This is a genomic window from Komagataeibacter melaceti (assembly GCF_003403295.1).
In the GTDB taxonomy this organism is placed as follows: domain Bacteria; phylum Pseudomonadota; class Alphaproteobacteria; order Acetobacterales; family Acetobacteraceae; genus Komagataeibacter; species Komagataeibacter melaceti.
Genome location: NZ_QUWV01000065.1, coordinates 1 through 56,592, shown reverse-complemented (window position 1 = coordinate 56,592; position 56,592 = coordinate 1). Strand labels below are relative to the sequence as shown.

The 56,592-nt window shown below is 66.0% G+C and carries 53 protein-coding genes, 1 pseudogene and 1 riboswitch (1 of these 55 only partly in view); of the genes and pseudogenes, 29 read left to right on the top strand and 25 right to left on the bottom strand.

The genetic code is table 11. The features are described from left to right. Positions 1-1,700, bottom strand: partial view of an adenine deaminase gene (gene ade, locus DY926_RS08590; protein WP_116702987.1) — the 5' portion only. It extends 1 nt beyond the left edge of the window; the window shows 1,700 of its 1,701 coding nt (coding positions 1-1,700); the start codon lies at positions 1,698-1,700; only part of the stop codon is in view: it crosses the left edge, with 2 bases visible at positions 1-2. A 395-nt stretch (positions 1,701-2,095) separates the two neighbouring features. Here ade and thiC point away from each other — a divergent pair, with 395 nt between their 5' ends. Next, the gene (gene thiC / locus DY926_RS08585) at positions 2,096-3,937 is read left to right on the top strand and encodes a phosphomethylpyrimidine synthase ThiC (RefSeq protein WP_116702986.1); all 1,842 of its coding nucleotides are present in this window, start codon (positions 2,096-2,098) and stop codon (positions 3,935-3,937) included. A gap of 148 nt (positions 3,938-4,085) precedes the next feature. Here the strand turns inward: thiC and DY926_RS08580 are convergent, their stop codons facing one another. Both DY926_RS08580 and DY926_RS08575 read right to left on the bottom strand, forming a co-directional pair. Beyond that, positions 4,086-5,177, bottom strand: a complete 1,092-nt coding sequence (locus DY926_RS08580; protein ID WP_116702985.1) for a branched-chain amino acid aminotransferase — start codon at positions 5,175-5,177, stop codon at positions 4,086-4,088. A gap of 141 nt (positions 5,178-5,318) precedes the next feature. After that, positions 5,319-6,182, bottom strand: coding sequence for a nitroreductase family protein (locus tag DY926_RS08575; protein WP_116702997.1), 864 nt, complete (start codon positions 6,180-6,182; stop codon positions 5,319-5,321). Positions 6,183-6,499: 317 nt separating this feature from the next. Between DY926_RS08575 and acuI the strand changes: the two genes are divergently transcribed. Continuing rightward, complete coding sequence (gene acuI, locus DY926_RS08570; RefSeq protein WP_116702996.1) at positions 6,500-7,480, top strand: acrylyl-CoA reductase (NADPH); 981 nt, start codon at positions 6,500-6,502, stop codon at positions 7,478-7,480. 90 nt (positions 7,481-7,570) lie between these two features. Here acuI and DY926_RS08565 read toward each other — a convergent pair whose 3' ends face one another. Beyond that, entirely contained in the window at positions 7,571-7,795 is a 225-nt protein-coding gene (locus tag DY926_RS08565) for a CbtB domain-containing protein (protein ID WP_116702995.1), read from the bottom strand. A gap of 170 nt (positions 7,796-7,965) precedes the next feature. Between DY926_RS08565 and DY926_RS08560 the strand changes: the two genes are divergently transcribed. The 8 genes from DY926_RS08560 to cobJ all read left to right on the top strand — a co-directional run bounded on the left by DY926_RS08560 (position 7,966) and on the right by cobJ (position 17,153). Then, positions 7,966-8,505: a histidine phosphatase family protein gene (locus DY926_RS08560; protein ID WP_116702984.1), complete on the top strand. Its 540-nt coding sequence runs from the start codon at positions 7,966-7,968 to the stop codon at positions 8,503-8,505. Positions 8,506-8,523: 18 nt separating this feature from the next. Continuing rightward, a riboswitch (cobalamin riboswitch) is annotated at positions 8,524-8,751 on the top strand. Between the two features lie 160 nt (positions 8,752-8,911). Beyond that, a complete protein-coding gene (locus DY926_RS08555) occupies positions 8,912-9,319 on the top strand; it encodes a DUF1636 domain-containing protein (protein WP_116702994.1) in 408 nt (135 codons plus the stop codon). Between the two features lie 5 nt (positions 9,320-9,324). Beyond that, positions 9,325-10,377 carry a cobalamin biosynthesis protein CobW gene (gene cobW, locus DY926_RS08550; protein ID WP_116702983.1) on the top strand — a complete coding sequence of 351 codons (1,053 nt, stop codon included), beginning with the start codon at positions 9,325-9,327 and terminating at the stop codon, positions 10,375-10,377. Between the two features lie 36 nt (positions 10,378-10,413). Beyond that, complete coding sequence (gene cobN, locus DY926_RS08545) at positions 10,414-13,785, top strand: cobaltochelatase subunit CobN (RefSeq protein ID WP_116702982.1); 3,372 nt, start codon at positions 10,414-10,416, stop codon at positions 13,783-13,785. Next, positions 13,782-15,017, top strand: coding sequence for a precorrin-3B synthase (gene cobG / locus DY926_RS08540; RefSeq protein WP_116702981.1), 1,236 nt, complete (start codon positions 13,782-13,784; stop codon positions 15,015-15,017). Before cobN ends, cobG begins: the two co-directional genes overlap by 4 nt. Beyond that, positions 15,014-15,655 (top strand): precorrin-8X methylmutase, encoded by a 642-nt coding sequence (locus tag DY926_RS08535; RefSeq protein WP_116702980.1) that lies wholly within the window; start codon positions 15,014-15,016, stop codon positions 15,653-15,655. Before cobG ends, DY926_RS08535 begins: the two co-directional genes overlap by 4 nt. Further along, the gene (locus DY926_RS08530) at positions 15,652-16,377 is read left to right on the top strand and encodes a precorrin-2 C(20)-methyltransferase (protein WP_116702979.1); all 726 of its coding nucleotides are present in this window, start codon (positions 15,652-15,654) and stop codon (positions 16,375-16,377) included. Before DY926_RS08535 ends, DY926_RS08530 begins: the two co-directional genes overlap by 4 nt. Then, positions 16,374-17,153, top strand: coding sequence for a precorrin-3B C(17)-methyltransferase (gene cobJ / locus DY926_RS08525; RefSeq protein WP_116702978.1), 780 nt, complete (start codon positions 16,374-16,376; stop codon positions 17,151-17,153). Before DY926_RS08530 ends, cobJ begins: the two co-directional genes overlap by 4 nt. Here cobJ and DY926_RS08520 read toward each other — a convergent pair. Continuing rightward, positions 17,117-17,887, bottom strand: a complete 771-nt coding sequence (locus DY926_RS08520; protein ID WP_116702993.1) for a cobalt-precorrin-6A reductase — start codon at positions 17,885-17,887, stop codon at positions 17,117-17,119. The genes cobJ and DY926_RS08520 overlap by 37 nt on opposite strands. A gap of 32 nt (positions 17,888-17,919) precedes the next feature. Between DY926_RS08520 and cbiE the strand changes: the two genes are divergently transcribed. The 3 genes from cbiE to cobM are packed head-to-tail and all read left to right on the top strand — an operon-like array spanning position 17,920 to position 20,290. Continuing rightward, positions 17,920-19,170 carry a precorrin-6y C5,15-methyltransferase (decarboxylating) subunit CbiE gene (cbiE, locus tag DY926_RS08515; RefSeq protein WP_116702977.1) on the top strand — a complete coding sequence of 417 codons (1,251 nt, stop codon included), beginning with the start codon at positions 17,920-17,922 and terminating at the stop codon, positions 19,168-19,170. Continuing rightward, positions 19,167-19,541 (top strand): cobalamin biosynthesis protein, encoded by a 375-nt coding sequence (locus DY926_RS08510; RefSeq protein ID WP_116702976.1) that lies wholly within the window; start codon positions 19,167-19,169, stop codon positions 19,539-19,541. Before cbiE ends, DY926_RS08510 begins: the two co-directional genes overlap by 4 nt. After that, a complete protein-coding gene (gene cobM, locus DY926_RS08505; RefSeq protein WP_116702975.1) occupies positions 19,538-20,290 on the top strand; it encodes a precorrin-4 C(11)-methyltransferase in 753 nt (250 codons plus the stop codon). The genes DY926_RS08510 and cobM overlap by 4 nt, the downstream gene beginning before the upstream one ends. Before the next feature lie 21 nt (positions 20,291-20,311). Here cobM and DY926_RS08500 read toward each other — a convergent pair whose 3' ends face one another. Next, on the bottom strand, positions 20,312-21,403 hold the full coding sequence (locus DY926_RS08500; RefSeq protein ID WP_116702974.1) for a cobalt-precorrin-5B (C(1))-methyltransferase: 1,092 nt from the start codon (positions 21,401-21,403) through the stop codon (positions 20,312-20,314). Between the two features lie 68 nt (positions 21,404-21,471). On the opposite strand from DY926_RS08500, the gene DY926_RS08495 reads away from it, so the two are divergent. Further along, complete coding sequence (locus tag DY926_RS08495; protein WP_408886045.1) at positions 21,472-22,803, top strand: cobyrinate a,c-diamide synthase; 1,332 nt, start codon at positions 21,472-21,474, stop codon at positions 22,801-22,803. On the opposite strand, the pseudogene DY926_RS18110 reads toward DY926_RS08495, so the two are convergent. Continuing rightward, a pseudogene (locus tag DY926_RS18110) lies at positions 22,799-22,861 on the bottom strand (hypothetical protein); the annotation flags it as partial. The gene DY926_RS08495 and the pseudogene DY926_RS18110 sit on opposite strands and share 5 nt — an antisense overlap. A 76-nt stretch (positions 22,862-22,937) precedes the next feature. Here DY926_RS18110 and DY926_RS08485 point away from each other — a divergent pair. From DY926_RS08485 to DY926_RS08470, 4 genes are all read left to right on the top strand, one after another. Beyond that, positions 22,938-23,186 (top strand): FeoA family protein, encoded by a 249-nt coding sequence (locus DY926_RS08485; RefSeq protein WP_116702971.1) that lies wholly within the window; start codon positions 22,938-22,940, stop codon positions 23,184-23,186. Further along, positions 23,183-25,018 (top strand): ferrous iron transport protein B, encoded by a 1,836-nt coding sequence (gene feoB / locus DY926_RS08480; RefSeq protein ID WP_116702970.1) that lies wholly within the window; start codon positions 23,183-23,185, stop codon positions 25,016-25,018. Before DY926_RS08485 ends, feoB begins: the two co-directional genes overlap by 4 nt. Beyond that, a complete protein-coding gene (locus DY926_RS08475; RefSeq protein ID WP_116702969.1) occupies positions 25,018-25,269 on the top strand; it encodes a DUF6587 family protein in 252 nt (83 codons plus the stop codon). The genes feoB and DY926_RS08475 overlap by 1 nt, the downstream gene beginning before the upstream one ends. Before the next feature lie 299 nt (positions 25,270-25,568). Then, positions 25,569-27,296, top strand: coding sequence for a putative bifunctional diguanylate cyclase/phosphodiesterase (locus DY926_RS08470; RefSeq protein ID WP_116702968.1), 1,728 nt, complete (start codon positions 25,569-25,571; stop codon positions 27,294-27,296). 166 nt (positions 27,297-27,462) lie between these two features. Here the strand turns inward: DY926_RS08470 and lpdA are convergent, their stop codons facing one another. The 4 genes from lpdA to zapE form a co-directional block, all read right to left on the bottom strand. Next, positions 27,463-29,202: a dihydrolipoyl dehydrogenase gene (lpdA, locus tag DY926_RS08465; RefSeq protein WP_116702967.1), complete on the bottom strand. Its 1,740-nt coding sequence runs from the start codon at positions 29,200-29,202 to the stop codon at positions 27,463-27,465. Positions 29,203-29,273: 71 nt separating this feature from the next. Continuing rightward, positions 29,274-30,536, bottom strand: coding sequence for a 2-oxoglutarate dehydrogenase complex dihydrolipoyllysine-residue succinyltransferase (gene odhB, locus DY926_RS08460; RefSeq protein ID WP_116702966.1), 1,263 nt, complete (start codon positions 30,534-30,536; stop codon positions 29,274-29,276). A gap of 122 nt (positions 30,537-30,658) precedes the next feature. After that, positions 30,659-33,535 (bottom strand): 2-oxoglutarate dehydrogenase E1 component, encoded by a 2,877-nt coding sequence (locus tag DY926_RS08455; RefSeq protein WP_116702965.1) that lies wholly within the window; start codon positions 33,533-33,535, stop codon positions 30,659-30,661. 352 nt (positions 33,536-33,887) lie between these two features. Continuing rightward, a complete protein-coding gene (gene zapE / locus DY926_RS08450; protein WP_116702964.1) occupies positions 33,888-35,087 on the bottom strand; it encodes a cell division protein ZapE in 1,200 nt (399 codons plus the stop codon). Positions 35,088-35,207: 120 nt separating this feature from the next. On the opposite strand from zapE, the gene DY926_RS08445 reads away from it, so the two are divergent. From DY926_RS08445 to DY926_RS08430, 4 genes are all read left to right on the top strand, one after another. Next, positions 35,208-35,546: a carboxymuconolactone decarboxylase family protein gene (locus DY926_RS08445; RefSeq protein ID WP_116702963.1), complete on the top strand. Its 339-nt coding sequence runs from the start codon at positions 35,208-35,210 to the stop codon at positions 35,544-35,546. Between the two features lie 82 nt (positions 35,547-35,628). After that, positions 35,629-36,273 (top strand): 2OG-Fe(II) oxygenase, encoded by a 645-nt coding sequence (locus tag DY926_RS08440; RefSeq protein WP_116702962.1) that lies wholly within the window; start codon positions 35,629-35,631, stop codon positions 36,271-36,273. Between the two features lie 90 nt (positions 36,274-36,363). After that, positions 36,364-36,699 carry a hypothetical protein gene (locus tag DY926_RS08435; protein WP_116702992.1) on the top strand — a complete coding sequence of 112 codons (336 nt, stop codon included), beginning with the start codon at positions 36,364-36,366 and terminating at the stop codon, positions 36,697-36,699. Between the two features lie 67 nt (positions 36,700-36,766). Then, positions 36,767-37,312 carry a Spy/CpxP family protein refolding chaperone gene (locus tag DY926_RS08430; protein WP_116702961.1) on the top strand — a complete coding sequence of 182 codons (546 nt, stop codon included), beginning with the start codon at positions 36,767-36,769 and terminating at the stop codon, positions 37,310-37,312. A gap of 195 nt (positions 37,313-37,507) precedes the next feature. Here DY926_RS08430 and zwf read toward each other — a convergent pair whose 3' ends face one another. Then, positions 37,508-39,058 carry a glucose-6-phosphate dehydrogenase gene (gene zwf / locus DY926_RS08425; protein WP_116702960.1) on the bottom strand — a complete coding sequence of 517 codons (1,551 nt, stop codon included), beginning with the start codon at positions 39,056-39,058 and terminating at the stop codon, positions 37,508-37,510. 278 nt (positions 39,059-39,336) lie between these two features. On the opposite strand from zwf, the gene DY926_RS08420 reads away from it, so the two are divergent. The 6 genes from DY926_RS08420 to DY926_RS08395 all read left to right on the top strand — a co-directional run bounded on the left by DY926_RS08420 (position 39,337) and on the right by DY926_RS08395 (position 44,914). Continuing rightward, the gene (locus DY926_RS08420; RefSeq protein ID WP_116702959.1) at positions 39,337-40,359 is read left to right on the top strand and encodes an aspartate-semialdehyde dehydrogenase; all 1,023 of its coding nucleotides are present in this window, start codon (positions 39,337-39,339) and stop codon (positions 40,357-40,359) included. 249 nt (positions 40,360-40,608) lie between these two features. Next, a complete protein-coding gene (gene sdhC, locus DY926_RS08415) occupies positions 40,609-41,001 on the top strand; it encodes a succinate dehydrogenase, cytochrome b556 subunit (RefSeq protein ID WP_116702958.1) in 393 nt (130 codons plus the stop codon). A gap of 2 nt (positions 41,002-41,003) precedes the next feature. Further along, the gene (gene sdhD, locus DY926_RS08410) at positions 41,004-41,435 is read left to right on the top strand and encodes a succinate dehydrogenase, hydrophobic membrane anchor protein (RefSeq protein ID WP_116702957.1); all 432 of its coding nucleotides are present in this window, start codon (positions 41,004-41,006) and stop codon (positions 41,433-41,435) included. Between the two features lie 97 nt (positions 41,436-41,532). Further along, on the top strand, positions 41,533-43,344 hold the full coding sequence (gene sdhA, locus DY926_RS08405) for a succinate dehydrogenase flavoprotein subunit (RefSeq protein WP_116702956.1): 1,812 nt from the start codon (positions 41,533-41,535) through the stop codon (positions 43,342-43,344). A gap of 26 nt (positions 43,345-43,370) precedes the next feature. Next, positions 43,371-44,153, top strand: coding sequence for a succinate dehydrogenase iron-sulfur subunit (locus DY926_RS08400; RefSeq protein WP_116702955.1), 783 nt, complete (start codon positions 43,371-43,373; stop codon positions 44,151-44,153). 98 nt (positions 44,154-44,251) lie between these two features. Beyond that, positions 44,252-44,914, top strand: coding sequence for a fused DSP-PTPase phosphatase/NAD kinase-like protein (locus DY926_RS08395; protein WP_116702954.1), 663 nt, complete (start codon positions 44,252-44,254; stop codon positions 44,912-44,914). Positions 44,915-44,921: 7 nt separating this feature from the next. On the opposite strand, the gene DY926_RS08390 is transcribed toward DY926_RS08395, so the two are convergent. The 5 genes from DY926_RS08390 to DY926_RS08370 form a co-directional block, all read right to left on the bottom strand. Then, a complete protein-coding gene (locus tag DY926_RS08390) occupies positions 44,922-45,392 on the bottom strand; it encodes a helix-turn-helix domain-containing protein (protein ID WP_408886044.1) in 471 nt (156 codons plus the stop codon). A 255-nt stretch (positions 45,393-45,647) separates the two neighbouring features. Further along, a complete protein-coding gene (gene lnt / locus DY926_RS08385) occupies positions 45,648-47,186 on the bottom strand; it encodes an apolipoprotein N-acyltransferase (protein ID WP_116702953.1) in 1,539 nt (512 codons plus the stop codon). A 36-nt stretch (positions 47,187-47,222) separates the two neighbouring features. Continuing rightward, a complete protein-coding gene (locus tag DY926_RS08380) occupies positions 47,223-48,068 on the bottom strand; it encodes a GNAT family N-acetyltransferase (RefSeq protein ID WP_116702952.1) in 846 nt (281 codons plus the stop codon). Beyond that, entirely contained in the window at positions 48,065-48,556 is a 492-nt protein-coding gene (locus DY926_RS08375) for a Fur family transcriptional regulator (protein ID WP_116702951.1), read from the bottom strand. Before DY926_RS08375 ends, DY926_RS08380 begins: the two co-directional genes overlap by 4 nt. A gap of 58 nt (positions 48,557-48,614) precedes the next feature. Continuing rightward, positions 48,615-49,019 (bottom strand): MucR family transcriptional regulator, encoded by a 405-nt coding sequence (locus DY926_RS08370; RefSeq protein ID WP_116702950.1) that lies wholly within the window; start codon positions 49,017-49,019, stop codon positions 48,615-48,617. A gap of 93 nt (positions 49,020-49,112) precedes the next feature. On the opposite strand from DY926_RS08370, the gene DY926_RS08365 reads away from it, so the two are divergent. Beyond that, positions 49,113-49,361 carry a sulfurtransferase TusA family protein gene (locus DY926_RS08365; protein ID WP_116702949.1) on the top strand — a complete coding sequence of 83 codons (249 nt, stop codon included), beginning with the start codon at positions 49,113-49,115 and terminating at the stop codon, positions 49,359-49,361. Here DY926_RS08365 and rimI read toward each other — a convergent pair. The 8 genes from rimI to DY926_RS08325 form a co-directional block, all read right to left on the bottom strand. Then, a complete protein-coding gene (rimI, locus tag DY926_RS08360) occupies positions 49,342-49,800 on the bottom strand; it encodes a ribosomal protein S18-alanine N-acetyltransferase (protein WP_116702948.1) in 459 nt (152 codons plus the stop codon). The two genes, DY926_RS08365 and rimI, sit on opposite strands and share 20 nt — an antisense overlap. Beyond that, positions 49,797-50,513 carry a tRNA threonylcarbamoyladenosine biosynthesis protein TsaB gene (locus DY926_RS08355; RefSeq protein WP_116702947.1) on the bottom strand — a complete coding sequence of 239 codons (717 nt, stop codon included), beginning with the start codon at positions 50,511-50,513 and terminating at the stop codon, positions 49,797-49,799. The genes rimI and DY926_RS08355 overlap by 4 nt, the downstream gene beginning before the upstream one ends. A gap of 3 nt (positions 50,514-50,516) precedes the next feature. After that, entirely contained in the window at positions 50,517-51,101 is a 585-nt protein-coding gene (locus tag DY926_RS08350) for a malonic semialdehyde reductase (protein WP_116702946.1), read from the bottom strand. A gap of 31 nt (positions 51,102-51,132) precedes the next feature. Next, on the bottom strand, positions 51,133-51,696 hold the full coding sequence (locus tag DY926_RS08345) for a NifU family protein (protein ID WP_116702945.1): 564 nt from the start codon (positions 51,694-51,696) through the stop codon (positions 51,133-51,135). A 105-nt stretch (positions 51,697-51,801) separates the two neighbouring features. Next, positions 51,802-53,181 carry an ATP-binding protein gene (locus DY926_RS08340; RefSeq protein ID WP_116702944.1) on the bottom strand — a complete coding sequence of 460 codons (1,380 nt, stop codon included), beginning with the start codon at positions 53,179-53,181 and terminating at the stop codon, positions 51,802-51,804. A gap of 8 nt (positions 53,182-53,189) precedes the next feature. After that, on the bottom strand, positions 53,190-53,963 hold the full coding sequence (locus DY926_RS08335) for a response regulator transcription factor (RefSeq protein ID WP_116702943.1): 774 nt from the start codon (positions 53,961-53,963) through the stop codon (positions 53,190-53,192). Positions 53,964-54,151: 188 nt separating this feature from the next. Next, positions 54,152-55,435 carry a tetratricopeptide repeat protein gene (locus tag DY926_RS08330; protein ID WP_408886046.1) on the bottom strand — a complete coding sequence of 428 codons (1,284 nt, stop codon included), beginning with the start codon at positions 55,433-55,435 and terminating at the stop codon, positions 54,152-54,154. 140 nt (positions 55,436-55,575) lie between these two features. Beyond that, positions 55,576-56,346 carry a MotA/TolQ/ExbB proton channel family protein gene (locus DY926_RS08325; protein ID WP_116702942.1) on the bottom strand — a complete coding sequence of 257 codons (771 nt, stop codon included), beginning with the start codon at positions 56,344-56,346 and terminating at the stop codon, positions 55,576-55,578. Positions 56,347-56,592 lie beyond the last annotated feature (246 nt).

Sequence of the window (56,592 nt, the reverse complement as noted above, 5' to 3'; positions counted from 1 at the left end):
CAGACCAGTTCCATCCGGTTGACATCCACCATGCCGAAATCCGTGATCTTGAGGTGCGGGATAACCGGCAGCGGCAGGAAGGCAAGCTGCAGGAACGGTTCATCCAGCGTGCAGCCCAGCGCGCGGGCGGCGGCGCGCAGCACCTCAAGCTGGTCGCGCACGGTCTCGAACGGGGCATCGCTCATCAGCCCCGCCACCGGCAGCGGCATGTCGGCCACCACCTTGCCATCACGCACCACCACGAACCCGCCGCCGGTCTTTTCCAGGTGGTTGACGGCGGTGGCCATGTCCGCGTCATCCATGCCAACCACACATATATTATGGCTGTCATGCCCGACGGAGGATGCCAGCGCACCGCCGGACAGGCCGAACCCCTTCACGAAGCCACGGCCGATATTGTCGTTATGCCCATGGCGCGCCACCACGCAGATGCGCGCGATGTCCTGTGCCGGGTCCGGCTGGACCACGCCGTCACGCACCGGCAGGTCGGCATGCAGGAACGGGGTGATGATCTGGCCCGGCACCAGCCCGATGACGGGGCGCTGCGTGCCGCTGCCCGTAATGGCCATGTCCTGCGGCGTAACCGGCGCGGGCAGGTTGATGCTGTCGATGCCGACGGGGGGAATGATCTCGCGCGCAGCAAACAGCGCGTCATTGACCAGCCGCCCGGCGCTGATCACATCCGACACGCGACATTCACGCAGGTCATCAAGCAGGACGATATCCGCCCGCCGTCCCGGCGCGATCAGGCCCCGGTCACGCAGGCCGAAGGCATTCGCGGCGCTGAGCGTGGCGCTGCGATAGGCGGCCAGCGGCTCGACCCCCAGCGAGATGGCAAGGCGGATCAGGTAATCCAGATGCCCTTCATGCGCGATTTCCAGCGGGTTGCGGTCATCGGTGCAGAACGCGAAGAACGGGGACGTAACCGGCGTAAGCAGCGGCGCCAGTGCACGCAGGTCCTTGCAAACCGATCCTTCACGGATCAGGACCATCATGCCCTTGCGCACCTTTTCCAGCGCCTCGTCCGCTGCCGTGGCCTCGTGGTCGGTGGTGATCCCGGCGGACAGGTAGCCATTGAGCTTGCGCCCGCGCAGCAGCGGGGCATGGCCGTCGATATGGCTACCGGCAAAGGCTTCCAGCTTTTCCATGCAGACCGGGTCACAGTTCAGCACGCCGGGAATGTTCATGAACTCGGCCAGGCCAATGACCTTGGGGTGGTCGCGGTAGGCCAGCAGGTCCTTCGCCCCCAGCGTGGCACCCGATGTTTCCAGCGCGGTGGACGGCACGCAGCTTGCCAGGTTGACGCGCAGGTCCATGACCGTGCGCTGCGCCGCCGCCGTAAAGTAGTCCAGCGCGGGCAGGCCAAGGACATTCGCCATTTCATGCGGGTCGCAGATGGCGGTGGTCACGCCATGGGGCAGCACGCAGCGGTCGAATTCGAACGGCGTGATGAGCGAGGATTCGACATGCAGGTGCGTGTCGATGAAGCCCGGCACCGCGATGCGGCCATACCCCTCGATCACGTTGACGCCTTCGTAACTGTCCAGCGTGCCGACAATGGTGTCGCCACATATGGCGATGTCGGTTGGCAGGAGCGTCCCGGTCACAAGGTCGAACAGGCGGACGTTGCGGATGACCGTATCCGCCGGCACCCGCCCGCTGCCCTGTGCGATCCGGTCTGAAATCACGCTACCTGTCATGCTGTCCTGCTTTCCCCGAAAAAAGATGTTCTCCACCCGTAGTCTATCACAACGCGGCCGGTGGCAAATCAGCACACGAATTCTTTTTCACGCCCCATGACCCACCATTAGCAAGATCATTGACAAAAACAGCGGGATTCATGATTCTGAAATGACCAAGGGGAGTCCTGAAAAAGGGCTGAGATACCGCTGGCGCAACATGTTTGCGCGTGCGGGGACCCTTCCGGGCGCATGGTGCGCTCCGGGGAACCTGATCCGGCTCATACCGGCGGAGGGACTGGTGCGGACAATCGGCATGTCGCTGTCATCCCTGCGTGACAGGTCAGGCGCGCAATCCTGCGCGGCCCCCGGTTTTCTCCCCACCCCCTGTCGGAGAGAAAACAAGGAGCACTGCCATGACCTCCGTCACTGCGCCTTCCTCTCCCGACCATGTCACGACCGGCCCCATCCTGGGGTCCGTCAAGATCTGGTCATCACCTGAAGGCCACCCACATATCCGCGTGCCGCTGCGTGAAATCGCACTGGAACCCAGCGCCAACGAACCGCCGGTGCGGGTGTACGACACCTCCGGCCCCTATACCGATACGGACGTGAAGATCGACGTGCGCCGTGGCCTTGAGCCCGTGCGCGCGCCATGGATCGCCGCGCGCGACCTGCCTGCCGTGACCCCGCGCGCCGTCCGCCCCGAAGACAACGGCTTCGCGCAGGGCGAACACCTTGTCCCCCCCTGCCCTGCCCCCCATACGGTGCATGAGGGCCGTCCGGGCCAGATGGTCACGCAGTATGAATTCGCCCGCGCGGGCATCATTACCGAGGAAATGATCTACGCCGCCCACCGCGAGAACCTCGGCCGCGCCACCATGGCCGACGGGGCGGAGGAACGCCGCGCCGATGGCGAGGATTTCGGGGCCGACATTCCCGCCTTCGTCACGCCCGAATTCGTGCGCTCCGAAATCGCGGCGGGCCGCGCCATCCTGCCCGCCAACATCAACCACCCCGAACTTGAGCCGATGGTGATCGGGCGCAACTTCCTGGTGAAGGTCAACGCCAATATCGGCAACTCGGCCGTCACATCATCAGTGGCGGAGGAAGTGGAAAAGATGGTCTGGGCCATCCGCTGGGGCGCGGATACGGTGATGGACCTGTCCACCGGGCGCAACATCCACAATATCCGCGACTGGATCATGCGCAACGCCCCGGTGCCCATCGGCACGGTGCCGCTGTACCAGGCGCTGGAAAAGGTGGGCGGCGTGCCGGAAGACCTGACATGGGAAATCTTCCGTGACACGCTGATCGAGCAGGCCGAACAGGGGGTGGACTACTTCACCATCCATGCCGGTGTGCGCCTGCGCCACGTGCCGCTGACCGCACGGCGCGTGACGGGCATCGTCTCACGCGGGGGGTCGATCATGGCCGGGTGGTGCCTGCACCACCACCGCGAGAGCTTCCTGTATGAACATTTCGAGGAGATATGCGACATCATGCGCCGTTATGATGTCGCCTTCTCGCTGGGCGATGGCCTGCGCCCCGGCTCCATTGCCGATGCGAATGACGCCGCCCAGTTCGCGGAACTGGAAACGCTGGGTGAACTGACCAAGATCGCATGGGCCAAAGGCTGCCAGGTCATGATCGAGGGGCCAGGCCATGTGCCCATGCACAAGATCAAGGTCAATGTGGAAAAGCAGCTACGTGAATGTGGCGAAGCACCCTTCTACACGCTTGGCCCGCTTACGACCGATATCGCACCCGGTTACGACCACATCACATCGGGCATAGGTGCGGCCATGATCGGCTGGTTCGGCACGGCCATGCTGTGTTACGTCACGCCCAAAGAACATCTGGGCCTGCCCGACCGCAATGACGTGAAGGTGGGCGTTGTCACCTACCGCATCGCCGCCCATGCGGCCGACTTGGCCAAGGGGCACCCGGCGGCGCGCATCCGTGATGACGCGATCAGCCGCGCGCGGTTCGATTTCCGCTGGAATGACCAGTTCAGGCTGTCACTCGACCCGGATACCGCGTGTACCTACCATGATGAGACGCTACCGCGCGAAGCGCACAAGAATGCGCATTTCTGTTCCATGTGCGGGCCGAAATTCTGCTCCATGCGCATAAGCCACGACCTGCGCGCCAATGCCGAACGTGAAGCCGGTCTGGAACAGAAAAAGGAGGAGTTCCGCAGCAGCGGCAACCGCCTCTACGTGCCGGTGGATGAAGCGGTGACACCGGCGGAATGACGCATGGTTCCCTGCATGCGGCGAACCTCGTCGTTACCGTATGCAGGGAACGGTTTATGGAAAGACTGAAGTTGCCGGGTGCCGCCTTTTTTCAACAAAGGCGGCATTCCCGGTTATTAGCGGGCCTGAAACCGGCCCGGGTCGTGGGTCAGAGAACCCTTTCCACCCAACCATGCGGGTCGGGCGCGGTGCCACGCTGGATGCCGATCAGGGCGTTACGCAGCTTTTCGGTAACGGGGCCGATGCCCGCGCCCGTGCCAATGACCGCCTCGCCCCGATGCCCGCGGAAACGCCCGATGGGCGAGACCACCGCCGCCGTGCCACAGGCGAACACTTCCTTCAGGCGGCCCGACGCGGCATCGGCATAAAGCTGGTCGATGGCGTAGCGTTCCTCCCGCACGGTCAGGCCCATGCCGCGCGCCAGCGTCAGCAGCGAATCGCGCGTGATGCCACGCAGGATCGTGCCGGTCAGCGGCGGGGTGGCGATGGAGCCGTCATCGAACACGAAAAACACGTTCATGCCGCCCATTTCCTCGATCCAGCGGCGCTCCACCGCATCAAGGAACAGGACCTGCGCGCAGCCATGCCCCTTGGCTTCCTGCTGGGCCATGAGGCTTGCGGCGTAATTGCCGCCGCACTTGGCCTCACCTGTGCCGCCGGGGGCGGCGCGGCAGAAATCGGACACCCAGACGCTGACCGCCTCCTCCCCGAAATAGGCCCCCACGGGGGAAGCAATGACCATGAACAGGTACTGCGCGGCGGGCTTCACGCCAAGGAACGTCTCGCTGGCGATCATGTAGGGGCGGATGTACAGGCTCTCATCGGGGTTGCCGGGCACCCATGCGGCGTCAATGCGCACAAGCTGGCGCACCGCCTCGACAAAAAGATCCTCGGGCACCTGCGCCATGGCCAGCCGCTCAGCCGATTTGCGGAAGCGCGCCGCATTGGCCTGCGGGCGGAACAGGGTGATGTGCCCCTCTGCCGTACGGTAGGCCTTCATCCCCTCGAAAATTTCCTGCGCGTAGTGCAGCACCGCCGCCGCCGGGTCCAGTGACAGCGGGGCGTAGGGCTGCACGCGGGCATCATGCCACCCCTTGCCTTCCTCATAACGGATAACGACCATGTTATCGGTAAAGACACGCCCAAAACCGGGATTGGCCAGAATCTCCGCCCGGCGCTGCGGCGGAACCGGCGAGGTGCTGGGGGAAAGCGTGAAGGGAAGGGTGGTGGCGCTGTCCATAGCCGTTATTTCTCTTTCATCATGGCGCTGGCGCGATACTCAGAGCGCGCTCCTGCCCGCCATCACGCGCGGGCAGCACCAGCAGAAGTTCACCAGAACATTCCGCCGGTCAACCCCGCCAGCGGCACAGGACCCCTGCTTTCATTCCTGACCCAGCACAAAACCAAGGCTGCGCAGGCTGCGGGGCAGGTGTTCGCGGCCATGCAGCGCGGCCACATCGCCCATGCGGGCCAGCACGCTCGCGGTCCAGTCGCGTGCGGGCAGGCCCTGGCTTACGCGGGCGGCATGCAGCCGCTGGTCATAGGCCGCGATGGTGGCGGGGTCGTTCGCGGCGGCGGGGTCATAACGCTCGGTATGCAGGACGGTGGACTGCGGCAGGCGCGGCCTGATGCCGGTGGGGTGCTTGCGGTCGGGGTAGCCCACACTCATGCCCGATATGGCCACCGCGCGCGGCGGCAGGCCCAGTTCAGTGGCAAAGGCCTCGGGGTGGTTGCGCACGGCGCCGACATACACGGTGCCCAGCCCGTAGGATTCAAACGCGGCCGCCGCGTTCTGCGCCGCCAGCGTGGCGTCCATCACGCTGGCCATGAATGTATCAAGGCAGTCCAGCCCCGGCAGTTCGCGGCCCTGCGCCCGCCCCACCTGTTCCAGCCGCGACAGGTCGGCAATCCAGACAAGGAACAGCGGCGCCTGCGTGATGAATTCCTGGTCCCCCGCCAGCTTCGCCAGCCGCGCGCGGCGGGCGGCGTCATGCACGGCCACCACGCTCCACGCCTGCAGGTTGCACGATGTGGGTGCCGACTGTGCGGTGGCCACGGCGGCTTCCAGCACGCCATCAGGCAGCGGGGTGGGGCTGAAACGGCGCACGGAGCGGTGCGTCATGAGGCTGCGTGCCACCGGGCTTTCCGGCAGGGGGGTGGCGGGCGGCGGCGTGCCGTAGCGGGCCTGCCACAGCGCATTCATGGAGGAAAGGACGGGGGAGGGAGAAACGCTAACGTCGGACACCGGTATGCCTCCTGCCTGTGCAATCGTGACTGTATAATCAGCACACCACACCGCCCGCCCCCGGAGAAGCGTGGGAAAATCACACCAGCCCTGCACAATTCCAAAACAGGCACTAAAATTGTCCTGATTTGCCAGCCCATGTGTGGCAGGCCACATGGCCTTAAGAAAACATCCTTCTGGAATCAGGAGTTTTCCAGATCCCTTCTTTCACGTTCCTGAGAAGACAGGCGGCTGTGAATAGGAAGGCGTGCCTGAATATTGCATGAAAGGCGCAGCCTTACCGGCCTGTTCACAAGCAATCAAGAAAGTCCATGTCCATGTTCAAGGCCCTGATGATCACCCGCGACGCCGATACACTCACCACCCGGCTGGAAGAGGTCGATCCCGACGCCCTGCCGGAAGGTGACGTGACGGTGGCGGTCGATCATTCCAGCCTGAATTACAAGGACGCGCTGGCCATTACCCGTGGCGCGCCGGTGGTGCGGCAGTTCCCCATGGTTCCGGGCATCGACCTGGCCGGGCGTGTCAGCGCATCGGATGACCCGCTCTACCGCGTGGGGGACCGGGTCATGGCTACCGGCTGGGGGCTGGGGGAAAACCACTGGGGCGGCCTGTCGCAGATGGCGCGCATGCCGGGGCGGTGGCTCCTGCCGCAGCCTGCCGGGCTGTCATCGCGGCAGGTGATGGGAATCGGCACGGCGGGCCTGACCGCCATGCTGTGCGTCATGAGCCTGGAGGAAGGCGGCCTGACCCCCGCCAGCGGCCCGGTCATCGTGACCGGCGCAGGGGGCGGGGTTGGGGGCATGGCTATCATGCTGCTGGTACGGCTGGGGTTTCAGGTCGTGGCGGTTACGGGCCGCCCGCAGCTTCATGCCTATCTTACCCGCCTTGGCGCAAGCGAGATCCTGCCGCGTGAGGCACTGGCCCCGACCGGCAGGCCGCTGGACCGCGTGCGCTGGGCGGGCGGGATTGACGTGGTAGGGGGCACGGCGCTGGCCAGCATGTGCGCATCCATCCAGTACGGGGGCACGGTGGCGGCGTGCGGGCTGGCGGCGGACATGGCCCTGCCGCTTACGGTGGCGCCCTTCATCCTGCGCAATGTGCGGCTACAGGGAATCGACAGCGTGATGTGCCCCCGCCCCCGGCGGATGGCGGCATGGGCGCGGCTTGAGCGCGACATCGACCCGACACTGCTGGAAAGCATGCTGCATGACGTGACACTGGCGGACGCCATCGGGCTCGCACCCCGCATCCTGGCCGGTCATGTCCGGGGCCGCGCCGTGGTGAACGTAGCCTGAACGAAAAAACGGCATTTCCGGGTGGAAATGCCGTTCGGTCACAAGGCATGGCGTGGGGCGTGAACCCCCTACCCCGCCAGTGTCATGCAATCAGTGGCAGGGGAAGCCCAGCAGGTGGCGGCCGTCATGCACGAATTCATGCACGTAGTGGCCGGATACGAGCGAAGTCGCCCCCTGCTCGGCCCCGACGAAGTAGAGCAGCAGCGAAGCCAGAACCAGACCGAACACACCCCACGGCATCAGTTCACGCACCGGGATGGAAACCTGCGGCGCGGCAATGCGCCCGGCGGACAGGACGGATGTATCTTGGCTCATGCTGGAAAACTCCATGGATCAGGCACGACCCGGAGCAGTATGCAGGGGCCATGACGTGGCACGCCACGCCCGCCCAACCGGATCTGGCGTCATGTTTCCAATAATCGGCACGGAAGGTCAATCGTCGCATTGCATAACCCACCCTTTCCCCACATGCGGGGCACACGCTGATGGCCCAGATCCTGACCTGCCTCGCCCTGCCCGCCCCCGCCTGCGTGCGCCACGGCGTTTTTCCCGATGCCTCACCCCCTGACCTGCCGCCGGGCCTTGCCGCCCACCTGCCACAAACGGGCACAGTGCTATGGCCCGCCGAATCGTGCCCTGCGGGCAGGACCGGGCAGTTCCACCCCGCCCCGGCCCTGCGCACGGCCGCGATGGGGGAATGGCAGGGCCGCGCGCTGAAGGACATGCCCGCCACTGATCTGGAACGCTGGGTGTCGGACCCCGATTTCGCCCCGCCGGGGGGTGAAAGCCGGAGCATGCTCATGCAGCGCGTGGCGGCGTGGCTGGCGGAACTTCCCCCCGCCCCGCGGCACCTGACCGCACTGGCGGATGCGACGGTCATCAGGGCCATCGTGATCGCGGCACTTGGCGGCACGGCGGCCATGCTCCCGCGCCTCGACATCGCGCCGCACAGCCGCACGGTGCTGACCCGCCATGCCATGTGGCGCGTCAGCTGCACCGGTACGCCACTGGAGGAGTCGCTTTGACAGCGGGGCGGACAATCGTCTAAATCCGCGCCTGATGGTTCCCTTCACCGGGAGAATAGGGAAGACGGTGCGCCCCCGGGCAAGGCCGTCACTGCCCCCGCAACTGTAGGTGGTGTTTTCCGGCCCGCTCCGTAATGGGCTGGTCCTGTCACTGGTCCCGTATTGCCGGGGCCGGGAAGGCAGCCGGAAATGAGGGTCACACCCTCCGCCACGAGTCAGGAGACCTGCCATCGGGGCCGCGCCATGAACATCATGGCCGGGCCGGAACCGAATCTGATCGCATGGCTGGCGGGGTGCCCGGCGCGCGATGGGCCGCCGCCCTGTCCCGCACGTGGTGGCGCGCCTGAACATGCACCCCGCCTTGCACGCTGCCTGCGCGCAGCAACGCCGCGAAAGGGCATGGAGCATGACCACCCCCCCGCAACAGCCGCCACAATCCACATCGGTGCATGTGCCAGTGCATGTGCATGTCTGTGTGACCTGCCGCCGTGGCCTGCCTGCGTCCGACAACCCGCAGGGCCGCCAGTTGCATGATGCGCTGGCCACGCTGGCCGCCGGCAACCCGGACGTCGTGGTGCATGAGGTCAACTGCCTTGCCGCGTGTGACAGCGGCTGTACCGCCGTGGTCGCAACACCGGGCAAATGGGGCTGGCTGCTGGCGGACCTTGGCCCGGAGAAGGCCGCGGACCTGCTGACCTACATTACCGCCTACGCCGCATCGCGCAGCGGCACCGTCATGCCCTCGCGCCGCCCCGCCAGCCTGTCGGGCATGGTGCGCGGCCGCTTTCCCGCTTCCCTTTTTTCTGGAGCCTGATCGCCATGAACACTTCCGCCACGGCGCGCGCCAAGGTGCCCGTTACCGTCATCACCGGCTTTCTGGGCGCGGGCAAGACCACGCTGCTGCGCCATGTGCTGGCCAATGCCCGGGGGCGGCGCATCGCCATTGTCGTGAACGAATTCGGCACGCTGGGCATTGATGGCGACACGCTGCGCGCCTGCGGCATAGAGGGCTGCGGCGATGAGGATATTGTCGAACTGACCAATGGCTGCCTGTGCTGCACCGTGGCCGATGACTTCCTGCCCACCATGGAAGCCCTGCTCGACCGCGCGACCCCGCCCGACCATATCGTGATCGAGACATCGGGGCTGGCGCTGCCCAAGCCGCTGCTCAAGGCGTTCGGCTGGCCCACCATCCGCACCCGCATGACGGTGGATGGCGTGGTGACGGTGGTGGATGGCCCCGCCGTGGCCGATGGCCGCTTTGCCGATGACCCGGCGGAAGTCGCGCGCCAGCAGGCGGCCGACCCCTCGCTCGATCACGACAACCCGCTGGCCGAGGTGTATGAGGACCAGCTCCTGTGCGCCGACCTGATCGTGCTGAACAAGGCGGACCTGCTCACCCCCGCGCAGGCCGATGCGGTGGAGGCCGCCATCCGCGCCGAGGTGCCGCGCGCCGTCAAGATCGTGCGCGCAACCGACGGGCAGGTTGACCCGACCATCCTGCTCGGCCTTGACGCAGCGGCGGAAGATGACCTCGCCGCCCGTCCCTCCCACCACGATGCGGAAGGCGGCGAGCATGAGCATGATGATTTTGAAAGCTTCGTCCTGCCCATCCCCGAACAGGACAGCGTGGAAGGCTTCATCAACCGGCTGAAGGCGCTGGCCGAACAGCACGACATCCTGCGCATGAAAGGCTACGCCTGCGTGCGCGGCAAGCCGATGCGCCTGGCGGTGCAGGGCGTGGGCAGCCGCTTCCGCCACCAGTTCGACCAGCCCGTCGCCACGGACGCCCCGCGCACGGGTGACCTGGTGGTGATCGGGTGCAAGGGGATGGACCAGGCCGCCATTGCGGCCGCGCTGGCGCAGGCGTAAAGCGCGGACGGACGGCAGCAGGACGGGACGGCCACCATGCATCTGCTCGCGCGTGAGGTGCGCACGCTGGATGACGGCGATCAGGCGGAAGATCTGGGGCATGCCCCGGCGGACATCGTGTTCCTGTCCTTTTCGGACAGTGACCTGCTGTGCCTGAACGCTGCCCATGCGGCACAGGCCGCACCCGGCGTGAGCCTGCGCACCGCCAGCCTGTCACGGCTGCGGCACCCCATGTCGATCGACCTGTACGTGGCCGATACCATCATGGAGTCGCGCTGCGTTGTGGTCCGGCTGCTCGGGGGGGTGGATTACTGGCGCTACGGGGCGGAGGAACTGGCCCGCGCCTGCCGGGAGGCCGGGATTCCCCTGGCCTTCGTGGCGGGTGACGGGCGTGATGACCCGCGCCTTGCCAGCCTGTCCACCGTGCCGGAGGGCCAGCTTGCCCGGCTTGACCTGCTCATGCGCACGGGTGGCAGCGCCAACATGGCCGCCGCCCTGCGGCTCATGGCGCATCTGGCCGGGTGCGGGCCGGATGACGGAACCGACCCCGTGGCGCTGCCAGCGGCGGAACTGCTGCACGCGGCGGACCCCGCCCTGCCCCTGCGCGCGATGGTGGTCTTCTACCGCACGCACCTGCTGGCGGGTGACATCGCCCCCATCACGGCGCTGGCCAGCGAACTGGCCCGCCACGGGATCGGGGCGGACCTGCTTTATGTCACCTCACTCAAGGATGCGGCCTCGGCCCGGGTGGTGGCAGACCGGATCACGCAGACCCCGCCTGATGTCATCATCAACGCCACCTTCTTCGCCACGCGCGGCGGGCAGGACAGTCATTCCCCGCTCGACATGGCGGGCGTGCCCGTGCTGCAGGTGCAGCAGCCCGGCACCACCCATGCGGCATGGCGTGACAGCGTGCGCGGGCTGTCACAGGCCGATCTGGCCATGCAGGTGGTGCTGCCGGAACTCGATGGCCGGATTCCCGCCTTCCCCATCTCCTTCAAGGAGGAAACGGCCCCCGACCTGCCGCCACGCCATGCGCCCTACGCCCCCGGCATCGCGCTGACCTGCGCCCGCGCGGCGGGCTGGGCGCGGCTGGGACACACACCGCCCGCGGCCCGGCGGGTCGGCATCATCCTGTCCGACTATCCCGGCGCGCAGGGCGCACCCAGCGGGCAGGCCGCCCATGCCGTGGGGCTGGACAGTTTCGCAAGCCTTGAACACATCCTTCACCTGCTGCACGGCGCAGGATACGCGACAGGCGCCCCCCCGCTCCCCACATCCGAACAGCTTGCCCACGCACTGGCCCGCACACCCGCAACACCCTTCGTGTCGGTTGCGACCTACCGCCAATGGCTGGACGCGCTGCCTACGGAACTGCGTGATGCGCTGGCCGCCTGCTGGGGCGCGCCGGAGGAGGACCCGGCCTGCCGGGACGGCCGGTTCCACCTGCGTCACCTCCGGCTCGGGCATGTCCTGATGGCGCTCCAACCCGACCGTGGCGCCACCAGCGACCGGCATGCGGGCTACCATGACCCCGATACACCGCCCCGGCATGCCTATGTCGCGTTCTATCTGTGGCTGCGCCATGAAATGAAACTGGATGCCATGGTGCATCTGGGCACGCATGGCACGCTGGAATGGCTGCCGGGCAAGGCGGCGGCACCCTCCGCCGGGTGCTGGTCCCCCGCACTGGTGGGCGGGCTGCCAGTGATCTACCCGTTCATTGTCAATAACCCGGGCGAGGCCGCCGCCGCGCGGCGCAGGCTGGGAGCGGTCACCATCGGCCACATGACCCCGCCCATCGTCCCCGCCACAACGGGCGGGGCGGATACGGGCGAGCTGGAACGCCTGATTGATGAATACGCCGCAGCCGATGGCCTTGACCGCAGGCGCGGGGCGATCCTGCGTGGCGAGATCCTGCAACGCGCCGACAGCCTTGGCCTGCTGGGCGAAAGTGGTGTTGCCCGCACCGATGACGAGGACGAGGCCCTCGCCCGGCTCGACGCCTATCTGTGTGACGTAAAGGATCTGCAGATCCGCGACGGGCTGCACGTGTTTGGCCATCCCCCCCCGCGCACGGATGAACTGGCGCGCGCCATCGCCCGCTCCTGTGGGAACCTGCCCCCCGATGGCATCGCCACGCGCCTGCATGAATGTGGGCGGGCAGAAAGCGCGGCACTGCTCGCGGCCCTTGATGGCCGGTTCATTCCCGCAGGCCCGGCGGGGGCGCCCACACGTGGCCGCGCCGACGTGCTGCCCACCGGGCGCAACCTGTACGCCATGGACCCGCGCGCCATTCCCACCCGCTCCGCACTGGTGCTGGCCGAACGCACGGCGGCCCTGCTGCTGGAGGGGCACCTCCAGGACCAGGGCGAACCGCTGCGCAGCCTCGTCATTGACCTGTGGGGCTCGGCCAGCCTGCGCACGGGGGGCGAGGACCTGGCGCTGGCGCTGCTGCTCATGGGGGTGCACCCGGTGTGGGATGGCGCATCGGGCCGGGTCAGCGGCATTACGGTCATTCCCATGGCGGAGCTGGGCCGCCCGCGCGTGGACGTGACGCTGCGCCTGTCCGGCCTGTTCCGCGATGCGTTCCCCGGCCAGATCGCCCTGTTTGAACAGGCGGTGCAGGCCATTGCCGCGCGCGATTTTGAAGCGCCCGACCTCAACCCGCTGGCCGCCAGCACCGCCGGGCTGGCAGGCGCCGCCCGCCATGCCGCGACCGCGCGCATGTTTGGCGCGGCCCCCGGCGCCTACGGCACCGGCGTGGAAGACCCGCTGGCCAGCGGCGCATGGCGCACGCCCGCCGAACTGGGGCAGGCATGGCTGGAAGGTTCGGCATGGACCTATGGCGGCGGGCGCGAAGGCAGGCAGGATGCGCAGGCGCTGGCCGAACGCATGGCGCATGCCGCCGTGCTGCTGCATGTGCACGACCATGCCGAAACCGACATTCTGGAAAGCGTGGACATGGCCACGCATGAGGGCGGCATGGCGGCGGCAGCGGATATGCTGGGCAATACGCCCCGCCTGCTGCATGGCGATACCTCCCGCCCCGAAACCCCGCGCCTGCGCGCCACGGTGCACGAAGTGGCGCGCGTGGTGCGCGGGCGGCTGGCCAACCCGGCATGGCTTGCGGGCATGCGCCGCCACGGCTATCGCGGCACGGCCGAGATCGCGCGCGGCATGGCGGCGCTGCATGGCTTTGCCGCGACGGTGCCCGCGCGCTTTGACCGGCAGTTCGACCTGACCTTCGCCGCCCTGCTTGATGACCCGGAGATGGATGCCTTCATGCGTGAGACCAACCCGGACGCCCATGCCGCCATCCGCCGCCTGATGGCCGATGCCCTGCGGCGCGATTTGTGGCGGCCGCGCAGCAACAGCGCCGCCATGCTGCTCGATTCCACGCCATGACCCTTCCCCCCGGCATACGCGGCTGGTGCCCCGGCCTGCACACCCCCATGGAAGCCGCCGATGGCTGGCTGGTGCGCGTGCGCCCGCCGCTGGGCCGCCTGTCCACCACGCAGGCGCGCCATGTGGCACGGGCTGCGCGCCGCCACGGCAATGGGCTGATCGAACTGACCAGCCGGGGCAACCTGCAACTGCGCGGCCTGACACCGGACAGCGCCCGCGCCTTCGCCCATGACATGCGGAATGCCGGGCTGGCCAGCGCCGATGCCGAGACCGAGGCACGGCGTGGCCTGCTGCTCTCCCCGCTGGCCGGGATCGATCCAAAGGCGGCACAGGACGCGCCCGATGTCATCCGCGCGCTGGATACAGCCCTTGCCGGTGCCGTTACGCTATGTGGCCTGCCAGCGAAGTTCCTGATCGCGGTGGATTGCGGCGGATATGTCCCGGCCGGCACGCTGCGGGCGGACATCATGGCACGGGCCGAAGGCAATGGCTGGCTGGTGGTGTGCGGGGAGCGGGCCTATCCCTGCGCGGGCGGCGATGTCGCCCGCGTCGTGCTTGCCATCGCACACGCACTCGCGGCCATGACCCCACCGGCACGCACGCTGCGCGACCCGGCGCGGGCGCGGGCGGCCTTTGCCCATGCCGGGCTGCTGGACGCCACCCGCCCTGTCCCGGCCGCGGCCGGGCATGCCCCCCCGCTGGCCGGTCCCCTGCCCGGCCATGCCATGGGCGCCGTCCTGCCCCCCGGCCCGATCGACGCCAGCGTGCTCGAGGCCGTGGCCGGATGGTGCGACAGCGCGGGCAATGGCCACATGCGCATCGGCCCGTGGCGCACGATGGTGCTGGAAGACTGCGCCACCCCGCCACCCATTGCCGGGCTCATCACCCGCGCAGATGACCCGCGCCTGCGCGTATGGGCGTGCATCGGCGCGCGGGGCTGCGCGTGCGCCGCGCATGACGTGGTGGCGGACGCACTGCATCTGGCCCCCGACCTGCCCGATGGGGTCAGCCTGCATGTTTCGGGCTGCACCAAGGGATGCGCCCACCCGGCGCGCGCGGACATCACACTGGTGGCGCAGGCGCATGGCTATGGTCTGTGCCCGCATGGCCGGGCGGACGATACGCCTGTAGACAGCGGGCTTTCACTGGCACAGATACATCCGATCGTGCGGGGCTGGCCCCCGCAGCCTCAGGACACCACGCCACGGAACGGGAGAACTGGACCGGCATGACCGCGCAAACGGAACCGTACGACTACATTCATGACGGGGCGGCGATCTATGCCCGTTCCTTTGCCATTATCCGCGCCGAGGCCGATCTGGCCGGGCTTAGCGCCGAGGAAGCACGGGTGGTCGTGCGCATCATCCATGCCTGCGGCATGGTGGATGTGACGAAGGCCATCCGCATGTCACCCGATTTCGTGACCAGCGCGCGCGCGGCCCTTCTGGCTGGTCGCCCGGTGCTGTGCGATGCGAACATGGTGGCCCACGGCGTCACCCGCGCGCGCCTGCCCGCCGACAACCCTGTCATCTGCACCCTGCGCGACCCGCGCACGCCCGAAATCGCACGGGAAATCGGCAATACCCGCTCGGCCGCCGCGATGGACCTGTGGGGCGATGACCTGGCCGGGGCCGTGGTGGCCATTGGCAACGCGCCCACGGCGCTGTTCCACCTGCTTGAACTGATCCGCGCGGGGGCACCCCGCCCGGCGGCGGTGATCGGCATGCCGGTGGGCTTCGTGGGGGCCGCCGAATCCAAGGAAGCGCTAGCCGACTTCGGTGACCTGCCCTTCATCATCGTGCGGGGGCGGCTTGGCGGCAGCGCCATGGCGGCCGCCACCGTCAACGCGCTGGCAAGCGAGGCGGAATGACACCCGGCCACCTGTCCATCCTCGGCATGGGGCCGGGAGACCCGGAACTCATGACCGTAAAGGCCGCGCGCCTGCTGCGTGAAGCCCCGGTCGCGGCATGGTTCTGCCGCCACGACCGGCCCGGCCACGCCCGCCAGATCGCGGGTGACATGCTCTCCCCCCATGCCGAGACCCTGCGTTTCGCCTATCCGTTCACCACGGAAATCCCGGTCAGCGACCCGGCCTACCTTGTGCGCATGGCCGCGTTTTACGATGACTGCGCCAACCGGATCGCGGACCACCTGCGCAAGGGCCAGGACGTGGCCCTGCTGTGCGAGGGTGACCCGTTCCTGTTCGGCTCGGCCATGTACGTGTTCGACCGCCTGCACCCGCGCTTTGACTGCACCGTGGTACCCGGCATCACCGCCATGGCCGGCTGCTGGTCCGCCGCACAGCGCCCCATGGTGCATGGTGATGACGTGCTGAGCGTCATCCCCGCCACGCTGGACGGGGAAACATTGGCCGAACGGCTGGCGCAGGCCGATGCCGCCGTCATCATGAAGCTGGGCCGCAACCTTGAAAAGGTACGCAAGGCCCTGCGCCATGCCGGGCGCGAGGAACGTGCGATCTACGTCGAACGCGCCACCCAGCCGCAGCAGCGCTGCATGAAGCTGACGGAAATGGAGGGACCAGCCCCCTATTTCTCCATCATCCTCGTACCCGGCCGGGAGGCGGCGCGATGACGGACAGCAACAGTACGGGCCGCATCTATGTCGTGGGGCTTGGCCCTGGCAACGTGGAGCAGTTGACCCCGCAGGCCAGCGCGGCACTGGCGCAGGCGACCGACCTGATCGGGTACGCCCCCTATGTCGCGCGTGTGGAGGCAGGGCCGGACGTGGTGCGCCATGCCAGTGACAACCGCGTGGAGATCGAACGCGCCCGCCATGCGGTGGAACTGGCGCTGGCGGGGCGGACGGTGGCGGTCGTATCCGGCGGGGATGCGGGCGTGTTCGGCATGGCCAGCGCGGTGTTCGAGGCGATAGACCACGGCCCCGCCGCATGGCGGGGGGTGGATGTCACGGTCATTCCCGGCGTATCCGCCGTGCTGGCCGCCGCCGCCCGGCTGGGCGCGCCGCTGGGGGGAGATTTCTGCGTCATTTCGCTGTCCGACAACCTCAAGCCGCGTGAGGTCGTCCACCGCAGGCTGGCGGCGGCAGCACAGGCCGGGCTGGTGATCGCGCTGTACAACCCGCGCTCGAAAGCGCGCCCGGACCAGTTGGGGGAAGCCTTCGCCCTGCTGCGCACCATCGTGCCCGGCACGGTGCCCGTGGCCTTTGCCCGCGCCATCGGGCGGGCGGATGAACGGGTCATCCTGACCGATATCGCCCATGCCGACCCCGAACAGGTGGACATGAGCACGCTGGTCCTGATCGGCTGCCCGCTGACGCATGTCATCACCCGCGCGGATGGGGAAAAATGGCTCTATACCTCCCGCCGGGTGGATGCCCCGTGCGCGTAAAGCCGTTCCAGCCACGCCATGGCGGCCGGTGCGTCGGGCACCACGGCGGCGGATGCGACCGGGGGACGGGCCACCATGATGACCTCCACCCCCAGCGCGCGCGCGGCCGCAAGCTTGCCCGCCGTGGCGCTGCCGCCGGAATTCTTGGTCACGATCACCCCGATCCGCTCGGTGCGCAGCAGCGCTTCCTCCGCCGCCTCGTCAAAGGGGCCGCGCGCCTGCAGCACCCGTGCGCCGGGAGGCAGCAGGCTGTCATCGGGCCGGTCCACGCTGCGCAGCAGCCAGTCATGATGGCCAGCATCGTGGAACGGCAGCAGGTCCTTGCGCCCCACCGTCAGCAGCACGCGCCGTGGGGTCGTACCCAGCGCGCGGGCCGCCGCCGCCATGTCGGGCACGATGGTCCAGCGGTCCCCCGCTACCGGTGTCCAGCCCGGGCGCTCGACCCGCAGCAGGGACACGCCCGCCTGCGCGCAGGCCTGCACCGCGTTGCCGCTCATCCGCACGGCGAAGGGATGGGTCGCGTCCACCACGGCATCGATGCGTTGCGCCACCAGCCATTCCCGCAGGCCCTCAACACCACCAAAGCCGCCAATACGAACTTCCAGCGCGGGCAGGACGGGCGCGCGCGTGGCCCCGGCCAGCGAAACCGTGACCTGAAAACGCGCCACCTGCCTTTCCAGCAGGCCGTACAGCGTGCGGGCCTCCGTCGTGCCGCCCAGAACGAGAACCCGCATCCCTTCCCCTTTTCCCTGCCAGTAGGTGCCGCATGAACGCGCCATGGCTGCATGTTATCGGCATTGGGGAGGACGGTGTCGAGGGCCTGCCCGCCGCCACCCGCGCCCTGATTGCGGGGGCGGAGCTTGTGGCGGGGGGCGCGCGCCACCTTGCCCTTGCGGCACCGCTGGTCACGGGCCGGACGCTGGCATGGCCGCACCCGTTTGCCGATGGCGTGCGTGAACTGCTGGGCTGGCGCGGCAGACCCGCCTGCGTGCTGGCATCGGGTGATCCGTTCCTGTTCGGGGTCGGGGCCACGCTGCGCCGATACCTGCCCATGGAGGAAATGCTGTGCCTGCCCGCCCCCTCCGCCATGGCGCGGGCGTGCAACCTGCTGGGCTGGGCGGAGCAGGATGTCAGCCTCCATTCCCTGTGCGGCCGCCCGATGGAAGCCGTGGCCCCCGCCTTGCAACCCGGCGGCAGGCTGGTGGTGCTGTCCGCCGATGAAGGCACGCCGCAGGCCTTCGCGCGCTGGCTGCTGGGGCGTGGTTTCGGGGCATCCGTCATGCATGTGCTGGGCGCGCTGGGCGGGCCGGGGCAGACGCGCCACACCGCGACGGTCGCGGCAATGGCGGGGGATGACGCGCCCCGCCCGCCCCGGCTCAACCTCATGGCGCTGGAAATCGTGGCCGACCGTGACGCCATGGTCATCCCGCTGGCCTGCGGCCTGCCTGATGCGATGTTCGCCCATGACGGGCAGATCACCAAACGCGAGATCCGCGCCGCCACCCTGTCCGCGCTGGCCCCGCGCCGGGGGGAGACGCTGTGGGATATTGGCGGCGGTTCCGGTTCGATCGGCATTGAATGGATGCTGCGCCATCCCGCCAACCGCGCCATCGCCATTGAAAAATCGGCCACGCGCGGCGCGCGGATCGCGCATAACGCCCTCAACCTCGGGGTGCCCGCGCTGCGGGTCGTGGCGGGCAGCGCGCCGGACATCCTGCCCCGGATGCTGGCCGATGGCCTGCCGCCCCCTGACGCCATTTTCATCGGCGGGGGCATAAGCAATCCCGGCATGCTCGATGCGGCATGGCAGGTGCTACCCCCCCATGGGCGGCTGGTGGCCAATGCCGTAACGCTGGAAAGCGAGGCGGCGGTCATGGCCGCGCATGCGAAATGGGGCGGCACGCTGACCCGCATGCATGTGGAGCGGCTGGAGCCGATCGGGCGTTTTCACGCCTTCCGCCCCGGCATGGGTGTCACCACCTACGCCGTGCGCCGTGCGGACGGGCCGCGCGCGTGATCGTGGCCGGACTGGGCCTGCGCAGCAATTGCGACATGCAGGCCATCATCGACCTGCTTTTAGCCGCGCAGTCACGCGCCGGGCGGCGGGCGGACCTTGTGGCCGTGCCCGCCTTCCGCTACCGCGAGGCGGGGTTGCAGGCGGCCATGGCCCATCTGGGCCTGCGGCTGCATGCCGTCACCCCCGCCGACCTGCTGGCCGCCCAGCCGCGCTGCGTCACCCGTTCCGCCCGTGCGCAGGCGACCGTGGGCGTGGCCTCGGTGGCGGAAGGCTGCGCGCTGGCGGCGGCGGGCGCACATTCAAGGCTGATCGTGCCGCGCATGACCGGCACCCACGCAACATGTGCCATGGCACAGGGAGAGGATGCATGACCGTACACTTCATCGGCGCGGGCCCCGGCGCCGCCGACCTGCTGACCCTTCGCGGGCGCGACCTGCTGGCGCGGTGCCCGGTATGCCTGTACGCGGGGTCGATCGTCCCGGCTGAGATGCTGGAACACTGCCCGCCCGATGCCCGGCTGGTGGATACCGCGCCACTGACGCTGGACCTGATCGAACAGGAATATATCAAGGCCCATGCGGCGGGACAGGACATTGCGCGCCTGCATTCGGGCGACCTGTCGGTCTATAGCGCGGTGGCCGAACAGATCCGCAGGCTGGACCGCCACGGCATCCCGTGGACGATGACCCCCGGCGTGCCCGCCTTCGCGGCTGCCGCCTCGGTGCTGGGGCGGGAACTGACCGTGCCGGAAGTGGCGCAGAGCGTGGTGCTGACGCGGGTCAGCGGCCGGGCCTCCGCCATGCCGGAGCGTGAGAAGCTGGCCGCCTTCGGCGCGACCGGGGCCACGCTGGCCATCCACCTGGCCATTCACGTGCTGGACCAGATCGTGAGCGACCTTACCCCGCTATATGGCGCGGACTGCCCGGTGGCCATTGTCGCGCGCGCCACATGGCCCGACCAGCTCGTGCTGCGCGGCACGCTGGCCACCATAAGCGAACAGCTTGCCACAAACCCGGTGGAACGCACGGCGCTGGTGCTGGTCGGCCCCGCGCTGGGCACGCAGGATTTCCGTGAAAGCGCGCTGTATAACGCGGATTATCACCGCCGCTTCCGCTCCTGAGCGGTATGCGGGCGGGCATGCCTACGCCGTAACGGGGTCGGGTCCATGCCGGGCCACCAGCTTTCCCGCCCGGTCGAACAGCAGCACATCCAGCAGGCAGTCCGCCCCGGCCAGAACAGTGCTCGCATGCTGCCATGCCCCCCGCGCCACGGGCGGACCAAGGTCGATCCCGTCCTGCGCGGCCAGCGCGAAGGCCGCCGCGACCGAATGGGCCTGCGCAACCTGTTCGGCCAGTGCCGCCGTGGCCCCGGCCGCGCGCGCCATGTCCGCCAGGCGCGCCATGTCCGCCTGCCCCCGGCGCGAATGAAGGTCCATGAACCCCTGCGCCAACTTGGTCATCTTGGCCACGCCACCCGCCACCGTCACGCGCCCGACCGGGTGGGTGCGCAGGTATTTCAGCAGGCCACCGGCAAAATCCCCCATTTCCAGCATGGCTTCTTCCGGCAGGCCATACAGTGCGCGCGCCGCCTGTTCCGAAACATTGCCCGTGGACCCCACCACATGGGGCAGGCCCAGCGCGCGCGCTACATCCACGCCGCGATGGATGCTGTCGATCCACGCGGCGCACGAAAACGGCACCACGATTCCGGTCGTGCCCAGTATGGACAGCCCCCCCACGATGCCCAGCCGGCCATTGAGCGTATGGCGCGCCATTTCCTGCCCGCCTGCGATGGAGACCGTCACCTCCACATCAGGTTCATGCCCCGTCACCTCACACAGCGCCGCGCGGATCATGCGGCGCGGCACCGGATTGATGGCAGGCTCCCCCGGCGGCAAAGGCAGCCCCGGCAGGGTGATGGTGCCCACCCCCGCCCCCGCGCGGAAAACGACACCGCTGCCCGGGGGCAGCGGCCGCACATCCACACGCACATGCGCGCCATGGGTCACGTCCGGGTCATCGCCCGCGTCCTTGACCACAGCCGCCCATGCGCTATCCCCATCGCGGCCATGGGCAGCCAGCGCAAAGGCCACGTGCTGGCCGCCCGGCAGGGTAATGGTGACGGGATCGGGAAATCCCTGCCCGCACAGGCTGCTCCATGCGGCGCGGGCGGCGGCGGTGGCGCAACTGCCTGTGGTCCAGCCCCGGCGCAGGCTGGTATGGGTATGCTCCATCTGAGAAATCTTCTTTTCCAGCGGGGTAAGGGATGGTTCCGGTCGCCACCGGTTTAGCAGGAACGGACATGATGACACGAGGGCTGATGATCGCCGCACCCCGCTCGGGCAGCGGCAAGACCACGCTGACACTGGCCATTCTGGCCGCCCTGCGCCGGCGCGGCATTGCCGTGCGCGGGGCCAAGACCGGGCCGGACTACATCGACCCTGCCTTCCATGAAGCCCTGACCGGCCATGCCAGCCCCAACCTTGATAGCTGGGCCATGCCCGCATCGCTGCTGGACACCATCATGGCGCAGGCCGCCCATGGAGGTGAACTGCTGGTGACGGAAGCCTCCATGGGGCTGTTCGACGGACTGCTGGGGCCTGAGAACGCACGCGGCGCGCCATCGGACATTGCCGCGCGCTACGCGCTGCCGGTGATTCTGGTGGTGGACATTTCGGGGCAGGGCCAGTCAGCGGCGGCGGTGGCGCTGGGCTTTGCCCGGCTGGACCCGTCGGTACGGATTGCGGGCGTGATCCTGAACCGCGTCGGCTCACCCCGGCACGCCGCCATGGCGACACAGGCCATTACCGCCACCGGAATTCCGGTACTGGGCGCGTTCGGGCGCGATGCGGGGCTTCAGATGCCCGAGCGCCACCTTGGGCTGGTGCAGGCGCGTGAGCATGACGGGCTGGCCGAACTGGCTGAGCGACTGGCCACGCAGGCCGAGCGCGACCTCGACCTTGACGCCATCCTCGCCTGCGCGGCAGCGCCAGCATTCACCTCCCCCGCCCCGCATGCCATGACCGCCCTGCCGCCGCCGGGGCAGCGGATCGCGGTGGCGAATGATGCGGCCTTTTCGTTTGTCTATGCCCATATCGTGGCGGGGTGGCGTGCCGCGGGGGCGGAGCTTCATCCCTTCTCCCCCCTCAATGACGAAGGCCCGGCGCAGGACTGCGATGCCTGCTGGCTACCCGGCGGCTACCCTGAACTGCATGCGGGGCGGCTGGCGGCGGCGACGGGTTTCCACCACGCACTGGCCAGCTTCGCGACCACCCGGCCTGTGCATGGGGAATGTGGAGGCTTCATGGTGCTGGGGCAGAGCCTGACGGATGCAGCGGGCCAGACCCACCGCATGACCGGCCTGCTGGGCCACGCCACGTCTTTTGCCAAACGGCGGATGAACCTTGGCTACCGTGCCGCCACCCTGCGCCATGACTGCGCCATAGGCCGGGCGGGCACAACGCTGCGCGGGCATGAATTCCACTACGCCACGGTCACGGACGCAGGAGATGACGCGCCACTGGCCGACATGCGCGACGGATACGGGGCCGAGCGCGGCATGGGCGGCGCGCGGCGGGGGCATGTATCGGGCACGTTCTTCCATATCCTGTCCGTTCACCATAGCGGACAGTAATGGTCCTGCATGTGCGCTGAACATACCCGCCCCGGACATGGTGCAGACAGGTGAACAAACGTGATGGACAGGTCTGCAATGAATAATTAATAATAATTATTACTTACTTTTATTGGCTGTATGAAGTTTTACCCATGCGACTGAGTGACCTGCCACGCGGCACGGATGCCGTGATTGACGCCGTTGACGATCCGGGCAACGCCGACCCCGTGGCACAGCGTTTGCGTGAGCTTGGTTTCGTGCCGGGCGAAGCCGTGCGCGTTGTCGCAACCGCGCCCATGGGGGGCGATCCCATTGCGGTGCGCATCGGGTTCACACGCTTTGCCCTGCGCCGCACGGAGGCGGAGCGTGTCAGCGTCCACACGGTGAAAGAGCAGGAATGACCACCCTAAACATCGCCCTGGTCGGAAACCCGAACTGCGGCAAGACCGCCCTGTTCAACCTGCTGACCGGCAGCAGGCAGAAGGTGGCCAACTACGCGGGCGCCACCGTTGAGCGCAAGGAAGGCTGGTTCACCACCGCCGGTGGCCGCCGCGTGCGCCTGCTTGACCTGCCCGGCGCCTACAGCCTGAACGCCACCAGCCCCGACGAGGCCGTGACCCGCGATGTCTGTGCCGGGACCTATCGGGGGGAAACGGCGCCGGACCTGCTGGTCTGCGTGGCGGATGCGACCAACCTGCGGCTGCACCTGCGTTTCGTGCTGGAAATGCGCGCCATTGGCCGCCCCGTGCTGCTGGCGCTGAACATGATCGATGCCGCCCGGCGCAACGGCATGGAAATCGACCTGCCGCGCCTGCAGGCAGAACTGGGCATGCCCGTCGTGGCCACGGTGGGTGTCAGGCGCAATGGCGCGTGCGACCTGCTGGCGGAACTGGACGGCCCCCTGCCCCCCGTTCCCGCACCCCTACCGCCTGGCACGGACCTGCATGCGATGGTGCGCGGCATCCTGGCGGACTGCGTGACCCATGCCTCCCCCCTGTCCGACCGGATCGAGGAACGGCTTGACCGCTGGGTGCTGCACCCGGTCTGGGGGCCGCTGCTGCTGGTCGTGCTGCTGTTCTTCATGTTCCAGGCGGTGTTCGCATGGGCGCAGCCGCTCATGGACGGGATTGACGCGGGCATGGGCATGCTGGGCCAGGCGGTGGGGCAGATGCTGCCGCCGGGTGTCATACGCAGCCTGATCGTTGACGGCATCATCGCGGGCGCAGGCAGCGTGGTGACGTTCCTGCCGCAGATCCTGATCCTGTTCCTGTGGATACTGGTGCTGGAGGAATCGGGCTACCTGCCGCGCGCGGCCTTCCTGCTGGACCGGTTCATGTCGGTCGCGGGGCTGAGCGGTCGCTCCTTCATCCCGCTGCTGTCCAGCTTCGCCTGCGCGGTGCCGGGCATCATGGCCACCCGCACCATCCAGAACCCGCGTGACAGGCTGATCACCATCCTGATCGCCCCGCTCATGACCTGCTCGGCACGGCTGCCGGTCTATACGCTGCTGATCGGGGCGTTCATTCCCCACCGCAGCATTGCGGGGTTCCTCAACCTTCAGGGCCTTGTGCTGTTCGTGCTCTATGCCATCGGCATCGGCTCCGCCCTGCTGGTCGCGCGCGTGCTGCGCTGGCGCGATACCGACCGGCAGGAAGCCACGCTGCTTATGGAACTGCCCGCCTACCGCCTGCCCAACCCGCGTGACCTGGCGCTGGGACTGTGGGAGCGGGCGCGCATCTTCCTTGTGCGCGTGGGGACCACCATCGTCTCGCTCACCGTGCTGCTGTGGGGGCTGTCCAGCTTCCCGCCGCCGCCAGCAGGTGCGCCGGGTCCGGCCATTGACTGGAGCCTTGCGGGGCGGATCGGCCATCTCATGCTGCCGGTATTCGCGCCGCTTGGCTTCAACTGGCAGATCTGTGTCGCGCTGATCCCGGGCCTTGCCGCGCGTGAGGTCGCGGTGGGCGCGCTTGCCACCGTCTATTCCCTTGGTTCCGGCACGGACACGGATCAGGCAGCAAGCCAGCTTGGCCAGATGCTGCCCACCCACTGGAGCCTGGCCACCGCCCTTTCGCTGCTGGCATGGTATGTCTATGCACCGCAATGCGTGGCGACGCTGGCGGTCATCCGGCGCGAGACACTTTCATGGTCGGTCGTGGGGCTTGCAGCGGGGTACCTGTTCGCCCTGGCCTATGCGGCGGCATTCCTGACCTATCACATCGCACTGATGTTCTGATGGAAGCTGGCACCCTGCTCCAGACGGTACTGGCCTGTGGCATTGTCGCGGCCTGCGCGCTGTACTGGGCCGGACGGCTGTTTCCCACGGCCCGGCAGAAAGGCTGGGGGGCGCTGGCGGCACTACTGCGCCGGTGCCATGCGCCACAGGCGCTGGTCCGCCATGCCGCCCGGCGCGGCCTTCCCCGTGCGGCGGGGGGATGTGGCGGGTGTTCCGCCTGTTCGGGCAAAAACCGCCCGCCGGAAAGCTGACCCCGGAGAACAGGGTGGCGGCGGCTTGCAGCCCGCCGTGCCCTGTTAACCGGATATAAATAATAATTATCTAAAAGTTACCTTCTGCTATATTCCGCGTGCGGGAAATATCCTTGTATCCGTGGCGGTTATCCCCCGATGGTACAGTTCAGGCCCTGTTGGTAAGGCAGGTGGCGCGTGGCAACCCATTCGAAACCGCCAGCCCTAACCGCCGCCAAAGATGTTTCACCAGCAAAAAATTCGTCCTAGATTGCCGGAAGGTAGAACCCGGTTATCGGCTCCGTACTCGAGGTAACAGAATGTCCGCTCACCATGACAACAGGCTTCGTGCCCTAACGCATGAAGATGCCGACTTCTGGGCGGACGTGGTTGATAATGTCCTTATTGTAGCCGTAACGGACCAGAACGGGACCATTACGTACGTCAACGACAAGTTCTGTGAAATAAGCCAGTATTCGCGTGAGGAACTTCTGGGTAATACCCACAGCATCCTGAAATCGGGCGAACATGGGCCGGCGTTTTTCCGCAACATGTACAAAACGCTCCATGCCGGTCGCACATGGTACGGAAACATCTGCAACCGCGCCAAGGATGGCAGCCATTACTGGGTTGCGACCACCATTTTCCCCCACCGCAACATGCGCGGTGAAATCAACGGGTTCGTTGCCGCCCGTTTCGAGATCACCGAGTTGATGAACACCAAGATGCGGCTGCGCAAACAGGCCGCGACCGACATGCTGACCGGCCTGCTCAACCGGGGCGGGTTCAATGCCCATCTTGTCACGGCACTTGAGGCCAGCAAGCGGCGCAATGCCGAACCACGGGTGCTGGTCATGTTCGACCTTGACGGGTTCAAGCCGGTCAATGACATCCATGGCCACCATGCGGGTGATGAGGTGCTCAAGACCATTGCCACGCGCCTGCTGGAACTGATCGGGCCGGACGACGCGATCAGCCGGCTGGGCGGGGACGAGTTCGCCCTGATCCTGCACAAGAGCCTGAAGATCACGCCGCTTGAAACCCTGCTGAAGAAAATGCAGCACCTGCTGGAAGAACCGATCATGCTGGACAGCGCGACGGTGCGCATTTCCGGCAGTATCGGCGCAACCCGCATAACGGGTGACGAAACGCTGGAAGGACTGCAGAAAAACGCCGATGTTGCGGTCTATGCCGCCAAGCAGGCGGGCGGCAAGCAGGTGCGCATGTTCACCCCCGGCCTGCACAAGAGTACGATCAGGCGGGCCAGGCTTCTGGCCGAAGCCCGCAAGGGCGTGCGGGAAAAACAGTTCGAGGTATATTACCAGCCCATCCTCAACACCCGCACCGGCCGGATCGAACAGGCGGAAGCCCTGATGCGCTGGCACCACCCCGAACGCGGCCTGCTTTCCGCCGGGCTGTTTTCCGAGGTCTTTACCGATTCCGTCCTGGCGCAGGTCATGGAAGCGCAGCTTGTCCAGTCATTCCATGATGATATCGAGAAATGGCACGAAGCCGGGGTGCCCGGCCTGCAGGTGGCGGTCAACCTGTCACATCTGGACCTGCTGAACCTTGAGCAGCAGGGCAACCTGTTTGGCGAGATCAAGCGCCGCGGCCTGCCGCCGGAAACCTTCATGCTGGAGGTGACCGAACAGATGATGCAGGGCCGCAGAGCGGCAAAAAGCCAGACGCAGCTCTGCCAGTTGGCGGAGGAGGGATTCGGGCTGGCACTGGACAATTTCGGTTACGGCATGGCCCGCCTGTCCACCCTGCGCGACCTGCCGCTGCGCGCCCTTAAGCTCGACCGCTGCCTTGTCCGTGATATCGCGACAGACAGTAAGGCACGCACCATGCTGGCCTCGCTCATCAAGCTTGGCCATGGCTACAACCTGACCGTTACCGTGGAGGGCGTGGAAACCCGGGACGAGTTCGAGACCGTATGCGGGCTGGGCGTGGACCATGTGCAGGGGTTCTTCATCTCCCCGGCCGTTTCATCCACGGAACTGATCCGCCTGACGCAGGAAATGACCTGGGCCCCGGTTGTGAACTGAACCGTTGGAGCGGGAACAACAGCAATTTCCGGCGCACGATTTTTTAGAATTACAGTATTTTTTGAAGCTGTTTGAAAAAAGCTTCACCAGGAACTTTCTACGCCTCAAATAACAAAACCCCACGGCAGGGAAGCTGCCGTGGGGTTTTGCAGTTCAATGCGCCGGATCAGATATGGATGGCGCGCTTGTCCACATCCAGTGCCGCTTCCTTCACCGCCTCGCTCAGCGTGGGGTGGGCGTGGCAGGTGCGGGCAATATCCTCGGACGATGCACCGAACTCGATCGCCATGGTGCATTCGGCAATCAGTTCGCCCGCCATCGGGCCAATGATATGCACACCCAGCACCTGATCGGTGGTGGCGTCGGCCAGGACCTTCACAAACCCGTCCGTCATGCCGATGGCGCGCGCGCGGCCATTGGCGGTGAAGGGGAATTTGCCAACCTTGTAGGCCGTGCCTTCTTCCTTCAGGGTTTCTTCCGTCTTGCCAACGGTCGCGACCTCCGGCCACGTGTACACCACGGCGGGGATCGCGCCATAGTTCACATGACCCGCCTGCCCGGCCAGCAGTTCGGCCACCGCAACGCCTTCTTCCTCGGCCTTGTGGGCCAGCATCGGGCCTGCGATCACATCGCCAATGGCGTAGATGCCCGGAACATTGGTGGCGTAATGCGCATCGGTCACGATACGGCCACGCTTGTCCAGCGCAACACCCACTTCTTCCAGCCCGAGGCCCTTGCTGGCCGCGGTCCGGCCAATGGCCAGCAGCACCACGTCGGCTTCCAGCGTTTCCGCCGCACCGCCCTGCGCGGGCTCCACGGTCAGGGTCACGCCCTTGGGGCCTTTCTCGGCCTTGGTGACCTTGTGGCCGAGCTTCATCTTGAGGCCCTGCTTGGTCAGGATGCGCTGGAAGGTCTTGGCGATCTCGTTATCCGTGCCCGGCACCAGACGGTCGAGATATTCGATCACCGTCACATCCGCGCCCAGCCGGTGCCATACGCTGCCCAGTTCCAGACCGATCACACCGCCGCCGATCACCACCATCTTCTTGGGAACGGCGGAGAGTTCAAGCGCACCAGTGGAGGTGACGATCTGCTTTTCGTCCACCTCGACCCCCGGCAGGCCCGCGCTGTCACTGCCACTGGCAATGACGATATGCTTTGCCGTGACCGGCTTGCCATTGACCGAAACGCGGCCCGTGCCCTCGACCTTGCCGGTGCCCTTGAGCCAGGTGATCTTGTTCTTCTTGAACAGGAACTCCACGCCCTTCACGTTGGCTTCGACCACGGACTGCTTGCGGGCCATCATCTTCGCCAGGTCAAGCTTCACGCTGTCGATGATGATGCCCATATCGGCATATTCATCCTTGGCGGCATGGAAGTTCTCGGACTGCTGGAGCAGCGCCTTGGACGGAATACAGCCCACGTTCAGGCAGGTGCCACCCAGTGTCGCACGCTTTTCCACGCAGGCTACTTTGAAGCCAAGCTGTGCCGCGCGGATGGCGCACACATAGCCGCCCGGTCCCGCACCAATCACGATCACATCGTAATCCGTCTCGGCCGGGGCCGGTGTGGTAGCGGCTGCGGGAGCAGGCGTTGCGGCGGGGGCGGCGGCAGCCGGTGCCGCCGGCTGGGCAGGCTTTGCCGCCGGGGCCGCCTGCTGGCCGCCCGCACCGGGGGTAAGGGTGGTCAGTACGGTGCCGACCTCGACCTCATCACCTTCCTTCACGGCATGCGCGCCCAGCACGCCTGCCTGCGGGGCGGGGACTTCCACGCTGACCTTGTCGGTTTCCAGTTCAGCCACCGGGTCATCCGCGTTCACGGTGTCACCGGGCTGCTTCAGCCACTTTGCAACCGTGGCCGTGGTCACACTTTCGCCCAGCGTGGGCACCTTGATGTCAATTGTCATGTCTCTTCAGTCCTGCTTGCAATACAGCGGTAGCGCGTATGGGCCGCGCCTGCACGCGGCCCCGGCAGGCATCAGACCTGCAGCAGCAGACGACGCGGATCCTCCACGTTCTGCTTGACCCGCACGAGGAAGCTCACCGCTTCCTTGCCATCCACGATGCGGTGGTCATAGGTCAGCGCGATATACATCATCGGACGGATCACGACCTGGCCATCCACGGCGACCGGGCGTTCCTGAATGGCGTGCATGCCCAGAATGGCCGACTGCGGCGCGTTGATGATCGGCGTGGACATGAGCGAGCCGTAAATGCCGCCATTGGTGATGGAGAACGTGCCACCGGACAGTTCATCAATCTTCAGCGTGCCTTCACGGGCCTTCTTGCCAAAGCCTGCGATCGCGCTCTCGATCTGGGCGAAGCTCATCTGATCGGCATCGCGGATCACGGGCACGACCAGGCCGTTGGGGCCGCCCACGGCAATGCCGAGGTTGACGAACTCACGGTAGATCACGTCATCACCGTCGATCTCGGCGTTGATGGCGGGGAATTCCTGCAGCGCCGCGATCACGGCCCGGCTGAAGATGGACATGAAGCCCAGCTTGACGCCGTTATGCTTCTTGATGAACAGGTCCTTGTATTCGGCGCGCATCTGCATCACGGCCGACATGTCCACCTCGTTGAAGGTGGTCAGCAGGGCGGCGGTGTTCTGCGCATCCTTCAGGCGGCGGGCGATGGTCCGGCGCAGGCGGGTCATCTTCACGCGTTCCTCACGCGGGTCGTCCTGACGGGGCGCACGCGGGGCAGCGGCGGGCTGGGCCGCGCGCGGCTGTGACAGGAACGCCTGCACGTCCCCCTTCGTGATCCGGCCATCCTTGCCGGTGCCCGTCCCGATCTGGTCGGGAGAGACACCCTGTTCGGTCATGATCTTGCGCGCGGCGGGGAACGCCACGGCAGCGGCACCCTGTGCAACAACATCGGAGGGCGGGGTTGCCGGGCGGGCCACCGGGCCGCTGGCCACGGGCTGGGCCTGCACGCCGGCGGGGGCCGCCGCTTCCTTCTTGGGGGCGGGAGCAGCGGCAGCCTTGGGGGCCGCGCCGCTTCCGGCTTCAACGGTGGACAGCAGGGCGCCCACTTCCACTTCCGTGCCTTCGGGTACCAGAATCGGACCGAGCACACCCGCCTGCGGGGCGGGAACTTCCACGCTGACCTTGTCGGTTTCCAGTTCGACCACGGGGTCGTCCTCGTTCACGGCGTCACCGGGCTGCTTCAGCCATTTTGCAACGGTTGCCGTCGTAACACTTTCACCCAGCGTCGGTACCTTGATCTCGGCAGACATTATCCTGTTTCCCAATCCCTTGCCCGCCCGGCGCGGTGTTCCCGCCCCGGATGGGCCTTATCATTATTTATGGAGGCGGCCGGAACGCCGCCCCCCGTTACCTTAAACGTTGGCCCGTTCCCTCAGGCCCCGACGACACCCAGCGCCATGTTCACCAACGCGGTCTGTTCGGCAACATGCACCTTGGCAAGGCCCGTGGCCGGGCTGGCCGCGGGTGCGCGCCCGACATAGGCCGGACGCGTGCCCTTGTGGCCGATCTCCGTCAGCACGCCTTCGATCAGGCGATCGACGAAATTCCAGCCGCCCATGTTCTCCGGCTCTTCCTGGCACCAGATCACCTTGGCCGACGGGTAGCGCGCCAGTTCCGCGCCCAGCATCTTGGCGGGGAAGGGATAGAACTGCTCAAGCCGCACGATGGCGACATTGTCCAGCTTGCGTTCGCGGCGTTCGGCCAGCAGGTCGTAATAGACCTTGCCCGAGCAGATCACGACGCGATCGACCTTCGCGGGGTCCGCGATCTGGTCGATTTCCCCGATCACGGGCAGGAAGCGCGTGCCCGGGCCAAAATCCTTCAGTTCTGATACCGCCAGCTTGTGACGCAGCAGGGACTTGGGCGTCATGATGATCAGCGGCTTGCGGTAATCCAGGAAAAGCTGGCGGCGCAGGGCGTGATAGTAGTTGGCGGGCGTGGTCAGGTTGCACACGCGCATGTTGTTCTCGGCGCAGAGCTGGAGGTAGCGCTCCAGACGGGCGGAGGAATGTTCCGGCCCCTGCCCTTCGTACCCGTGCGGCAGCAGCATCACGAGGCCGGACATGCGCAGCCACTTCGTCTCGCCCGAGGCGATGAACTGGTCGATGATGACCTGCGCGCCGTTGGCGAAGTCACCGAACTGGGCTTCCCACAGCACCAGCGTGTTGGGGTCGGCCAGCGAGTAGCCATATTCAAACCCGAGCACACCGAATTCGGACAGGAGCGAGTTGTAGATCTCGATCCCCGCCTGATCCTTGGAGATGTTGTTCAGCGGCACATAGGTGTTCTGGTTCACCTGGTCGATCAGCACCGCATGGCGCTGGCTGAACGTGCCGCGCTGGCAGTCCTCGCCCGACAGGCGGACCTTGTGGCGTTCCTGCAGCAGCGTGCCAAAGCCAAGCGCTTCGCCCGTGGCCCAGTCGATGCCCTCACCCGTCTCGAACATCTTGGCCTTGGCCTTGAGCTGGCGGGCGATCTTGGAATTGACGTTGAAGTCACCGGGCACCTGCGCCAGCGCCGCGCCCACCTGCTTGAGGCGTTCGATGGAAACGCCGGTTTCCGGCGCGGGGCGGGTGGTGTCAACCGGCGGCGGCTTGAGGCCCTTCCACGCGCCTTCCAGCCAGTCGGCCTTGTTCGGCTTGTAGCCCTGCGCGGCCTGATAGGCTTCTTCCAGCTTGTTGTGGAAGGCATCCCATTCCGCCGTGACCTGATCCTCGGTCACCACGCCTTCGCGCACCAGACGGTCGGAATACAGCTTGCGCACGGTCGGGCGCGCGGCGATCGCCTTGTACATGATGGGCTGCGTGAACGACGGCTCATCGGACTCGTTATGGCCGTGGCGGCGGTAGCCCACCACGTCAAGCACCACGTCGGATGCGAATTTCTGGCGGAACTCGGCAACAAGGCGGGCACAGTAGATCACCGCTTCCGGCTCGTCGCCATTGACGTGCAGGATCGGGGCCTGCACCGCCTTGGCCACGTCCGTGCAGTACAGCCCGGAGAAGGAATGGACCGAAACCGTGGTGAACCCGATCTGGTTGTTGACCACGACATGGATCGTGCCGCCGGTGCGGTAACCGATCAGCTGGGACATGGCCAGCGTCTCGTACACGATGCCCTGCCCGGCAAACGCGGCGTCACCATGCAGCAGCACGCCCATGTGGCGGCCGCGCTGGGTGTGGTCATCATCATCCTGCGTGGCGCGGACCTTGCCGATCACGACAGGATCGACCGCTTCCAGATGCGACGGGTTGGGCTGGAGCGAGATATGGACGGGAGTGCCGCCGATCTCGACATCGGTGGAAGTGCCCAGATGGTATTTCACATCGCCCGAGCCCTGCACGTCATCCGGCTTGAACGACGCCCCGGCGAATTCGCTGAAGATGGCGGTGTAGGGCTTGCGCACGATGTTGACGAGCGTGTTCAGGCGGCCACGATGCGGCATGCCGATGGCAACCGAGCGTACGCCGCCCTTCGCCGCCTGATCGATGATCGCGTGCAGCGCGGGGATGGTCACGTCCTCCCCCTCCAGGCCGAAGCGCTTGGTGCCGACATAGCGCTTCTGGCAGAAGGATTCGAAGCCTTCCGCCTCGGTCAGGTGCTGCAGGATGACCTTCTTTTCCTGCGCGGTCGCACCCTTGCGCCAGTTGTCGCCCTCAAGGCGCGCCTGCACCCACATGCGCTGCTCGGGGTCCTGGATATGCATGAACTCGGCGCCGATCGGCCCGCAATAGACCGCACGCAGCGCGTCGAGCACCTGGTTGATCGTACCGGTGTCGGAACCGATCAGGCGGGCAACGACATGGCCGAGATAGATCGGGCGGTCCATGTCCTTCGGGCCGAAGCCGTAGGTGGCCGGGTCCAGGTCGGCATGGGGCTTGGGCACCTGCAGCCCCAGCGGGTCAAGCCGGGCTTCCAGGTGGCCACGCACGCGGAACGCCCGGATGAGCTGCGTGGCGCGCAGGCTGTCATCCGCCGCCGCGCGCAGACCCTCGGCCGTGACACCCGCCGCCTTGCCGTTGGGCAGGGGGGCTGGCTCGTCGCCAGTGATCATGGGCGGGCGCGGCGCCCATGAAGCACCCTCCGCATCATGAACGATTTCCGCATCCTGCTCATCCATCGCCGAGAACAGGGAGGCGAAGGAAGGATCGACGCTGTTGGGATCGGCCGCCCAGCGTGCATACAATTCAGCCAGATAGGCCGTATTGGCGCCGCTGAATGCGGTCGAAAGAATATCTACGCCCGCCATATTGAAGACATCTCCTCGCTGGCGGCCTTTGTGGCCGCGCTATTGTCGGGTCCGGCTTCATGTCCGGCCCGATTTTGTATCGCTACCCTAGCCGCACCCGTTCCGGGATGCCGCCATCATTCATCAGGATCAGGTCTGCTTGCCGCGCATACTGACATTTTCGTGCATGCGCCGGGTTACGTAAGGCACAGGCACGCAGGTCCATATTCACGCTCACACACCCCCCGATGAGAACTTGCCCATACCCAAGCAAAGACAGTGCCGCTTGCCTACCGCCCCATCAGTCACACCATCGCCATAACCGTCACGATGGCGTGACCCTGCAACCATGGCCCACCTCCGTCGCGCGCCCTCACGCGTTCAGGTGGGGGAGCTGCATGTAGGCGGCACTCTGCATCTCCTCCAGCCGTGAGGCCGTGCGCTCGAACGCGGTCGCGCCCTGCCCCTTGGCGTACAGGGCATCGGGGCCGACATCGGCGGAGGCGAACAGCTTGACGTTCTGTTCGTACAGCGTGTCGATCAGGACGATGAACCGCCGGGCCTCGTCAAAATTGTCAGGGCCCATGCAGGGCACGCCATCAAGCACCAGGTCGGGAAACCGCGTGGCCAGCGCCAGATAGTCGCCCGCCCCCAGCGGCCTGCCGCACAGGTCGGCAAAGCTGAACCGCGCGACCGGACCCGCCGCCTGCGCCACCTTCAGGCTGCGGCCCATGACATCCAGCGTGACCGGCTGGACCGGCGCGCCCGCCGCCAGTTCCCGAAAGATCGAATCGAGTTCGCAACGGGCCGCGTCATCCGCCGGGGTGATCCATGTCTGCATGCCATGGGCGTTGCCGCGCCGGTAATCACGCGGGGAATCGAGGATGACGGTATCCACCTCCTTCATGATCGTGGCGATGAAGGGGCGGAAGGCATCGGCGCCGGGGCGGTTCTGGAACAGGTCCTCGGGCCGGGTGTTGGACGTGGCCACCACCACCACCCCATCGGCGAACAGGTAGTCGAACAGGCGGCCGAGGATCATGGCGTCGGCAATGTCATTGACCTGGAATTCGTCAAAGCAGAGCAGCCACGCTTCCTGCGCGATCTGGTGGGCCAGCGGCGGGATAGGGTCGGTCAGGTCGGGGTTGGCGGCCTTCATGTCATGCAGGCGCTGGTGCACGTCCTGCATGAAACGGTGAAAATGCACCCGGCGCTTGTGCTCCACCGGGGCAAGGCTGAAGAACAGGTCCATGAGCATGGTCTTGCCACGCCCCACCTGCCCGACCATGTAAACCCCGCGCGGGCGCACCGGGGCCGGTGCGGGATGGGACAGGCCCAGCCGCGCCTTCAGCCCGCCCAGCCAGCCGGTGGCCTGCGGTTCGGGCTGCTGCACCTGCGGGTGGTAGTCGCGCAGTTCCTGCCACAGGCGGTCAAGCCTGCGGGCGGCCTTCTCCTGTTCGGGGTCGCGATCGAGACGGCCGGAAGCCACGCGGGCCTCATAGGCGGCGAGGGGGCCGGTGCCTGCGGGAAACACCGCAGGGGACAGGCGGGCGGGGGCGATGTCTGTATCCATGATCTTCCGCCGATAGTTCGGAAAAAACAGCCCCGCAAGGCCATGAACTCGCCAAACTGTGTCATGACAGGCGTTCTCTCCATCTGGTGAACTGAAACCCCACCAAATGGAGAACTTGTGATGACCGACTGGAACGCCTACCGCGCCCATCTGGGCCAGTCCGTACGGGCTTTCGCAACCCTCGCCCCCGACACGATCAAGGGAATCCAGACACTGGACCACGCGGGCGCCGGCAAGGGGCACCTGGACGCCAAGACCCGCGAACTGATCGCCCTGGCCGTGGCCGTCACCACGCGCTGCGACGGGTGCATTTCCGTCCATTCCAAGGCCGCTGTCGAGGCGGGCGCCACGAAGGAGGAAATAGCCGAGGCGCTGGGCGTGGCCGTGGCGCTGAACGCGGGCGCGGCACTGGTCTATTCCAGCCGGGTGCTGGACGCGGTTGATACCGTCACGGGCTGAGGCCGGGCGGGAACGCTTGCGATGGCGTGAATCCGGTCCTACTCTCGCGCCGGTTCACCCGAGAACGTGCAGGCAGGATGGCATGATGCACCCCGTTATTCCCGACTATGCGGCGCTGGAGTCGGCCCCCGTATCCACCGTGCCGTTCGCCCATGCGGTCGTGCCGCAGTTCATCCGCCCGGCGGACCTGCCCGCCCTGAACGCAAGCCTGCCGGTCATCCGCTCCGGCGGGTCGTTCCCGCCCGAGGCGCTGACCCTGTCGCCCATCATGGCACGGCTGGTGGCGGAACTGCAGCAGCCCCGCCTGCGCGGGCTGATCGCCACCAAGTTCGGGCTGGATCTGGATGACGCGCCGACCATGCTGACGATGCGCGGGCGCACACGCGCCAAGGACGGGCGCATCCACCGCGATTCCGACTGCAAGCGGGTGACGGTGCTGCTGTACCTCAATTCAGCCGACAATAATGCGTGGTCACGGCACGAAGGCTGCCTGCGGCTGCTGCGCAACGCGCATGACATGGAAGATTTCGCCGCCGAGATCCCGCCGCTCAACGGCACGCTGGTCATCTTTCCCAATGGGCCGGACACATGGCATGGCCACCGGCAGTATGTCGGCCCGCGCTACACCATCCAGCTCAATTACATGGCCAATGATGCCAGCGCACGCAACGAACTGCGCCGCCACAGGTTATCTGCCCTGACGAAACGCCTGCCCTGGGTGGCCTAGGGCTTCGTTCCCGGCCATTGTTTCGACACGAGTCCGGGTCATGATACCGCTGTTATCCGGCTTTAAGATATGTCGAGGTTTTCCGAGTCCATGCATCTGCGCAAATTTGCTACGTCCCTGCTGTCCACCAGCCTTGCACTGGGAATCCTGATCACAGCCGTGCCCGCCGCCCATGCCCAGCCGTGGCATGGCGGGCCGCGCGGTCCGGGCTGGCACCATGGCCCGCCGGGTCGCGGCGGCTATCGTGGCGGCGGCGCGGGGCTGGCCGTGGGCAGCGGCATCGCCGGGCTGGCCGTGGGGGCAATGCTGGGCAGCACGCTGGCGGAACGTAATTCCGCCCCGCCGCCGCCCGCCTACTACCCTGCCCCGCCGCCGCCTCCGCCGCCGCCGGCCTATTACCCGTATGGCGGCGGGTATGGCTACTGAACGCGCCATTCCATCCGCCTGACATCCCATCACGCACAACCATCCGATGCGAAGGAAAATATATAAAATGATGTTCCGCCGGTTACTGCCCGCAGCCGCGTTCGTGCTTCTTCCCGCCATGGCCATGGCAGCGGACCCGCAGCCTGCCACGGCCCCCGCGCAGGCGGCCCCGCAGGGCAGCGCCACCACCTCCCTCGCCCATACCCCGCATGATCCCGCGCCCGAACAGGTGGACGCCCACATCACCGCGCTGCATGACGAGCTTGGCATTACCAAGAAGCAGGAAGCGTTGTGGACGCCCTTCGCCCAGACCATGCGCGACAACGCACAGCGCCTGCATGACGCCATCGAAAGCCGCCGCGAAAAGCTGGCCAGCATGAACGCGGTGGAAAACATGCAGTCCTATGCCGAGCTGACGGTCGAGCGCGCCCATGACATGCAGACCCTGAACTCCAGCTTCGCCACGCTTTACGAGAGCTTCTCCAAAAAGCAGCGCAAGCATGCCGATACCCTGTTCCGGGAGGGCGATGCCGAACATGCCCAGCACCGGCAGGCCCAGCAGGGTGAAACCGCCACCGCGGCCCCTGCCACGGCGGCGGCACCGGCCCAGTAAAAGGGCGGCATCCCGTTTCCGATATGGAAAAAGGCCCGTCTCCGGCAGGAGGCGGGCCTTTTTCGTAGGGACGTGGCGTTTCTGAACCTTTTTGAAAAAAGCTTCACCAAAAACTTTGGTTTTGGGCAGCGGATATTTGCCAGGGACAGGCAGAGCCCTGCTGCATCCCGCCCCGGTATCGGGGCGGGAAATGATTCAGGCGCGATCCAGCGGGTACCAGCTCCGCCCGTCGCGCTGGAGCAGTTCGTCCGCTCCCTTCGGTCCCGATGCCCCGGCCGGGTAGATTTCCGGCCCGGTCGGGTCCTTCGCCCATGCCTGAAGCACGGGATCGACCGCCTTCCATGCCGCCTCGATGTTGTCGGCGCGCTGGAACAGGGTCTCATCACCCATCAGGCAGTCATACAGCAGGGTCTCGTAACCCACATTGGGCGTGCGGGCGAAGACATCTTCATACCTGAAGCGCGCCTGCACATCGGTCAGGTCCATTTCCGGCCCCGGCTTCTTGGCCCCCATTTCCACCGTCAGCCCCTGCGCGGGCTGGATGTTGAGGATGATGCGGTTGGGCGGCAGGTCTTCCGTTTCCGTGCCACGGAACATCAGCATGGGCGGCTTGCGGAACTGCACCACGATTTCCGTGCGGCGCCCGCCCAGCCCCTTGCCGGTGCGCAGGTAGAACGGCACCCCGGCCCAGCGCCAGTTATCCACATGCAGCTTCAGCGCCACATAGGTTTCGGTGTTGCTGTGCGGGGAAACGCCGGGGCTTTCACGGTAGCCGACCATCGGCCTGCCATCCACCGTGCCCGCCGCGTACTGCCCACGCACCGCATCACGCGGGTCGATGGGGGTGACGGCCTCGAAAAGCTGTTCCTTGGCGTTGCGCACGCTCTCGGCGCAGAAGGTGTTGGGCGGCTCCATCGCCACCATGGCGAAAAGCTGGAACAGGTGGTTGGGCACCATGTCACGCAATGCGCCGGTTGGCTCGTAAAACGCGCCGCGCTGTTCCACGCCAATGGTCTCGGCGGCGGTGATCTCGATATGATCGACATATTCGTTGCGCCACAGCGGCTCGAATATCAGGTTGCCGAACCGCATGGCGAGAATGTTCTGCACCGTCTCCTTGCCCAGGAAGTGGTCGATGCGGAACACCTGCGACTCATCAAGGACGGCAAGCACCTGCCGGTTGAGTTCACGCGCGCTGGCGAGGTCGGAGCCGAAGGGCTTTTCAATCACCACGCGGCGGAATGCGCCCTCCTTCTGCGTCACGACACCTGCCTTGCCCAGCGTTTCCACCACGGGGGCGAAGAAGCGCGAGGGAATGGCGAGGTAGAAGATGGCGTTGCCCGGCAGCTTTTCACCCAGCGCGCGGATGGCGGCGACATCGCCAAAATCCGCCTGCACGTATTCCATCCTGTCGGCCAGCCAGCCCCACTGCGCGGCATCAATGCTGGCGGGGTGGAATTCCGCATCCGGGTCCTTTGTAAAGGACAGCATCATCTCATGCAGCCCGTCGCGCCACTGTGCGGTGGTGCTGTCCACGCGGTCCACGCCGATGATGCGGAAACCGTCATCAAGCAGGCCGTTGCCCACAAGATTGTAAAGTGCCGGAACAAGCAGCCGCTTGGTCAGGTCCCCATGCGCGCCAAAGATGACAAGCGTGCACGCTGGCGCCTTGCGCGCCCCGGCGGGGGAAACCGGGCGCTGGCCAGTCGCGGCTGGCGTTGCGGAAATGTCAGGTGATAAGGCCATGATCTCTCTAACCGTTCTTGCCTGCGCGCCACATTCGGGCAGTAAAGGGGCAGTATGCTGTCCCATGGCGCGATGGGCCAAGCGTGCACCGGGCACGCGGCGCGGGACAAGGTCTATCAGCGCATGGGACGTGCCACCTTGACCTGCCCCCCGATTCGATTCGCGGTTTTGCGCGGCCCGCGCTGCTTGCGCCTTTTGGTCACAGGCTCTAGGTGTCGCTACAGTTACGCAAAACCGGCTATTCCCCCGGAATGCCGGGCAGGACAGGAAAGAAGATTATGGGTTACCGCGTTGCGGTGGTGGGTGCCACCGGCGCTGTGGGGCGCGAAATCCTCAAGACTCTGGCCGAGCGCCAGTTCCCTGTGGATGAGATCGTGGCCCTCGCGTCCGCCCGCTCGGCGGGCAAGGAAGTCTCCTTTGGCGATAAAAAGGTGCTGAAGGTCCAGAATCTGGACACGTTCGACTTCACCGGCTGGGATGTCGCCCTTTTCTCCCCCGGCGGGGCGGTCTCGGCCGTGCACGCGCCGCGCGCGGCGAAGGCGGGGTGCATCGTGATCGACAACACCTCCCACTTCCGCATGGAGCCGGACGTGCCGCTGGTGGTGCCTGAGGTCAATCCCAATGATGTGAAGAAGGCCAGGCGCGGCATCATCGCCAACCCCAACTGCTCGACCATCCAGATGGTCGTCGCACTCAAGCCGCTGCATGACCTGTTCACAATCAAGCGCGTTGTCGTGGCCACCTATCAGGCCGTGGCCGGCGCGGGCAAGAGCGGGATGGACGAACTGTTCAACCAGTCGCGCGGCAGCCTGGTGGGCGACCCGCTGAAGGCCGAGCAGTTCACCAAGCAGATCGCGTTCAACTGCATTCCCCATATCGACCGTTTCATGGATGACGGGGCGACCAAGGAAGAGTGGAAGATGACGGTCGAGACCCGCAAGATCCTCGATCCCGACATCGCGGTCTTCGCCACCTGCGTGCGTGTGCCCGTGTTCATTGGCCATGCCGAGGCCGTGACGGTGGAATTCGAGGAACCCGTTGATATTGAACGCGCCCGCGAAGCCCTGCGCGAAGCACCCGGCGTGGTGCTGCACGACAAGCGCGAGGATGGTGGCTACGTCACCCCGCTCGAGGTGGTGGGCGAGGACGCGACCTATGTCTCGCGCCTGCGCGTTGACCCTACCGTGCCCAATGGACTCGGGTTCTGGTGTGTCGCGGACAACCTGCGCAAGGGGGCCGCACTCAACGCGGTGCAGATCGCCGAGACCATGATCGCCCTCGATCTGCTCGGCCACCACTGAAGGGCGTCCGCCATGCATGCCCGGGACGGGGGGACTCCCCCCGTTCTCCCCCGGGCGGCGTGGGGTCTCTCAACCTCGTGTTCCGGGCCTGCGTTGACCCGGCCTTCCGCGCGGCGTAGGACCGGATTCAGACAAGGCGACGGAACAAACCGAAGCCATAACAGGGAAATTGACGAGACGACCATGCAGGATGTCCGTGATGCGCTCTACGTAGGGCAGCGAAGCGACGGAACTCTGACCAGGCGGCCTATGTCCCCACACCTCCAGGTCTACCGCTTCCGTCTTTCCATGTTCCTTTCAATCGCGAACCGCGCCGCCGGGGTTGCCGCCGCTGGCGGATCGGCCCTCGGGCTGTGCTGGATCAGCGCGGCTGCCAAGGGACCCAAATCTTTCAGCAAGGTGCAGAAAGTGACCGGCAACCCGCTGGGCCAGCTCGTGCTGGCGGGCTGGGCGCTGGCGCTGGTCTACCACTTCGTGGCCGGGCTGCGCCACCTTGCGTGGGATAGCGGCTACCGCTTCGACAAGAAGGAAATAAACGAGGATGGCCCCGTGGCCGTGGGCGTGACGGTGGGAACCACGCTGGCGCTGGTGGCGGGAATCCTTGGTGTTGCGATCTGTCGTTCCCGCAAGAAGGCGTCCTGATCATGAGCAATCCACACAAGCCCCATGTCAAGGTCATGCGTTCCCAGCTTTCCCGCGCGCGCGGGCTGGGTTCGGCGCAGACCGGCGTTGCCCACTGGTGGGCGGAACGCGCCTCGGCGGTGGCACTGGTGCCGCTGTCGGGCTGGTTCGTGATCCAGGTGTTCCGCCTTGCCGGCGCCTCGCAGCCGGAAGTCGCGAAGTGGGGCGCACGCCCCCTGAACGCGACCATGATGCTGTCACTGGTGATCCTGACCTTCTATCACACCCAGCTTGGGCTGCAGGTCATCATTGATGACTATGTGCACGGCAAGGCGCACCTGCCCGCAGGGCTGCTGATGAAGGGGATCGTCTTCCTTCTGGGGCTGTTCGGCACGGTTTCCGTGCTGAAGCTGGCGCTGGCCGGCAGCAGCCGGGGCCGGATCGCCGCGGGCTGAGCCCCGCGCGGCCAACCTGCACGGAACATGACATTCGCGGGCTGGCGGGCGGCAATGCCGCCTGCCGTCCGGACGAACATCGGGACACGTCCAAGAAATGAACGCGACCACTTCACCACTCACCGGCTCCTACAGGGTTGTTGACCACGCATATGACGTGGTTGTTGTCGGCGCTGGCGGCTCTGGCCTCCGGGCCACGCTGGGCATGGGGGCCGCCGGCCTCAAGACCGCCTGCGTGACCAAGGTTTTCCCCACACGCAGCCACACCGTCGCCGCACAGGGCGGCATTGGCGCATCGCTTGGCAACATGGCCGAGGATAACTGGCGCTGGCACATGTACGATACCGTCAAGGGATCGGACTGGCTGGGCGACCAGGACGCCATCGAATACATGTGCCGCGAGGCCGTGCCTGCCGTGCACGAACTCGAACACATGGGTGTGCCCTTTTCCCGCACGGAAGATGGCAAGATCTACCAGCGCCCCTTCGGTGGCCACATGCGCAACTATGGCGAGGCCCCGGTGCCCCGCGCCTGCGCCGCCGCCGACCGCACGGGCCATGCCATCCTGCACACGCTGTACCAGCAGTGCCTGAAGCATAACGTCGAATTCTTCGTCGAATATTTCGCCATCGACCTGATCATGGATGATGACGGCGCCTGCCGTGGCGTCATGGCATGGTGCCTGGAAGACGGTTCGCTGCACCGCTTCCGCGCGCAGAAGGTCGTGCTGGCCACCGGCGGTTATGGCCGCGCCTACCACTCCTGCACCTCCGCCCACACCTGCACGGGTGACGGCGGTGGCATGGCCATCCGCGCGGGCCTGCCGATGCAGGACATGGAGTTCGTGCAGTTCCACCCGACCGGCATCTTCCCCGCGGGCTGCCTGCTGACGGAAGGCTGCCGTGGTGAAGGTGGCTACCTGACCAATTCCGAGGGTGAGCGCTTCATGGAACGCTATGCCCCCACGGCGAAGGACCTTGCATCGCGTGATGTGGTGTCGCGCGCCATGACCATCGAGATCAACGAAGGTCGTGGCTGTGGCCCCGAAAAGAACTACATCATGCTGCATCTCGAGCATCTCGGTGCCGACATCCTGCATGAGCGCCTGCCCGGCATCATCGAGACGGCGCGCATCTTCGCCGGGATCGACGTGACCAAGGAACCCGTGCCGGTGCTGCCGACCGTGCATTACAACATGGGCGGCATCCCCACCAACTACCATGGCGAGGTCATCCGCCCCACGCCGGAAGATGTGGATGCGGTGGTACCGGGCCTCATGGCCGTGGGTGAAGCGGCCTGCGTGTCCGTGCACGGCGCGAACCGCCTTGGCACGAACTCGCTGCTGGATCTGGTCGTGTTCGGCCGCGCTGCCGCGCAGCGCGCCGCCGCCACCATCAAGAGCGAGGAAACGATCCCGCCGCTGCCCGCAGGGGCCGGGGATGCCGCGATCGCGCGCTTCGACCGCCTGCGTTACGCCAAGGGCAAGACCCATGTGGCCGACATGCGCAGCAAGCTCCAGCGCACCATGCAGAAGCACGCCGCCGTGTTCCGCAACACCGAAAGCCTTGCGCAGGGTGTGGAGAAGATCAAGGAAATCTGGGGCGAACTGCCTGACATCTCGATCAACGACCGTTCCCTGATCTGGAACAGCGACCTTATGGAAGCGCTTGAGTTCGAGAACCTGCTGGCCAACGCCACCGTTACGATGGCCGGCGCCGAAGCCCGCCACGAAAGCCGCGGCGCGCAGGCGCATGACGACTATCCCGACCGTGACGACAAGAACTGGATGAAGCACACCGTCGCCCACATGACAGACAAGGGTGATGTCACGCTAAGCTACCGCCCCGTGCACATGAAAACGCTGACCAACGATGTGCAGGTCTTCCCCCCCAAGAAGCGCGTCTACTGACGTAACGGCGGAAAAGGAACGAGACGATGGTCGAATTCAGACTGCCAAAGAACAGCACCGTGGGCAAAGGCCGCACCTTTACGGCCCCTGCCGGCGCTACCAATGTCAAGACCTTCCGGATCTATCGCTGGAGCCCGGATGACGGCAACAACCCCGTGGTCGATACCTACGAGATTGATCTGGACCGGATCGGGCCGATGGTGCTCGACGCGCTGATCCACATCAAGAACGACATCGATTCCACCCTGACGTTCCGGCGCTCCTGCCGCGAGGGAATCTGCGGTTCCTGCGCCATGAACATCGCGGGGGAAAACACGCTGGCCTGCCTCAAGCCCATCCGGGACATTGAGGGGGATGTGGGCATCTACCCGCTGCCGCACATGCCGGTCATCAAGGATCTGGTGCCGGATCTGGACGGGGCCTATGCCCAGCTCCGCTCGATCGAGCCGTGGCTCAAGTCGGATACGGCGCCCCCGCCGGATGCCGAACGCCGCCAGAGCATCGAGGAACGTGCCGAGCTGGATGGCATGTGGGAGTGCATCCTGTGCTTCTGCTGCTCCACGTCGTGCCCGTCCTACTGGTGGAACGGGGACCGCTACCTTGGCCCCGCAACACTGCTGGCCGCATATCGCTGGATTGCCGACAGCCGCGACGAACATGCGGGCGACCGCCTGGATGCGCTGGAAGATCCGCTCAAGCTCTATGCCTGCCGCACGATCATGAACTGCACCCAGACCTGCCCCAAGGGCCTAAACCCCGCCCGCGCCATCGGGCGGATCAAGGAACTGCAGCTTGAACGCAAGGTGTAACGCCCTGCTTCGCCATTCCTGATTGACGGATGAGGCGCCGGATGTGAAAACTCCGGCGCCTTTTTCGTATCTGCCCCCATCTGAAAGGACATGGCCCGGTGTTTGAGGGAAACCTGTCCACCTTTTCCGGCCGGAGCCGCGCATGGATCGACAGCCTGTTTGTTGACCATGCCATACTGCGCCAGACATGGACCAACTTCCGTGTCGTCATTCCCGGCCGTGTCTATCGCTGCAACCACCCCACGCCGTGGCGGCTGCGGCTGGCCGTGCGCCGCCATGGTCTGAAAACGCTGGTCAACCTGCGCGGGCAGCGCAAATGCGGCTCCGATGTCCTGTCGCGTGAGGCCGCGCACAGGATCGGCCTGACCCATATCGACATGGCGTTTGAAAGCCGCAATGCCCCGCACAAGGACCGCATCGAACGCTTCGAGCGGCTTTACCGCGACATCCGCTTTCCCATGCTCATGCACTGCAAATCGGGTGCTGACCGCACCGGGCTGGCGGCGGGGCTTGTCATCCTGTTTGAAGGGGGCACCGCGAAGGAGGCGCTACGCCAGCTTTCATGGAAAAACGGGCATTTCAACACATCGCGCACGGGCGTACTTGATGCATTCTTCCTGCGCTACCAGGCGGAAGCGGAAGGGCGGCTGCCCTTCATGGACTGGGTACGCACCGAATATGATGAGGAACGCCTGCGTGCCGATTTCCGCGCGGGCAAGATCGCGGCCTTCATGAACGATCAGGTCCTGCGGCGGGAGTAGCCCCGCCTCAGCTCGCGCTCATGGAACGGACAAGGTCCAGCACGCGGCGGCGGGTGCCGCTATCCTCGATCCCGTAATAGGCGCGCACCAGCTCAATGGTTTCGCGGCGGGAAAACAGGGCAAGATCATCAGGCTGAACGGATGGCGCCGTGCATTGCGGTACCGAATCATCCGGCAGGGACTCATCGGGTTCGGCCATGCCCGCGACATTGCCCGCTTCCGGGGCCGGGGCATCATGCTCCGACAGTCCTTCAAAAAAGAACGCCACCGGCACACCCAGCACATGGGCCAGATCGTACAGGCGTGAGGCCCCCACACGGTTCCTGCCACGCTCATATTTCTGAACCTGCTGGAATGTCAGCCCCAAAGCAGTCCCCAACCGTTCCTGGGACATGCCCAGCAATGTGCGACGCAACCGGATACGATTGCCTACATGCACATCTACCGGATTGGAGGTTGCAAGCACTTTCCCGGTCACAATGATGGCGTTGCCTTTCCTGATCGGTATGGGGGACCCATTGGAAAATGAAGACGCAGGCAATGATGCCAAGGACGTTAATCCTTTTTAAATCATTCCCTGATATAATAAACCAGTAATTATCTATCCTGATGAACCGGGGCGGGATGAACGGGTGGAACCCCCATGCCTGACGGCAGAATGAAGCCGAATAAATTCATGCATGTAAAATGCATGAATTTAGGTTCCGGTCAATGAAAACGGCGTTTCCCGTCCCTATCCCACCCTGCGTCCTGCCCTGCCGCACCACAGCCCGGCAAGGCCCGTCAGCACTGCCAGCAACAGCGGGATCAGTCGGCCATAGCGGCCAAACAGCGTGGGCGGCAGGGCATCGGGCAGGGCATGGACAAGCACCCCCTGCCGGTCCCAGCCCAGACGCGCCAGCTCATGGCCGCGCCCGTCAAAAACAGCAGAAATGCCGGTATTGGCGGCGCGGGCCACGGGAATCCCCTCCTCCACCGCACGCAGGCGGACGGCGGCCAGATGCTGCCGGGGGCCGGCACTGTTGCCGTACCATGCATCATTGGTGCTGTTCATGAGCCAGTCCGGCCTGTCATGCCCGTTCACGACCTGGCCGGAAAAAATCACCTCGTAACAGATCAGCGGGCCAACCGGGGCGATACCGGGCAGGTGCCATGTGCCGACATCCGGGCCGGGGGTCATGCCATCCCCCGGCACGACGTGAAAGGGCAGGAAAGCGGGCTGGTATTCGCCAAAGGGAACCAGATGCGCCTTGTCATACACGGCAGCGGCATGGCCATCAGGGGGCAGCAGCGCCACCATGCTGTTGCGCCAGTGGCGGTCTTCCGCCCAGCGCACGGTGCCTATGATGCCCGCCGCCGCGCCCGCCCCGGCCTGCGAGACCATGGGCCGGGCAATGTCATCTTCCAGAAGCAGCCCCGGAAAGGCCGATTCCGGCCAGGCGAACACGACCGGCCGCCCCTCCGCCTCAAGCAGGCCCTGCGTGACTCCCTGCCGGGTCAGGGCAAGATAGCGGCGGAAAATCGCAACATCGGAACTGCCGGAAATCTTGTCCGTCTCGGGCACATTGCCCTGCACCAGAACAACCTCGGGGTTATGGCCGTAGGTATCATGCACGCTGGCCAGGCGCAGCGCGCCGCTGCCAACCCAGGCCACCAGCAGCGCAAGGCAGGCCAGCCGCCCCACCCGACCATATAGCGGCGCCAGCGCCAGCAGGCAGGTCAGCAGGGTCAGGCCATCCACCCCGATCCATGCGGCAGGCTGGATCATGATATCCCCGGCAAGGCCGGGAAACTCCCACACGCTGCCCGGCGGGTTCCACGGGAAACCGCTGAACACGAACACCCGCGCCATGTCCGTCACCGTCCACAGCGCCGCGAGTGTCAGCAGCCGTCCCGTTCCACGGGGCACGAGCCTGCTCAGCCCGGCCGTCAGGGCGCTAAGGGGCGCAAGGATCACCGCGCAGCCGGGGGATGCCAGAGGCACCAGCCACCAGAACTCATCCGCCCGGAGCAGGATGGCGTACATCAGCCAGTACAGCCCGACCGTGTACAACCCCATTGCAAACATGAAGCCGCGCCGGGCGGCAGCGCGCCAGTCCACCGCATTGTCAATCGCGCGCGCAAGCAGGCAGAAGGCGACCGGCAGCACCACAACAGCGTGCAACGGCGGAAAGGCAAGGGCATACAGCCCGCCAGCCAGCGCCATGGCAAGATCGGCCCGCCATCCGCGCAGGCACGACAGCTTCATGTAACGCTCATAAAGAAACATCATGAAGCGGCGTATTCCATTCCCCCGCTGGCGGCCGGACTAGTCCAGCGCGTCACGCAGGCGGCGTTCGTAATGACGGTAATACTTGTCGGCCAGCAGTTCGCTCTTGACCAGCACCGCCACATCGGTGGTGTTGAACTGCGCGTCGATCACCGCGCCATCCCCCACGTAACCGCCCAGCCGCAGGTAGCCCTTTATCAGCGGGGGCAACCGGGCGAGCGAACGCCGGTGGTCGATCAGCTGCGGGTCGGAACGCAGCATTTCCACCCGCCGCTCCGCCAGCGCTCGAACCCGCAGCGCCGGGGGGGCAAGGTGGTTGTGGTAAAGATAGGTCAGCTCATCCGACAGGGCATCGGGGTCGGTGCCCGGCAGGCTGGCGCAGCCGAACAGCACGTCAATCCGGTGCAGGAAGATGTAGGACGCAATGCCACGCCACAGGAGCTGCATGGCCGCGCGGCCGCGATATTCACGGTCCACGCATGACCGCCCGACTTCCAGCAGACGGCCGGGGAATTCGGTCAGGGGCGAGATGTCATATTCGCTGGAGGAATAGAACCGGCCCAGCTTTTTCGCCGCATCCCCCTGCATGAGGCGATAGGTCCCCACCACCCCTTTCGCACCGGATGAAATGGCGTGGTCGATCACCAGGAGGTGATCGGCATAATCATCGAATTCATCCACGTCACGCTGCAGCCGGGCCGTACGGGAATCGGGGCGGGCCCCCATTTCCTCATAAAAAACCCGGTAGCGCAGGGCCTGGGCGGCATCGCGCTCTTCCTCGGTCGCGGCAATCCTGACACCCAGATTGCCCCCCCGCAGTTCAGGAAAACCGTTGCGCTCCAGGTCCAGAGTAGAAAGGGACTGTATGGTTTTCTCAATACTCAAGGCCGTGACGTGCCTTTCCGCTCTGTTGGTGCCGTCTGGTCAGTCTGGTCTTGTGACACGTCGGGCAACCTGCGCGCAAACAGTTCCAGCCGGTGGGAAACCAGGTCAAACCCCAGCTCCGCCGTGATCCTGCGCAGCAATGCGGCATGCTCGGCATGTGTGAATTCCACCACCTGCCCGCTTTCCACGTCAATCAGGTGATAGTGGTCACCTTCCTCCGTGGCTTCGTAGCGGGCGCGGCCACCGCCGAAGTCGCGCCGCTCCAGAATCCCGTTTTCTTCCAGCAGGCGCACGGTGCGATAGACCGTGGCGACTGAAATCCGTTCATCCAGGGCGGCGGCGCGGCGGTAGAGTTCCTCCACGTCCGGGTGGTCATGGGACTCAGACAGCACGCGCGCGATAACGCGGCGCTGGCCCGTCATTTTCAGCCCACGCTCCATGCACATGCGCTCGATGCGCGATTGCAGTCCGTTACTGTCTGTTGCCATGTTTACGGGCGTAGCCGATCATGTGGATGCTTGTCCATGCTAGCACACGCGGGATGGCTCAGTCCTCACGTTTCGTGCCAAGGCCGATCTTGCGCGCCAGCGTGGAGCGGTGGCTGGCGTAGTTGGGGGCGACCATGGGGTAATCATGCGGCAGGCCCCAGCGCTCGCGGTATTCCTCCGGCGTCATGTTGTACGCGGTCTTGAGGTGGCGCTTGAGCATCTTGAGCTTCTTCCCGTCTTCAAGGCAGACGATATAATCCGGGAAGACCGATTTCTTGAGGGGTACCGCCGGCACCGGCTTTTCCGGCACGGGTTCCGTGCGGCCGAGGGTGGAAATCGCTTCGTACACCCGGTGAATCAGATCGGGAAGGGTTTCCGCGCTGAGTTCATTACGTGAAACGTAGGCCGAAACGATTTCGGCAGTCAGTTCCCGCACTTCGACTTCTGCCGTTGCATCCGCCATTCATCTGATCCTGTCACTCTGGAATAAAGATACGTTCTATATAAATAATCTTCGATGGATCGCAACCGACTTCACCAAAGGTTTCATGGTAATATGTCTGATATTGAGATGACGGCAATAGATATCACCAATGAAGTATGCCCCATGACTTTCGTACGCACGCGTCTGGCGCTTGACAGACTTGCGGCGGGGGAAAGACTGCTTGTGCGCCTGCGCGGTTCCACCCCGCTGGACAACGTATCACGCAGCCTGAAACTGCTTGGTCATGTCGTGGAGGAAATACAGACAGAAACAGACGGCATGACACACCGTCTGACCGTTCTCAAATCTCCCGGCGCATGACGCAGGCGTCCATGCCATCGGGGTAATAGTTGCGGCGCAGGCCCACCTGTTCGAATCCCGCGCTGTGGTACAGCGCCAGGGCGGGCGCGTTATCGCGTGCTACTTCCAGAAATACGGTCTGCACGCCCGCACGCGCCATTTCAGCCATGCTCCGCGCCAGCAGGTCACGACCGATTCCACGCCGCCGAACCGCAGGCGTGACCGCAAAGGTCAGGATCTCGGCCTCATCAGCCATGACCCGCACCATGATGAAGCCGGGCGCATCCCCGCCCTCCGCCGTTTCGTCTGCCAGCAGCACGGACACGCCGGGCATGGCCAGCAGCGTTTCCATGGCCTTCGCATCCCACTGGTGGCTGACGGGAAAAGCCGCAGCGTGAATCCGCGCCAGCAGCAGCGCGCAGGCATTGGCCACCGTGGCGGGAATCGCGCCTGTATTCATGAACCTGACATGACCGGCGGTGGCCGCAGCCCCGCCGCGGGCAGCTTGGCTTCCGGCGCATCGACATAAAGCGGCACGGCGGCGCGCGGCGGCAGTTCACCGCGCAGGCGGCGCAGGGCAACCGTGGCGATGGCGACCGGGTCGGACACGGGCAGGCTGGTGGCGCGGTGGATATCCTCCCGCTGCGGCACGGCCCCGGCCACCAGATCGGCCGCATCACCCCCCAGAAGCAGCGGGCCATCGGGCAGGTCGAGGGCGTCGAGCATATGGGCACGTACCGTGCCGGATGCGCCGTCCGCCGCCACCGTCTCGATGAACACACGGTCGCGCCGGGCAACCGTGCAGTGCAGCGTCAGCGCCCCAAGCGGGCGGGCGGCCGCACACAGGGCAGCGGCTGCGGCCTCCCCGCCGGTAATGCCCGCAAGGGCACAGCCCGAACCGGCGGCAAGCCCGTGGGCAAAGGCCAGCGAGGCCCGCAGCCCCGTAAATGACCCCGGCCCGACAACCACGCCCACCAGTTCCGGCAGCGTGTGGGTCCAGCCACATTCGGCAAACATCTCGCGTGCAAGGAGCGGGAACTGCTCCGCCGCCCCCCGCCCTGTAGCGACACGGGTGGCCAGAACGGACAGGCCGCCATCCTGCGCCGTCAGGCAGGCAATGACGGCCTCGGCCTGCGCGCCGGTGGCGGCGCCATCCATAACCAAAATACGCATGGGTCAGACGACCACGCAGGCATCATCAAAGCTGGGGCGCGGCGCCCGCGGCGTGGGCGGCGGCCCGTCGGTATAGCCAAGGCTGACCAAGAAATTGGCCTGCCAGCCCTGCTGCGCAAGGAACGCTTCCTCCACCATGGCGGAATCGAAGCCCGACAGTGGCAGCACCGACAGGCCCAGCGCGCGCGCCGCCATGATCAGGTAACCGCCCTGAAGTGTTCCGTTGCGAAAGGCGGTTTCCTCCGCCAGTCCCACATCGGCCGCGAACCACTGCCGCACACCGGGAATGGGGCTGAGCGTGTCCATCCGGTCAAAAAACACCGGGTCATGCGCCACGATGACCGTGACGGGCGCGGTCATGACACGTTCCACATTGCCCGCGGACAGGGCGGGACGCAGGCGCTCGCGGCAGCTTTCGGTCGTGATGAACACGAACCGGCCCGGGCAGCAGTTGCCCGAAGTCGGCCCGAGGCTGACCAGATCGTACAACTGCCGCAGCGTCTCCTGCCCTACGGGGCGGTCGTTCCAGGCGAGCGGCGTGCGTGCCTTGCGAAACAGAAGATCAAGCCCAGCATCATCAAGCGCCATGAAACATTCCCAGATTACGCAGGCCCGCCGATCAGGCCTCCACCTGCTCCACCGATACCACTTCCGGCACATAATGGCGCAGCATGTTCTCCACCCCGTGCTTGAGCGTTGCGCGTGAAGAGGGGCAGCCCGAACATGCACCCTGCATGGTCAGCCGGACAATCCCGTCACGATACCCGCGGAACACGATGTCCCCCCCGTCACCCGCCACGGCGGGGCGCACGCGGGTATCCAGCAGTTCCTTGATCTGCTGCACGATGTCCTCGTCCCCCGGTGCGACCAGATCCTCGACAACCTGGGCGTCGCTTTCCACCACCGGCTGGCCGGTGGCCAGGTAATCGGCCAGCACGGACAGCACCTGCGGGCGCAGTTCCTCCCACTGGACCGAGTCGCTCCGGGTCACGGCAACGAAGTCATTGCCAAAAAAGACGCGCGCCACACCATCCAGATCGAACACCAGCTCCGCCAAGCGCGACCGCCCGGCAACGGAATCGGGATTGATGAAATCGGCCGTAGCCCCATTGGCCATGATCTCCCGCCCCGGCAGGAATTTCAGGGTCGCGGGATTGGGTGTGTCTTCTGTTTCAATGAACATTGCTCGGTCTTCCAGACATGACGGGACAGGGAGAGGCGCAAAAGTACTTTCCCAGTCCTGTTATATGATCGACCCGGCGGCAAATCCAACCCCAGGCGGCGGCCTTTAGGCGCCCTGCCGTATCACGGCATTGCGGGGCAGGACAATTTCGGCGCACAGCCCGCCCTGCGGGCGGTTGAACAGGCGGAACTGCCCACCGTCGCGCGCAACCTCGCGGCTGACGATCGCAAGCCCCAGCCCCAGCCCGCCCGTGCTGCGCGAACGTGAGCCCTCCACGCGGTAGAAAGGCGTGGTGACACGGCCGATCTCGGCATCCGGCAGGCCGGGGCCGTCATCCTCCACGCGGATGCACAGCGACTGCCCGGTCACATGCAGGCTGACATGGGCGTTGCCGCCATAGTTCACGGCATTGTCAATCAGGTTGCCCAATACCCGCTTCAGCGCCAGCGGGCGCACCACGGCCTGCGCCTGGTCCGGCCCGTCATAGGTGACGTTGCGGCCCTGATCGGCATCATCATCCACCCGGGTTGCCAGAATCGATGCAACATTGACCGGGCGCGCGGGTTCGGGGTCCTTCTCCCCCGACAGATAGGCCAGAACCCCCGCGATCATGGCCTCCATTTCCGTCACGTCGGCCTCGATCTCGCGCTGCACGACCGGGTCATCCAGAAACCCGGCACGCAGCCGCAGGCGGGCCAGCGGCGTGCGCAGGTCGTGCGATACGGCGGCCAGCGCTTCCGTGCGGTCGGTAATCAGGCGGTTGATGCGGTCCTGCATCTTGTTGATGGCATGGGCAAGGTAGCGCACCTCACGCGGGCCCTTGTCAGCCAGCGGCACCCACCGGCCCGAGCCGACCGTATCGGCCACATCGGCCAGCGCGCGCAGCGGCATGCTCAGCGCACGCACCAGCATCCCCGCCGCCAGCAGCACCGCCCCCGCCAGAATTGCCGCCGACAGCAGGCCACGGCGCATATGGTGGGGTTGCAGGATGTCCGGGGCCAGAAAGCCCATGTAGCTGCCATCGGGCAGGCGCAGCGTGCCACGCACATCCGCCGTCCCGGCAATGGTGCCCGACAGGTTGAGCGCATCGCCCTGCAGGGCGGTCAGCGGTCCGGCCATGCGGTCATGCAGCTTGCGCAGGGATGGGGCTTCCCCCTTCATCATTCCCTGCTGGGTCTGGGTGCGCCAGTCCACCGTCAGGTCGCCGGTGGACAGCATCGCGGCCAGCACCATGCGCTGTGACGTGGGAGTGGCCGCCAGCACGCGGGCGTCGATCACCAGCCGCTCGCCCACCTGTTCCAGTTGGGCGTCATCTATGGTGTAGGTCTCGGCTTCCTCGTAAAAAACGGAACTGCCGACAAAGACGAGCGCCACCGCCACCAGCAGCACGAACATGACGCGCCCGACCAGCCCACGCGGCCACAGCGTGATGCGCCGTGGCACGGGTGCGGGCGCACGCCCCGGCGGAGTTGCCCCCTGCCCCATGCCCGGCGTCAGACCCGTTCGACCTCTGATGTGAAGATATATCCCATGCCGCGCACGGTGCGGATCAGGCCATCCGAATCCGGCCCCAGCTTGCGGCGCAGGCGGCTGACCAGCACGTCCACGCTCCGGTCCGAAACATCACCCAGCCGGGTGCGCGACAGTTCAAGCAGCCGGTCGCGGCCGATCACGCGCTGCGGGTTGTCCAGAAAACTGGTGAGCAGGTCATGCTCGGCCCCCGATATTTCCACGGCACTCCCCGACGGGTCGGTCAGTTCCCGCCGCCGCAGGTCCAGCGTCCAGCCGGAAAAGCGCACGGTCTCCTTGCGCGGCCGCCCGGCGCTGGGCGTGGTGACACCCCCGCCGCGCCGCCGCAGCACCGCGCGCACGCGCGCCAGCAGTTCCTTCTGCCCGAAGGGCTTGGGCACGTAATCATCCGCCCCCAGTTCCAGCCCCTGCACACGGTCCAGTTCCTCGCCACGTGCGGAAACGATAATGACCGGCACTTCCTTCACCGGCGGCTCATCCGGCGTAAGCGGGTCGGCATGGGCGCGCAGGCTGCGGCACAGGTCAAGCCCGTTAGTGCCCGGCAGCATGACATCAAGGATGATGAGGTCCGCCGCCTGCACCTTCAGCGCATCCCACATTTCCGGCCCGCCCTGCACGCCGCGCACCCGGTAGCCATCGCCCTGCAAGGCGCGCACGATCAGGGTGCGCATGCCAGGGTCATCTTCCACCACCAGAATACGGGCGGGCAGATCAGCAGTGACGGGTATCTGTGTCATTCTCTCGGCCATGTTCGGGTTCGGGCGGTCAGGACGCCATTTCCATGCGATGGCAACAGCATATCCAACGTATCGGAACGGGATAAGACCATCGTTCATATCATAAAATGTCTGTTCCGGCCGGGCCGGAAAACAAAACGGGGCGCCGGATTTCTCCGGCGCCCCGCATGTTTGGACGTGCAACCCGCTCAGTGCGCGGCGGCGGGCGCGCTCAGCTTGAGCACCCAGAACTGGGCGATGTCGCGTGCGCCATTGGTCCCTTCGACACTGTTGAGCGTGGCGATGGCATCCGCCTTGCGCCCGGCTGCGGCCTGCGCCAGACCCAGATGCAGGCGGCCGATGTTCACATCCGTGGGGCCCTTGGCAAGGCCCTGCTGCATCAGCGCCAGCCCCTTGTCCGCCTGCCCGGCCAGAACGTAGTTGTACCCTGCCGTCAGCATGGCGTTGCCGGTGGTGGCCTGCGCCGCAGTGGCATCAAGTGCCGCCTTGCGCTCCGTCACGTTCTGGGTCACCAGCGCCTTCAGGCGTTCGGTGCGCGGCGCATTGGCGTCATGGCCCAGCACGCCGCTGGCATAGCCCTGATTGAGCACATCAAGCCCGATCTGCGGCAGGCCGGCCTGCAGGGCGAGTTCGGCAATGTCCATATATTCGGCCGAGGTCTTGACCAGACCGGCCTCAAGCCGCACGCGGTCGATATCCAGCCGCAGGGCGGGGGCCATGTTCGGGTTGCTCAGCACGGAATGGACCACCTGCGCCCAGTAATCCGGCTTGGGATAATAGGTGGCAAGCTGGACATAGGTATGGGTCAGGCCCGCATTGTCACGCAGCTGCGCCTGACAGGCGGCCAGAAGCTGGAGCTGGTTTTCCGTGGGCTTGCCACCGGCCTTGATCGCGGCATCGACCTGCGCCTGCTGCACGCGCGCCGCGTTGGCGAAATCATGCTGCAGGTAATAGGCCTGGATCAGGATGGTCAGCATCTGCGGGTTCTTGCCACCCGCCTTGATGTACTTCTCCGTCACGGCGATGGCCTGCGGATAGTTCTTGGCGGTGAAGGCCATGCTGCCTTCGGCCAGTGCCATCTGTTCCTTCGTGGCCGCCGGGGTGCGGGGCGATGCGATCAGCTTGTCATAGGCCGAGATCGCGACCGGCACATTGCCGGACTGCGCGGCCACGGCGGCGCGCATCTGCTCGATGGTGTAGGATTCGTAATCGCTCTTGCCCGCGACGGCGTCCGCCTCATCAATCGCGGACATGGCCTGCGGGTATTTGTGGGCGGCCAGCGCGGTCTGGGCCTGCTGGAGTGCGGTACCAACCTTCTGTCCCAGCACATCGGCCGCGCGTGCGCCGTGCGGCAGGGCCGTCACGCCCAGCAGCGCCACCGTCATGACCCCGGCCAGCAGGCGGCCCTGCCGCCGGAACAGCGATTTGGATGTGATGTTTTTCAACTGGATATCCTTCCATGAACGGGTCATGGCCCGCGTGATCGGGCAGGGCACCACGATGGACCCGTGCCGCCCATCAATCAATCCGCCCCCGACCCGAACACGGCAGGTCCCGCCATGCGTACCTGCCGTGCCATAACCTGAACGCGGATCACATATGGCCAGAAAGCCTACTCCGCCGCGTCGGGCGATACGTGGCGGTAACCGCCAATCAGGATCGACTGCACGTCGGCCGCGAAGTCACGCACCTCGTCCATCGCGCCCTTGTTGCGGCGGACCAGCATGTTGTAGCCCAGCACCGCAGGCACGGCGGTGCCCAGGCCGATGGCGGTCATGATCAGGGATTCACCCACCGGGCCGGCAACCTTGTCGATCGAGGCCTGACCCGCGATGCCGATGGCCGTCAGCGCGTGGTAGATACCCCAGACCGTGCCGAACAGCCCCACGAACGGAGAGGTCGAACCCACGGTGCCGAGGAAGGCGAGGCCACCCTGCAGGCGGTTCTGGATGAAGTCCACCGAACGCTGGATGGACATCGTGGTCCACGAATACAGGTCGATGGATTCCTGCATCGTGCCTTCGTGGTGTTCGGCGGCCTTGATGCCGCTATCGGCGATATAGCGGAACGGCGAGGCGGTATCGAGCAGCGCGGCCCCCTGCCGCAGGTCGGATGCCTGCCAGAACTTCGCCTTCACTTCCTTGGCGGCCTTCATCATGCGGGCCTGTTCCACGAACTTGGACAGCATGATGTACCATGTCCCGACAGACATCACGACCATGATCAGCAGCACGGTGCGGGCAATGAAGTCACCATTCGTCCACAACGCTTCCAGCCCGTACGGGTTGGTCTCGGCCGCGCCGCCGGTCTTGGCGTACGCAAACGCCGGCAGTGCGGTCAGCAGCGCGGCTGCGACGGCTATGTTACGATGCTGTCGGGTCATTTACATGAAATCCTCTGACGAATAAGGCCACGGTCGGGCCTGCAGATCCTGTTTGCCATCTGACCAGCCCGGACATTGAAAATCAATCCACCTGTATCGAATTCGGAACAATTTCCGGCTGGTGCACCCGCCGGTCATGCCCGATACGCGGCGCGGGGATGACAGGCACCACCGGCTGGATCATGACCGGGACCACCGGCCGGGGCGCTGGCGGCGGGGCGGGCATCGGTTCAGGAATGATCCGGA

Bases quoted from the DNA above. Each gene is read 5' to 3' on its own strand.
- thiC (WP_116702986.1), top strand. From the start codon at position 2,096: ATGACCTCCGTCACTGCGCCTTCCTCTCCCGACCATGTCACGACCGGC.
- DY926_RS08580 (WP_116702985.1), bottom strand. From the start codon at position 5,177: ATGGACAGCGCCACCACCCTTCCCTTCACGCTTTCCCCCAGCACCTCG.
- acuI (WP_116702996.1), top strand. From the start codon at position 6,500: ATGTTCAAGGCCCTGATGATCACCCGCGACGCCGATACACTCACCACC.
- DY926_RS08565 (WP_116702995.1), bottom strand. From the start codon at position 7,795: ATGAGCCAAGATACATCCGTCCTGTCCGCCGGGCGCATTGCCGCGCCG.
- DY926_RS08560 (WP_116702984.1), top strand. From the start codon at position 7,966: ATGGCCCAGATCCTGACCTGCCTCGCCCTGCCCGCCCCCGCCTGCGTG.
- DY926_RS08555 (WP_116702994.1), top strand. From the start codon at position 8,912: ATGACCACCCCCCCGCAACAGCCGCCACAATCCACATCGGTGCATGTG.
- cobW (WP_116702983.1), top strand. From the start codon at position 9,325: ATGAACACTTCCGCCACGGCGCGCGCCAAGGTGCCCGTTACCGTCATC.
- cobN (WP_116702982.1), top strand. From the start codon at position 10,414: ATGCATCTGCTCGCGCGTGAGGTGCGCACGCTGGATGACGGCGATCAG.
- cobG (WP_116702981.1), top strand. From the start codon at position 13,782: ATGACCCTTCCCCCCGGCATACGCGGCTGGTGCCCCGGCCTGCACACC.
- DY926_RS08535 (WP_116702980.1), top strand. From the start codon at position 15,014: ATGACCGCGCAAACGGAACCGTACGACTACATTCATGACGGGGCGGCG.
- DY926_RS08530 (WP_116702979.1), top strand. From the start codon at position 15,652: ATGACACCCGGCCACCTGTCCATCCTCGGCATGGGGCCGGGAGACCCG.
- cobJ (WP_116702978.1), top strand. From the start codon at position 16,374: ATGACGGACAGCAACAGTACGGGCCGCATCTATGTCGTGGGGCTTGGC.
- DY926_RS08520 (WP_116702993.1), bottom strand. From the start codon at position 17,887: ATGCGGGTTCTCGTTCTGGGCGGCACGACGGAGGCCCGCACGCTGTAC.
- cbiE (WP_116702977.1), top strand. From the start codon at position 17,920: ATGAACGCGCCATGGCTGCATGTTATCGGCATTGGGGAGGACGGTGTC.
- cobM (WP_116702975.1), top strand. From the start codon at position 19,538: ATGACCGTACACTTCATCGGCGCGGGCCCCGGCGCCGCCGACCTGCTG.
- DY926_RS08500 (WP_116702974.1), bottom strand. From the start codon at position 21,403: ATGGAGCATACCCATACCAGCCTGCGCCGGGGCTGGACCACAGGCAGT.
- DY926_RS08495 (WP_408886045.1), top strand. From the start codon at position 21,472: ATGATGACACGAGGGCTGATGATCGCCGCACCCCGCTCGGGCAGCGGC.
- DY926_RS08485 (WP_116702971.1), top strand. From the start codon at position 22,938: ATGCGACTGAGTGACCTGCCACGCGGCACGGATGCCGTGATTGACGCC.
- feoB (WP_116702970.1), top strand. From the start codon at position 23,183: ATGACCACCCTAAACATCGCCCTGGTCGGAAACCCGAACTGCGGCAAG.
- DY926_RS08475 (WP_116702969.1), top strand. From the start codon at position 25,018: ATGGAAGCTGGCACCCTGCTCCAGACGGTACTGGCCTGTGGCATTGTC.
- DY926_RS08470 (WP_116702968.1), top strand. From the start codon at position 25,569: ATGTCCGCTCACCATGACAACAGGCTTCGTGCCCTAACGCATGAAGAT.
- lpdA (WP_116702967.1), bottom strand. From the start codon at position 29,202: ATGACAATTGACATCAAGGTGCCCACGCTGGGCGAAAGTGTGACCACG.
- odhB (WP_116702966.1), bottom strand. From the start codon at position 30,536: ATGTCTGCCGAGATCAAGGTACCGACGCTGGGTGAAAGTGTTACGACG.
- DY926_RS08455 (WP_116702965.1), bottom strand. From the start codon at position 33,535: ATGGCGGGCGTAGATATTCTTTCGACCGCATTCAGCGGCGCCAATACG.
- zapE (WP_116702964.1), bottom strand. From the start codon at position 35,087: ATGGATACAGACATCGCCCCCGCCCGCCTGTCCCCTGCGGTGTTTCCC.
- DY926_RS08445 (WP_116702963.1), top strand. From the start codon at position 35,208: ATGACCGACTGGAACGCCTACCGCGCCCATCTGGGCCAGTCCGTACGG.
- DY926_RS08440 (WP_116702962.1), top strand. From the start codon at position 35,629: ATGATGCACCCCGTTATTCCCGACTATGCGGCGCTGGAGTCGGCCCCC.
- DY926_RS08435 (WP_116702992.1), top strand. From the start codon at position 36,364: ATGCATCTGCGCAAATTTGCTACGTCCCTGCTGTCCACCAGCCTTGCA.
- DY926_RS08430 (WP_116702961.1), top strand. From the start codon at position 36,767: ATGATGTTCCGCCGGTTACTGCCCGCAGCCGCGTTCGTGCTTCTTCCC.
- zwf (WP_116702960.1), bottom strand. From the start codon at position 39,058: ATGGCCTTATCACCTGACATTTCCGCAACGCCAGCCGCGACTGGCCAG.
- DY926_RS08420 (WP_116702959.1), top strand. From the start codon at position 39,337: ATGGGTTACCGCGTTGCGGTGGTGGGTGCCACCGGCGCTGTGGGGCGC.
- sdhC (WP_116702958.1), top strand. From the start codon at position 40,609: ATGTCCCCACACCTCCAGGTCTACCGCTTCCGTCTTTCCATGTTCCTT.
- sdhD (WP_116702957.1), top strand. From the start codon at position 41,004: ATGAGCAATCCACACAAGCCCCATGTCAAGGTCATGCGTTCCCAGCTT.
- sdhA (WP_116702956.1), top strand. From the start codon at position 41,533: ATGAACGCGACCACTTCACCACTCACCGGCTCCTACAGGGTTGTTGAC.
- DY926_RS08400 (WP_116702955.1), top strand. From the start codon at position 43,371: ATGGTCGAATTCAGACTGCCAAAGAACAGCACCGTGGGCAAAGGCCGC.
- lnt (WP_116702953.1), bottom strand. From the start codon at position 47,186: ATGATGTTTCTTTATGAGCGTTACATGAAGCTGTCGTGCCTGCGCGGA.
- DY926_RS08375 (WP_116702951.1), bottom strand. From the start codon at position 48,556: ATGGCAACAGACAGTAACGGACTGCAATCGCGCATCGAGCGCATGTGC.
- DY926_RS08370 (WP_116702950.1), bottom strand. From the start codon at position 49,019: ATGGCGGATGCAACGGCAGAAGTCGAAGTGCGGGAACTGACTGCCGAA.
- DY926_RS08365 (WP_116702949.1), top strand. From the start codon at position 49,113: ATGTCTGATATTGAGATGACGGCAATAGATATCACCAATGAAGTATGC.
- rimI (WP_116702948.1), bottom strand. From the start codon at position 49,800: ATGAATACAGGCGCGATTCCCGCCACGGTGGCCAATGCCTGCGCGCTG.
- DY926_RS08355 (WP_116702947.1), bottom strand. From the start codon at position 50,513: ATGCGTATTTTGGTTATGGATGGCGCCGCCACCGGCGCGCAGGCCGAG.
- DY926_RS08350 (WP_116702946.1), bottom strand. From the start codon at position 51,101: ATGGCGCTTGATGATGCTGGGCTTGATCTTCTGTTTCGCAAGGCACGC.
- DY926_RS08345 (WP_116702945.1), bottom strand. From the start codon at position 51,696: ATGTTCATTGAAACAGAAGACACACCCAATCCCGCGACCCTGAAATTC.
- DY926_RS08340 (WP_116702944.1), bottom strand. From the start codon at position 53,181: ATGGGGCAGGGGGCAACTCCGCCGGGGCGTGCGCCCGCACCCGTGCCA.
- DY926_RS08335 (WP_116702943.1), bottom strand. From the start codon at position 53,963: ATGACACAGATACCCGTCACTGCTGATCTGCCCGCCCGTATTCTGGTG.
- DY926_RS08330 (WP_408886046.1), bottom strand. From the start codon at position 55,435: ATGACCCGTTCATGGAAGGATATCCAGTTGAAAAACATCACATCCAAA.
- DY926_RS08325 (WP_116702942.1), bottom strand. From the start codon at position 56,346: ATGACCCGACAGCATCGTAACATAGCCGTCGCAGCCGCGCTGCTGACC.